Source organism: Nocardioides oceani (genome assembly GCF_030412965.1).
Taxonomy (GTDB): domain Bacteria; phylum Actinomycetota; class Actinomycetes; order Propionibacteriales; family Nocardioidaceae; genus Nocardioides; species Nocardioides oceani.
Genome location: NZ_JAUHJQ010000001.1, coordinates 111,400 through 167,455, shown reverse-complemented (window position 1 = coordinate 167,455; position 56,056 = coordinate 111,400). Strand labels below are relative to the sequence as shown.

The following is a 56,056-nucleotide window of genomic DNA, read 5'->3' as shown; positions in this document are numbered from 1 at the left end:
ACCTCCACCACACCGTCGCGGACGAGCACCTTGTTGCCGCTGATCGCCATCCGCGGCGCGCCCTGCAGCCACCAGCGCACGTCGAGCCGCGCGCCCTTGCGCAGGGTGCCGAGCGCCCGGGCGCCGGGACCCCGCCCGACGAGCAGCACCCCCCGGATCCGCTCGCCGCTCGAGAGGCGCGCCTTGGTCCGCACGACCCTGCCGCCCCGGACCAGCACCATCCGCACGCCCCGCTTCTGGCCGCTGGTGACGCGGTAGCCGGAGGTCGTGCCCCACGCCCCGGTGTAGATCCCGATGCCGCCGGGCTCGACGAACGGGGAGTTGAGGTTCGTGATCCGCATCGCCGGCCGCTGGGTCACCTTGGCGCGCAACGGCACCTCGCCCACGTCGGGACGGCCCTGGGCGTCGATGGAGAACGACGAGGTCCAGCCAGAGGCGCGGGCGTGGAGGACGCCGCGCTCGACGTCCCGGCCGGTGCCCAGCGGCGCGCCGGTGTCGCCGATGTCGAAGAAGTCGCCGTTGACGCCGGCGACCGTGCCGGTGCCGGCGTACGCCGGTGACAGCAGCGTCGGGAGCGTGGCGGTGCCGGAGACCCGTCGCGCGCCGGCGTAGTCCAGCGAGACGCCCGGGACCGACGGGTCGACGGTCAACAGCGAGAACCGCTGCGGCCCCCGCGGGTCGGCCTCGTCCCAGCGGGTCAGCGTGACGCCGGGCGCCACCGCCGAGCGGACCGGGTCGGTGCGGGTGAGGCCCCCGGCCTGCCGGAGCAGCCCCGGGACGACCGGCGCGAGCAGGCCGGGCTGGTCGTCCGAGGTGTGCCGTGGACCGCGCTCGGCGCCGAGGTCCGGCCCGCGCCCCGGTGTGCTGCTCGGGTCGGCGCCGGCGGTCGCGCCGGTGGTGAGGAGCGTGAGCGCACAGGCGAGTGCGCCGGCGGTCAGGGAGAGTCGGGCGCGCACCCGCGCAAGGCTAAGCCGATCACCGGCCCACCACCGGCAGATGGACGACCGTGTCCTCGATCGTGACCGCGCCCGGCAGCCGCGAGCCCATCCCGACGAAGGTGTCCGAGATCGGCGTGACCATCAGGTACAGCTGCTGGCCCTCCGGCACGTCGACCGCCACCGACGGCAGCGCCACGCGCCGCTGCTGCCCGACCACGGGTGTCGGCTCGTTGATGGGCAGCACGTTGTTCTGCACCAGCCGCGCGTCGAGGGGGCTGGTGCCGACGGCGAGGCCGAGGAACGCCCGGTTCTGCACGCCCAGCGCGGTGAGCCGCCCGGTGAGGTACGGCGTGCCGGCGACGCGGACCGGTCCGGCGGCGACCGGGTAGGACAGCGGCGTGCCGACACCCTCGAGCGTCGCCACCGTGCCGATCCGCCTCGCGGTGTTCGCCGCCGGGGAGGCGATCGTCGTGCAGCGGTCGCCGGGGGTGGCGAGGTGCATCCGGCCGAAGCCGCGGAGGCCCGTGCGCCGGCCCTTGAGCACCTGGTCGAAGAAGCGGACGTTGAGGTCCTCGAAGCCGCCGCCCGCCAGCTTCCGGCTGCACGGGTCGGTGTCGGCGGTGGTGCCCGCCGGGAGGACCGCGGGGAGCACGTGCCCCCCGTTGTAGGCGACGAAGATGCTGCGGCGGCGGGCCCGGTCGGTCATCGCCCGCTGCCAGTTCCGGAAGCCCTGCTCGAGCGGGAACAGGCCGTCGGTCGTGCCCTGCCCGAGCAGCATCGGGATGTCGAGGCGGCGGCCGTGGTCGACGTGCCACTTCGGGCCGTTCTTACGGAAGAACCGCACCATGTCCTCGGTGCCGGGGATCGAGCCGTCGGGCCACACGCCCAGCGCCGCGCCCTCGACGAGCGCCTTGTAGACGTTCGCCGGGAGCGCGTCGCTCGGCAGCGAGGCCGCGCTCAGCGCCAGCGCCCACTCGGTGCGGACCACGCCGCTCGGCGCGAGGCTCTGGCTCAGGTCGTGCCAGGTGATCTGCGGGGCGAGGGCGTCGAAGACGGGCGTGCCCCGGGTGCGGAGCAGCTCGAACGCGCCGACGTACTGGTACCCGCCGCCGTAGCTGCCGCCGATCGCGCCCAGGCGGGGGTCGCCGGGGCCGTCCATCCGCACCCAGGGCAGCCGGGCGACGACGTCGACGAGAGCGCGGACGTCGCGGCCCTCGAGCGCGGGGTCCTCGACGTGCGCGTGCCCGCCGGAGACGCCGAACCCGCGCTGGTCGAAGGTCAGCACGCCGTACCCCGCGTCCAGGAACGCCTGGACCTCGCCCTGCTCAGCGCGCTGGCCGCCCCACCCGTGGCTGTGCATCACCATCGGGACCGGGCGCCTCGCCGTGGCGCCGGCGGGCCGGAAGACGGTGTAGCAGATGTCCACCTCCGCGCTCTCGCCCGGCTCGGGGACGCTCTGCAGGCAGGCGTCGCGCGCGGTGACCTTCGCAGGGACCTTCGCGGTCGCGGCGGCGGTGGCCGTCGTGGTCGGCGCGGGTGCTCCGCTCGCCGGGCCGGTGGCGGCGGTGGCGAGCCCGCCGGCGAGCAGGGCGACGGAGGCGGCGAGCGAGGCGGCGGTACGGCGCATGGGGACCCTGTCGATCGGCGAGGCGGGTGGGACGTGTGACCGCTCGGTCAACGTGCCGCCGGGGCCGAGGTCACGCGGTCAGGAGCAGGGGACGGCGCCGAGCAGCGCCAGCCCGCGCCGGTCGCCGGCGCCGAAGGAGGTGCGGCCGACGTTGTCGGCGTACATCAGCTCCTCGCGGCTGTGCACGTGCCCGAGGCCGACGACGTGGCCGAGCTCGTGGTCGAGGATCGCCGCCTGCAGGTCGAGCGCCCGCGGGTCGGACCCGTCGGGCAGCTCGACGAAGACGTCGGTGTCCAGGACGACCATGCCGGTGGAGTACGACCAGCGCCCGGGCGTCTCGAGGTACGCCGCGCCGCCGACGCCCGCGACGTCGCCGGCGAGGTCGTCGACCTCCTCGGCGTCGGCCCACCCGATGAGGACCGGGGCGGACCGGCCCAGCGCGCCGATCCGGTCGGTGAAGTTCCGGTCGTCGGTCTCCCCGCCGTAGGCGAAGCGGAAGCCGGTGGCCTCGGAGACGGTCGCGATGCTGCGCTCGACCAGCCGGGGCCAGTGGCTCGGTGCACCGGCCGGGTTCACGACGTACTCAATGTCGTGGCAGGGGTTCCAGCTGACCGGCTCCTCGGAGCCGGGCTGGGTGGCGGCGAAGGCGTACTCGCCGGTGCCGGCCGGCAGCGCGACGGCCTCGGCGCGCCGCTCCTGGGTGCCGAGCAGCTCCCGCAGCCGGTCGCCGCTGGCACCGGGGTCGCGCAGCAGGACCAGCCCCGCGAGGGCGAGCGCCACGAGGATGCCGGGGAGCACCGGGCCGTGCCGGCGGGGCTCGCGGTGGTCCACGTCCTCATGGTGACCCGGCAGGCGTCCCCGCAACCCCACCCCTGCGGACCTAGGGTCTGCCGGGTGCGGCCGTGGAACACCTTCGTGGAGGGCGACAACCTCGACGTGCTGCGCGCGATGGCGGCCGCGGGGGAGCGGGTGGACCTGGTCTGCACCGACCCGCCCTACAACACCGGCCACGACTTCGCCTACCGCGACGACTTCCGCGACGCGGGCGGCCGGCCCGGCAGCCGTCACGACGCCTGGGCCGCGATGGTGCGCCCGCGGCTCGAGGCGTGCCACGACCTGCTCCGGGAGACCGGCGCGCTGTTCGTGAGCATCGACGACAACGAGGCGGCGCGGCTGCGGCTGCTCCTCGACGAGGTGATGGGGGAGCAGAACTTCCTCGCCCAGGTGGTGGTCAACCTCAACCCCAAGGGCCGCCAGCTCGGGCGCGGCTTCGCGACGAGCCACGAGTACCTCCTGGTCTACGCCCGCGACGCGCGCCGGACGGCGCTGGACGCGAGCAGCGCGGAGACGGTCGACGAGCGCGACTTCCCGCTGCTCGACGAGGGGAGCGGGCGCCGCTACCGGCACCTGCCGCTGCGCAACACGAACAAGAAGTTCAACCCGGTCACCTCGCCGACGCTGCACTTCCCGCTCTGGGGCGACCCCGCGGGCGGCCGCGTCGCCACGGCGCCGTTCGCCGGGGCGGTCGAGGTCGCGCCGGTCTTCGGCGACGGCCGTCCAGCGGTGTGGCGGTGGAGTCGCCCCCTGATCGAGGAGCGCCCCGGCGACCTGGTCTGCCGGGTGGTCCGCGGCCGCGGCGGCGAACGGGTCGACGTCTTCCAGCGCGACTGGCTCCACCGCGACGGCGGCCGGCGCAAGAAGCTGCCGACCATCTGGCTGGCCGAGGAGGTCGGCTCGACCGACACCGCCGTCGCCGAGCTCAAGGAGCTGGTCGGGCACGTCTTCGAGTCGCCCAAGCCGACCGGGCTGGTACGCCGCGTGCTCGGCACGATGCCGCCCGACGCGGTCGTGCTCGACCCGTTCGCCGGCAGCGGCACCACCGGCCACGCGGTAGCGCTGGCGAACGCCGCCGACGGCGGCACGCGCACCTGCGTCTCGGTCAACTCCGCCGAGCCGACCCGACCGGGGTCCAACGCGCACGCCGCCGGCCTGCTGACGGTCGCCGACATCACCCGCGCGCGGCTGCGGGCCGTTGACCGGCTGCTCGGCGGCGGCCTCGACGAGCGGGTCGGGTGGGGCTGAGCCTCAGGCGACCCCGGCGGCCTTCTCCAGGGCGGCCACCTCGTCGTCGAGGTGCACGAGCAGCCGCTGCAGGTGCGGGACGGTGCGACGGCAGCCGGTCACGCCGAACGCCATCTTGTCGTCGTACGACGTGCAGGTGATGTTCAGCGCCATCCCGTCGATCGGGATGGACAGCGGGTAGGTGCCGTCGAGCCGCGCGCCGTTCCAGTAGCGGGTCGACCGCGGTCCCGGGACGTTGCTGATGATGACGTTGTACGGCGGTCGGAGCAGCCCCTGCAGCCGCAGCGCCGGCGTGAGGATCGCCGGTGCCTGCCCGAGCGCGCTCATGGCCACGATCTGCATCGGCGTCATGGAGGACAGCGCCTCCTTGCCGTCGCGCATCGACCCGTGGATGAGGTCGAGCCGGCGTGCGGGGTCCTCGTGGTTGGTCGCCAGCTGCACCATCACCGCGCCGACCGCGTTGCCGCCGTCGGGGTTGGCGATGTGCGACTGCTTGGCGTTGAGGCCGACCGGGACCATGGCGACCAGCGAGGAGTCGGGCAGCGCGTCGAGCTCGCGGAGGTAGGCCCGCAGCGCGCCGCTGCACATGGCCAGCACGACGTCGTTGATGGTCGTCCCGGTCGCCTTGCCGATCGCGCGAAGCCGGGCGATCGGCCAGTCCTGGGCGGCGAACCGCCGGGATCCGGTGATCCGCTGGTTGAAGATGGTGCGCGGGGCGTAGAGCGACAGCGCCGAGGTCTCGTTGCGCAGGCCCTTGGTGAGGGTCCGCACCACCGCGGCCGGCAGGCCGGCCGCCTCGGCGGTGAGGCCGAGCGCGCTGCGCAGCGCCTGCACCGGCACCTCGGCGAGGTCGACCGGCGAGCGGTCGCGGACGCGTGGCTCGGCGCCGGAGCGGGGGTGGGCGTCCCACGGGGCGCGCATGCCGCGCTCGTCGGGGTCGTCGCTGAGGACGCTCTGGAGCAGCCGCATGGCCGAGACGCCGTCGACGAGCGCGTGGTGGACCTTGGTGTAGAGCGCCACCCGGTCGTCGTGGAGGCCCTCGATGACGTGCGCCTCCCACAGCGGCCGCTCCCGCGCGAGCCGGGTCCCGTGCAGCCGGCCGCACAGGTCGAGGAGCTCGCGGATCCGCCCGGGCTGCGGCAGCGCGCTGTGCCGGACGTGGTGGTCGACGTCGAACTGGTCGTCCTGCTTCCACACCAGCTGGCCGGCGGTGCGCAGGGAGCGGTAGGGCCGCTTGAGGAACAGCGGCGACATCTCGTCCACGTCGCGCATGCACTCGTACATCTGCCGGGTGTAGTCCGGCCCCGCGCCCTCGGGGTTCTCGAAGAGCTGCAGTCCGCCGACGTGCATCGGCATGCTGCGGTTCTCGGCCATGAGGAAGGCCAGCGAGGTGGGGTCGATCGGAGTGACCACGGAGGGCCTTTCGGTGGCGACGGGTGCCGGCGGGCCGGCGCGGCGGTGTGGGGGCGAGTGTGGCTCGCAGTGACGGTTGCCACAAGGGCGCGTCCGCACGCCTGCCCACCTGTCGTCCACAGGCCGGCCCCCGGGGCCGGCCTCCACAGCCGGGCGACGGAGCAGCCCGCCGGGTCGGCCGGCGTCCCTAGCGTCCTGCTCGCACCGGAACTGGCCGGTGCGTGACTCCTCGGGAGACGGACATGGGCATGCGGAACGGGACGCGGGCGGCGACGGGCACGGTCGGCACGGTGGGCTTGGCAGGGGCGGTGGCGGGGGTCCTGGCGGGACTGGTCGTCGGCGGGGTCGCCGGCGGTGCGGCGCTGGCGGGCGCGGGGACTGCGACCGGTGGCGAGGACAAGGTCTACAAGCCGGTGCCGAGCACCATCGTCAGCGTGACCGGCGACAAGCAGAACGGCTTCGAGATCCGGCGGTACGACGGCAGCGAGCAGTTCCCGCCGACCGACTCCGAGGCTCGCGCGGAGTGCAACGAGTACGACACCGAGGTGGCCCGCGTCCGGTGCCGCAGCGAGGTGCGCACCTGGTACCGCGACCTCGCCGAGATCAAGCGGGCGATCAACTACGCGCGGTCGCAGGCCTCGGCGTCCTGACGCCGGGCCGCGCGCGCGGCGCCGGCTGGTCGGGCCGGTCGTGGCGGCACGGAGACACCGGGTGAGGGGCGGGGTGAGGGGTGGGGTGAGGGGTCGACCGGTCTGGCACGATCGTGGGCATGCACGAGCCGGGGCCGGTCGACCGTCTGCGGGCCCGGAGCCGCACGTCGCTGCGCGCGCGGCTGGCCCGGCTGTCGGCCAAGCGCTGGCAGATCGGCCAGTGCGCGGTGGCCGCCGGGGTCGCCTGGTTCGTGGCTGCGGACCTGCTCGGCCACCCCACCCCGTTCTTCGCGCCGGTCGCGGCGGTCGTCAGCCTCGGCACCTCCTACGGCCAGCGGCTGCGGCGGGTCGCCGAGGTCACGGTCGGCGTCGCCGTCGGTGTGCTCATCGGGGACCTGCTGACCCTCCAGATCGGCACCGGCGCGTGGCAGCTGGTCCTGGTGGTCGCCCTGGCGATGTCGACGGCGTTCCTCCTCGACGGCGGGCAGCTGGTCGTCACCCAGGCGGCCGTGCAGGCGATCGTCGTCTCCACGCTGGTGCCCGACCCCGGTGCGGCACTGGTGCGGTGGACCGACGCCCTGGTGGGCGGCGCCGTCGCGCTCGTGGCCGCCACGGCGGTCCCCTCGGCGCCGCTGCGCCGGCCCCGCGAGCAGGCGGCGGTGGTGATCCGCAAGATCGCCGCGCTGATGCGCTCGGCGGCCGACGTGATGCACGACGGGGCCTCCGAGCGCGGGATGGCGCTGCTCAGCGACGCGCGGTCCACCGACCGGCTGATCCGCGAGCTGCAGGCGGCCGCCGAGGAGGGCCGGTCGGTCGTGGCGTCCTCGCCGTTCCGGGTCCGTCACCGGGCGGGCCTGCGCCGGATGAGCGACCTGGTCGAGCCGCTGGACCGCGCCCTGCGCAGCACGCGGGTCCTCGTGCGGCAGGTGGCGGTGCTGGCCTACCACCGGCGGCCGGTGCCGCCCTCCTACGCGCGGCTGGCCCGCGACGTGGCCGAGGCCGCCGACCGGGTGGCCGAGGAGCTGGAGGCGGACCGGACCCCGGAGGCTGCCCGCGGGGCGCTGCTGGCGGTCGGCGACGCCTCGGGCCGGGTCGAGCGCGCCACGGAGATGAACGCCGAGGTCGTGCTGGTGCAGCTGCGCTCGATCGTGGTCGACCTGCTGCTCATCACCGGCATGGACCAGATGGAGTCCACCAACGCCCTGCCGCCCCCGCCGCGATGACGAGGGCGCGCGACCCGCGGACGGGGTGGGTGCTGCACGTCGACCTCGACCAGTTCATCGCCGCGGTCGAGGTGCTCCGGCGCCCCGAGCTCGCAGGCCGGCCCGTGGTCGTCGGGGGCCGCGGGGACCCGACCGAGCGCGGGGTCGTGTCGACGGCGTCGTACGAGGCCCGGGCGCACGGCGTGGGCTCCGGGATGCCGCTGCGGGTCGCGGCGCGCAGGTGCCCGGACGCGGTGTTCCTGCCGGTCGACAAGCCGGCCTACGACGCGGCGTCGGCGGAGGTCATGGCGACGCTGCGCGCGGTGACCTGGGACGGCGCTCCGGTGGTGGTCGAGGTGCTCGGCTGGGACGAGGCGTTCCTCGCCGTCGACCCGGCCGTCGCCCAGGCAGCGGAGGGGGTGGGGGGAGGGACCCCACCAGCACCGCCGGCACGACGGGGACCGCCGAGACCGCCGGGACCGCCACGGGCCCCGAGGAGCTGGCGGAGCAGGTGCGGGCGGCGGTGCTGGAGGCGACCGGGCTGCACTGCTCGGTCGGCATCGGCGACAACAAGCTGCGCGCGAAGATCGCCATCGACTTCGGCAAGCCGCGGGGGACGTTCCGGCTCACCGAGGACACCTGGTCCGCCGTCATGGGGGACCGGCCGACCGACGCGCTGTGGGGCGTGGGGCGGCGGACGGCCAAGCGGCTGGCGGAGCTCGGGATCCACACGGTGGCCGACCTGGCCGCGGCCGACGTGCGCCTGCTGGCGGCGGAGCTCGGCCCGACGATGGGCCCGTGGTACCGCCGGCTCGGGCGCGGCGTGGACAGCAGCCCGGTCGACCCGACGCCGTACGTGCCGCGGGCGCACGGACGGGAGGAGACCTTCCAGGTCGACCTGGAGGACTGGGCGGAGGTCGAGGCGGCCGTGCGCCGGCTCGCACGGGCCGCCGCGGCCGACATCGAGGCCGAGGGGCGCCCGGCGGCCCGGGTCGGGATCAAGGTCCGCTACCGGCCGTTCCTCACCACCAGCCGCAGCCGCACCCTGCCGGCGCCGACGGACGACCCGGCGGTCCTGGCCGACGCGGCCGCCGGGCTGCTGGACCGGGTGGAGCGGGACCGGCCGGTCCGGCTGCTCGGCGTACGCCTGGAGATGGTGGCGCCACCCGAGGGCTACTGAGGGGCGGTCAGCGGCCGAGGCCGTCGCGCAGCTCGGTGACGACGGAGTCCACGACCGCGACCAGGTCGCCGGAGGACTCCTCGGCCACCGCGCGCTGCCGCTGGTAGGACGCCCCGCGGCGGGGGATGTCCGCCACGGAGGACAGCTCGGCCGCGCAGCCGAGCCGCTCCGCGGTGGGCTCGAGCCGGACCAGCAGGTCGGCGAGGTCGTCGGTCACCAGCCGCTCCTGGGAGTCCGCGTCGAGGATGACGATCGCGTCGAGGCCGTAGCGGGCGGCGCGCCACTTGTTCTCCTGGACGTGCCACGGCGGCATCGTCGGCAGCTGCTCGCCCGCGGCGGCGCGGGTGTCGAGGTCGACGACCAGGCAGTGGCACAGCGCGACGATGGCGGCGAGGTCGTCGAAGGAGGAGACGCCGTCGCAGACCCGGTTCTCCAGGGTCCCGAGGTGGGGCGCGGGGCGGACGTCCCAGCGGATCTCGTTGAGCTCGTCGATCACGCCGGTGTGCAGCTGGTCGGCGGCGAAGGACTCGAACTCCGCCCACTGCTCGAACTGGAACGGCAGGCCGGCCGTCGGCAGCTGCTGGAACATGAGCGCGCGGTTCGAGGCGTAGCCGGTGTCGACCCCCGCCCAGATCGGCGAGGACGCCGAGAGCGCCTGCAGATGCGGGTAGTGGTTGAGCAGGGAGGACAGCACCGGCATCACCCGGCTCTGCTCGGGCAGCCCGACGTGGACGTGGACGCCCCAGATGAGCATCTGGCGGCCCCACCACTGGGTGCGGTTGATCAGCTCCTCGTAGCGGTGGCCCTCGGTGAGCTGCTGGGCGGTCCACGACGCGAACGGATGGGTCCCGCCGCCGTACAGGTCGACGCCCAGCTCGTCGGCGACGGGTACCACGACCTCCAGCGTCCGTCGCAGCTCCTCGACCGCCTCGCCGACGGTGTGGCACACGCCGGTGACGACCTCGACGGTGTTGCGCAGCAGCTCCTTGTGCAGCCGGCCCGGGTCCGGCAACCGCTCCTGGGCGGCGCCGAGCAGCTCGGAGGCGGCGTTGACGAGGTCCCGGGAGCCGCGGTCGACCAGCGCGAGCTCCCACTCGACGCCGAGCGTGGGTTCGGGCGAGGGCCGGAAGTCGATCCGCACGCGCCCAGCGAAGCACACGGGCGGGCGAGCCGCGTCCTCGCCGCTGCGTCAGACCCGGGCGAGCCACTCCCGCGCGGTGCCGTCGTACGGCGCGTGGGCGGCCGCCACGAGCGCCCGCACGCGGTCGCAGGAGGCCACCGCCAGGTCGCAGACCTGCGGCGGGTAGCCGAGGCTCACCCGGTGCTCGGCGAACTCGTCCTCGTCGTCGACCCACACCCGGCCGGTCAGCCCGCGCAGCACGTCGAGGTCGAGATCGACCGCCCGCAGGGTCGCCCCGTCCCAGGCCGGCGGGGTGGTGATGTCGACGTACGCCTCGATCGGCCCGCCCTCGCCGTGGAAGGTCGTCACCCATGCCCGCTCGAGGTCCGGGCCCGCCGGCGGGACCAGCACCACCTGGTCGGTGGGGGCGACGTACGACGCTCCCGGCCGGGTCATCGACGTGCCGGCGGCGACGCCCAACCAGTCGCCGTGGGCGTCGGAGCCGAGCAGCACCGCGTCGTAGCGCCAGTGCGGGCGGTCGCCCCACTTGGTCATCGCCACCGTGATCCGGGAGCCGGCCGGGGGACCCTCCGTGAGCGCCATGCGCCCTGTCTAGCATCGGCGCCATGTCGGCGTCGGAGGAGCTCTCGGTCCGCACGATCACCCAGACCCTCGACCTCTCGCTGCGCATCGGCGAGCTGCTCCTGGCGTCCGGTGCGGGAGCCGCCGACGTGACCGCCACGATGCAGGCCGTGGCCCGCGCGCTGGGCCTGCGCAACGTCGACGTGGACATCACGTTCACCTCGATGTCGATGAGCCACCAGCCGGCCGCCGACGAGCCGGCGATCGTCCAGCTGCGCTACGTCAAGCAGCGCGCGATCGACTACGAGCACCTCACCCGGGTCGACCACCTCGTCCGGGCGCTGCTGCGCCAGGACGTCGACCTCAAGGAGGCCCGGTCCGAGCTCGGCCGGATCACCTCCTCGGGCCACGACCGGCCACGGTGGGCGATCACCGTCGGGTGGGGCCTGATGTGCGGCGGCGTCGGCCTGCAGCTCGGCGGCGACCTGGCGGTGGTGCTCATCGCGTTGTTCGCCGCGATGGCGATCGACCGGCTGCAGCTGCGGATGTCGCGGCGGCGCTACCCGGCGTTCTACCAGCAGGTCGCCGGCGGCGGCCTGGCCACGATCATCGCGCTGCTGGTGGCGGCGACGCCGCTGGCCCTCGACCCCTCGCTGGTCGTCACCGCCAACATCGTCATGCTGCTGGCCGGCATCGGGTTCTTCGGTGCCCTGCAGGACGCGCTCACCGGCTTCTACATCACCGCGGGGGCCCGTCTCACCGAGGCGATCCTGGCCACCTCCGGCATCATCGCCGGGGTCAGCGGCGGGATCAGCCTGGCCTACGCGGTCGGGGTGGAGGTGCCGCAGCTCGACCCCGGCAGCGGCACGCTCTCCGGGGTCGGCCTGATGATCCTCGGCTCCGCGCTCGCGGCCGCGGCCTTCGCGTTCGCGTCGTACGCACCTCGGCGCAGCCTGGCCCCGATCGCGCTGGTCTCCGCGGTCGCGATGGCGATCTCGCAGTCCGTCGCGGCGCCCGGCATCGGGCGGGCCTGGTCGGTCGCGCTGGCCGCGCTGTTCGTGGGCCTGGTGGGCTACACCGTCGCCGGCCGCCTGCGCGTGCCGCCGCTCGTGGTGGTCGTCTCCGCGGTCGTGCCGATGCTGCCGGGCCTCTCGATCTACCGCGGCCTCACCCTGCTCGCCGAGGGCGGCGGCTCCACCAGCGCCGGCCTGCTCGCCATGGTCACCGCCGGCTCGGTCGCGATGGCCCTGTCGGCCGGCGTGATCCTGGGGGAGTACGTCGCCCAGCCGGTCAAGCGCGAGGCGGCCCGGCTCGAGAGCCGGCTGGCCGGCCCGCGGCTGGTCGGCCCGCTGCGCACCCGGCCCGACGGGTCGCAGCGCACGCAGCCGCGTCGCTCCCGTCGCGACCGGGCCGGGACCTCCGCCTAGCAGCGGTGGCCCCGGCCGGAGGTCGGGTCAGACGACCGTGGTCTTGGCAGGCAGCACCTTCTTGGAGACCCGCGCGACGACGTCCTGGTAGCGCGCGCCGGCGAGCTTGCCGAACCAGTGCAGCGCGTGGGCGTCGTTGCCGACGAGCACCCGCGACTTGTCGGCCAGGACGCCGGCGATGATCACCTCGGCGGCCTTCTCCGGGGTGGTCTTGGCCAGCTTCTTGTCGAAGAACGACGCGGTCTTGGCCTGGTCCTCGCGGGAGGAGACCCGGGCGTTCCGGGCGATGGCGGTCTTGATGCCGCCCGGGTGCACGACGGTGACGCCGACCCGGTGGCCGGCCGAGAGCATCTCGATGCGCAGCGCCTCGGACATGCCGCGGACGGCGTACTTGGTCGCGTTGTAGATCGACTGGCCCGGCATCGAGACCAGCCCGAACAGCGAGGACAGGTTGACCACGTGGCCGTCGCCGGAGGCGATCAGGTGGGGCAGGAACGCCTTGGTGCCGTGCAGCACGCCCCAGAAGTTGATGCCCACGATCCACTCGATGTCGGGGTAGTCGAGGTCGACCAGGTCGCCGGCCAGCGCGACGCCGGCGTTGTTGACCACGACGTTGACCCGGCCGAACTGGTCGGCGACCGAGGTGGCGTACGCCGTCATCGCCTCGCGGTCGGCGACGTCGAGGCGGTCGGTGCGGACCTCGGGGGCGCCGGCGGAGCGGACGAGCGCGGCGGTCTCCTCGAGACCGGCCTCGTCCACGTCGGACAGGGCGAGCAGCGAGCCGCGGCGGGCGCAGTCGAGGGCGAGGGCGCGGCCGATGCCGGAGCCGGCTCCCGTGATCACGACCACCTTGTTCTCGAGCGTCTTCATGCGGGTACGTCCTCCGTCTGCTGGGTGGGGTGGGTGGTGCTGGGGATGGGGGGAGCGGGCTCGCCGCGCACGGCGTACGCCGCGGTGTCGAAGGCGCGCAGGGCGGCCCGGAAGCCGAACGTGGTGCGCGGCCAGAGCGTGGTGTTGCGGCCGTGCTCGTCGAGGTACCAGCTCGAGCAGCCGCCCCGGTGCCAGACGGTGCGCTTCATCCGCTGCTGGAGCCGGTCGTTCCAACGGGCGGAGACGTCCTCGCGCGGCTCGACGGCGGCGTACCGGTTGACCCGCATCGTGCGCAGCGCCTCGCGGAGGTACTGCACCTGCGACTCGATCATGAACACCATCGAGGAGTGCCCCAGGCCGGTGTTCGGGCCGACGAGCATGAACAGGTTCGGGAACTCGGGGACCGTGGTGCCCTTGTACGCCGCCATGCCGGAGTCCCGCCAGCGGTCGGCGAGCGTGCGGCCGCGCCGGCCGACGAGGTGCTCGGTGATCGGGAGCTCGGTGGTGTGGAAGCCGGTGGCGACGATGATGACGTCGACCTCGCGGTCGGTGCCGTCGGCGGTGACCACGGAGGTCGGCGTGACCCGGGCGATCCGGTCGGTCACCAGGTCGACGTTGTCCGCGGCGAGCGCGGGGTAGTAGGCGTTGCTGATCAGCACCCGCTTGCAGCCGAGCGCGAAGTGCGGGGTGACCTTCGCGCGCAGGTCGGGGTCGCTGATGCCGCGGGCGATGTTGGCCTCGGCGAGCTTGCGCGCCGGCAACGCGATCCCCGGCTCGAGGGTGAACGCCGGGACGTAGGTCTCGCGGCCCCAGTAGATCGCGGTCCGGTAGGCCTTCTGCAGGCCCGGCACCCGGCGCAGCGCGGCCCGCTCGAGGGCGCTGTAGCTGCGGTCGTTGCGCGGGATCACCCACGGCGCGGTGCGCTGGTAGACGTCGAGCCGCCCCGCGACCCGCTGCACCTCCGGGACGATCTGGATCGCCGACGCGCCGGTGCCGATGACGGCCACCCGCTTGCCGGTCAGGTCGACGTCGTGGTCCCAGCGCGCGGAGTGGAACAGGTGCCCGCCGAAGTCGGCGATGCCCTCGACGTCGGGCAGCTTCGGCTCGGACAGGCCGCCGGCGCCGACGACGAGGGTGCGCGCGGACCAGGTGCCGGCCGACGTACGCACGGTCCAGCGGGCGGCCTCGTCGTCCCAGGTGGCGTCCTCGACGCGCGTGCCGAACCGGAAGCGGTCGAGGGTGCCGGAGTCACGGGCGACGCGGCGCAGGTAGGCCTGGATCTCCGGCTGCGGGGAGAACGACGACGTCCAGTCCGGGTTGGGCGCGAAGGAGAAGGAGTAGAGCTGGCTCGGCACGTCGCACGCGGCACCGGGGTAGGTGTTGTCCCGCCAGGTGCCGCCGACGTCGTCGCCCTTCTCGATGACGACGAAGTCGCGCTCGCCGTCCTCCTGGAGCTTGATCGCCGCGCACAGGCCGGCGAAGCCCGCGCCCACCACGAGGTGGTCGACGAGCGTGACGTCGGGGCGCACGGGGGAGGTGGCATCGACAGCGGTCATGGTCCGGCACGCTATTGCCACTATTGAACAAACGTCAATAGAATGGTGGGCGTGAGGCCACCCACACGCACCCGGCTCGCGCCCGAGCAGCGGCGGACCCAGCTGCTCGACCTCGGTGTGCGGCTGCTGGCGACCCGGTCGCTCGACGAGCTGTCCATCGACGTGCTCGCCGAGGAGGCCGGCATCAGCCGGGGGCTGCTCTACCACTACTTCGGCGGCAAGCACGCCTTCCACGAGGCGGTCGTCCGGCACGCCGCCGACGACCTCATCGCCCAGACCGCGCCGCCCGAGGGCGGAGAGCCGCTCGAGCGCCTGCTCGCCTCGGTCACGGCGTACGTCGAGTACGTCGTCGCCAACCACGCCGGCTACCAGTCGCTGGTCAAGGCGGCCGCGAGCGGCAACGACGTCCTGCGCGAGATCTACGAGGAGGCCCGGTCCGCGCTGACCGGCCGGATCTTCACCGAGGACCCCTGGGGCGACCTGATCCCGGACACGCCGGTCAACCGGCTGCTCGTCCGCGGCTGGTCGGCCATGGTCGAGGAGCTCGTCCTCGCCTGGGTCGCCGACCCCGCCGGCGTGCCCCGCGAGCGGCTGCTCGAGCTGGCCGCGGGCTCGTTGCCGGCGCTCGTGGAGTCGGCCGGGCCGGGCTTGTAACGCGACGTTCGCCACTGTGTCGGCACGCTGCAACGTGCCGACAGAGCGGCGAACATCGCGTTACATGGGCCGCCGGCCCCGATCTCAGGCGCCGAGCGGACCCGAGGAGACGACCTCGGCGAGCTGGTCGAGGCCCCACTCGAGGTCCTCGCGGCTGACGACGAGCGGCGGGGCGAGGCGGATGGTCGAGCCGTGGGTGTCCTTGGCGAGCACGCCGCGGGCCATCAGCGCCTCGCAGACCTCCCGGCCGGTGCCGACGGTCGGGTCGATGTCGACGCCGGCCCACAGCCCACGGACGCGTACGCCGACGACGCCGTGGCCCACGAGCGACTCGAGCCGGTCGCGCAGCACGACGCCGAGCTCGGTGGCACGTGCCTGGTGCTCACCGGTGGCGAGCATCTGCACGACGGCGTGCCCGACGGCGCAGGCCAGCGGGTTGCCGCCGAACGTCGAGCCGTGCTCGCCGGGCCGCAGCACGCCGAGGACGTCGCGGTCGGCGACGACCGCCGAGACCGGGACGATGCCGCCGCCGAGGGCCTTGCCGAGCACGTAGATGTCCGGGACGACGTCCTCGTGGTCGCAGGCGAACGTCCTGCCGGTCCGGCCGAGGCCGGCCTGGATCTCGTCGGCCGCCATCAGCACGTTGGTGCGGGTGCACAGCTCGCGCAGCCCGCTGAGGAACCCGTCGGGAGGCAGCACGACGCCGCCCTCGCCCTGGATCGGCTCCACGAGCACCGCGACGGTGTCGTCGTCGATCGCGGCCTCGACCGCGGCGAGGTCGCCGTACGGCACCTGGACGAAGCCGGGCGCGAAGGGCCCGAAGCCGTTGTGCGCGTCGGGGTCGTCGGAGAAGCCGACGATGGTCGTGGTCCGGCCGTGGAAGTTGCCGGTGAACACGATGATCTTGGCCTGGCCGGGGGTGACGCCCTTGACCTCGTAGCCCCACTTGCGGGCGACCTTGATCGCGGTCTCGACGGCCTCGGCGCCGGTGTTCATCGGGAGCACGAGCTCCTTGCCGCACAGGTCGCCGAGCGCGGCGCAGAAGTCGGCGAACCGGTCGTGGACGAACGCGCGGCTGGTCAGCGTGAGCCGGTCCAGCTGCTCGTGCGCGACCTGCACCAGGCCGGGGTGGCTGTGGCCGAAGTTGAGCGCGGAGTAGCCGGCGAGCAGGTCGAGGTACCGGGTGCCCTCGACGTCGGTCATCCAGGCGCCCTCGGCGTGCTCGACCACCACGGGCAGGGGGTGGTAGTTGTGCGCGGTCCGCTCCTCCGCGCGCTGGAAGGGCGTGCGGGCGTCGGTCAGGGTGGTCATCGTGCCTCCTTCGGGTTGCTCCCAGATTGTCAGACAATCTGGCGAACGGCCGCATCGGCGTCGCCGGTCACGGCGCGGGCGGTCTCTCGGGCGGTTCCACGGGCTGGTCGACAGGCAGCTGCCGGCTCGCCGGCAGGGCCACCTCGATGGTGGTCCCGCCCGGCTCGCTGTCCAAACCGACGGTCCCGCCGTGCGCGCCGACGATCGCCGAGACCAGCGCCAGGCCCAGGCCGGCGCCGCCGCCGGAGCCCTCCCCGCGGGTGCGGGAAGCGTCCCCCCGGACGAACCGCTCGAAGGCGGTCCCGACGAGCCCGGGCGGGAAGCCCGGACCGTCGTCGGACACCGCGAAGCCGCCCGGCCGGCCGCGCACCGTCACCGTGGTGCCGGGCGGGGTGTGCTTGCGGGCGTTGGTCAGCAGGTTGGTGACGACCTGGTGCAGCCGCAGCTCGTCGCCGAGGACCTCCACCGACTCCTCGGGCAGCTCCAGGCGCCAGCGGTGGTCGGGTGCGAGCACCTGCGCGTCCTGGGTCGCCTCGAGCAGCAGCCGGGTGAGGTCCACCGGCTCCCGCGCGAGCGGCCGCCCGGCGTCGAGGCGCGCCAGCAGGAGGAGGTCCTCGACCAGCGCGGTCATCCGCGAGGACTCCTCCTCGACCTTCCCGAGCGCGGTCGCGGTGGCCGCGGCGTCGTCGGGCCGGCGGCGCGCCAGCTCGGTGTAGCCGGCGATGGTGGCCAGCGGCGTCCGCAGCTCGTGCGAGGCGTCCGCGACGAACTGGCGCACCTGCTGCTCGCTGCGGTGCCGCGCCTGCAGCGAGGTCTCGACGTGCGCGAGCAGGCTGTTGAGCGCCGCGCCCACCTGCCCCACCTCGGTGCGCTCGTCGGTGAGGTGGTCGGGGACCCGCTCGGCCAGGTCGATGTCGCCGCTCGCGAGCGGGAGGTCCGCGACGGTGTGCGCGGTCGCGGCCACCTCGCGCAGCGGGCCGAGCTGGCGACGTACGACGAGCAGGGCGGCGCCGCCGCCGGCGAGCAGGGCCGCGAGGGCCAGGGCGGCCTCCCACGCCACCAGGTTCGCGACCGCGTCGTCGACGTCGCCGGTGGGCAGGCCGGCGGCGACCGACCCGTCCTCGGAGACGGCCACGCGGTAGCTGCCGAGCCCCTCGAGGTCCGCGTCGTGCGGCTCACCGTCGGAGGGCACGCGGTCCAGCCGGTCGCTGACGGCACCGGTGATCTCCACGAGGTCGACGGCGCCGCCGGACCGCTGGACGAGCACGTCGCCGTACCAGGCCGGGTCCATGTCCTCGTAGCGGCCGGCGCTCAGCGTCCCGACCTCGTCGCCCGGCCCGCGGTCGGGACCGCCGAACCCGGGCTCGGGGCCGTTCGGGAAGCCGGTCTCCCGCGTCCGCTCGGACCGGTCCAGGGCCCGCTCGACGTCGTGGTCGAGCTGGCCGGTCAGGTAGGACCGCACCGCGAGGGTCGTGGCCGTCCCGACCAGGAGCGAGACGAGCAGGACGATCGCGGTGGTCGTGACCACCAGCCGCGCGGTCAGCGACCGCAGCCGCGTCATCCGGCCGCCGGCTTCAGCACGTAGCCCGCCCCGCGCATCGTGTGGATCATCGGCGCCCGGCCGGCGTCGACCTTCTTGCGCAGGTAGGAGATGTAGAGCTCGACGACGTTGGCCTGGCCGCCGAAGTCGTAGTTCCAGACGCGGTCGAGGATCTGGGCCTTGCTGAGCACGCGGCGCGGGTTGCGCATGAGGAAGCGCAGCAGCTCGAACTCGGTGGCGGTCAGGATGATCTCCTCACCGGCGCGGAACACCTCGCGGCTGTCCTCGTCCAGGGACAGGTCGCCGACGGCCAGGACCGAGGAGGTGGCCGCCTGCTGGGCGCCCGCGCGCCGCATCAGCCCGCGGAGCCGGGCGACGACCTCCTCGAGGGAGAACGGCTTGGTGACGTAGTCGTCGCCGCCGGCGGTGAGCCCGGCGATCCGGTCCTCGACGGCGTCTCGGGCGGTCAGGAAGACGACCGGGAGGTCGGGGTCGGTGGCCCGCATCCGCCGGAGCACCTCGAGGCCGTCGACGTCGGGGAGCATCATGTCGAGCACCACCGCGTCCGGCCGTTGCTCCCGTGCGGTGGCCACCGCTCTCGCGCCGGTGTGGGCCACCTCGACCAGCCAGCCCTCGTAGCGCAGCGCCATCGAGATCAGCTCCGCGAGGTTGACCTCGTCGTCGACGACCAGCACCCGCAGCGGGCTGCCGTCGGCCCGGGTGAGCGCGGGCGCGTGGGTGGCACCGGGAGGAGGGGCAGCGTCCATGGGTGCCACGGTGCCGACGCTACCTGTGAGCGGCCTGTGAACCCGCCCGCAAACCGATGTGGCAACGGATATGCCCGGTGCCGCCCGGGTATCGGTCGGCCATGAGCAAGCCACGTCCCGGGGACGTCGTCGTGATCACCGGAGCCTCCAGCGGCATCGGCCGGGCGACCGCCCTCGCCGCGGCCGCCGAGGGGACCCACCTCGTGCTCGCCGCCCGCGGCGTGGGGTCGCTGGACCTCGTCGCCGCCGAGTGCGACGACGCCGGCGCCGCCTCGACCATGGTGGTGCCGACCGACGTCGGCGACGACGCCGCGGTGCGCGCGCTCGTCGACACCGTCCTGGACCGGCACGGCCACATCGACGCGTTCATCAACTCCGCCGGTGTGGTCGCCTACGGCCGCACCGAGGAGGTGCCGCAGGAGGTCTTCGACGGCGTCCTGCGCACCAACCTGCTCGGCACCGCCAACGTCGCCCGCCACGTCGTGCCCGTCCTCCGCGGCCAGGACTCCGGCACGCTCACGCTGGTCGGCTCGGTCATCGGCCACATCGCCGTGCCCGGCATGACGGCGTACGCCGTGAGCAAGTGGGGCGTGCGCGCGCTGGCCCGGCAGCTGAAGCTCGAGAACGCCGACAAGCGCGGCGTGACGATCTCCTACGTCGCCCCCGGCGGCGTCGACACCCCGATCTACCAGCAGGCCGCCAACTACGACGGCTTCGAGGGCCGCCCGCCGCCGCCGGTCGCGAGCCCGGAGCGGGTCGCGAAGCAGATCCTGTCCCGGCTCGACCGGCAGCACGCCTGGTCGCAGCTGCTGGTCAGCAACGAGGTGATCCGCTTCGGGTTCAGCGCCGTGCCGTTCGTGTACGACGCGATCATCGGCCCGTTCTTCCGGCACGGCGCGATCGACCGGCTGCGCCCGACCGAGGCGACCACCGGCAACGTGCTGGCGCCGCGGCAGAGCGGCAACAAGCTCCACGGCGACCAGGGCAACGCGCTGGTGGGCATCGCCCGCAACGTGCTCTCGTCGCTGCGCGGGTGACGGAGTGACCGCGACGTACGACGCCGTCGTCATCGGTGCCGGCCCGAACGGGCTGGTCGCCGCCAACCACCTGATCGACCGCGGCTGGTCCGTGCTCGTCCTCGAGGCCCAGCCGGACGTGGGCGGCGCGGTCCGCAGCGACCGCGAGCTGCACCCGGACTACGTCCACGACACCTTCAGCGCGTTCTACCCGCTGGCCGCAGGGTCGCCGACCATCCGCTCGTTCCACCTCGAGGAGCACGGCCTGCGCTGGGTGCACAGCCCCGCGGTGCTCGGCCACTGCCTGCCGTCGGGGGAGTGGGCCACGCTGCACCGCGACCGCACGGTGACCGCCGCGCTCATGGACGCCCAGCACCCGGGCGACGGCGACGCGTGGCTGCGGCTGTGCGACATGTGGGACACCATCGGCGACCAGGTCGTCGGCGCGCTGCTGACGCCGTTCCCGCCGCTGCGCCCCGCGCTCGGCGCGCTGGCCAAGCTGCCCAGGGTCGGCGGGCTGGAGTTCGTGCGGGAGATGCTCACCCCCGTCGTCGACATCGGCCGGCACCGCTTCGGCGGCTTCGCCCCGCGGATCCTGCTCGCCGGCAACGCCGGTCACTCCGACATCCCGCTCGGCGCGCCCGGCTCCGGGCTCATGGGCCTGCTGCTGACGATGCTCGGCCAGACCGTCGGCTACCCCGTGCCGGAGGGCGGCGCGGGCATGCTCACCCAGGCCATGGCCTCCCGGGTCCGGTCGCTCGGCGGGGACATCCGCTGCGACGCCGAGGTCGTGCGCATCGAGGTCGAGCGCGGCCGGGCCGTCGCGGTGCGCACCCGCGACGGGGAGCGGTACGCCGCCACGCACGCCGTCGTCGCCGACGTGGCCGCCCCGCACCTCTACGGCGGGCTGGTCGCCGCCGACGACCTCCCGGCGGGCACGATGCGGAAGATGGAGTCCTTCGAGCTCGACCCCGGCACCGTCAAGGTCGACTGGGCCCTCGACGGGCCGGTCCCGTGGAAGAGCGAGCCGCCGCACGCGCCCGGCACCTTCCACGTCGCGGACTCCGTCGAGCAGATGTCCGAGGCGCTGCACCACGTCAACAGCCGCACGGTGCCGGCACGGCCGTTCATGCTGGCCGGCCAGATGACGACCACGGACCCGACCCGGTCCCCGGCGGGCACCGAGTCGCTGTGGGCCTACACCCACGTGCCGCAGGACGTCGCCCGCGACCTCGGGGAGGACCCCGTCACGGGCCGCTGGGACCGCGAGGAGTGCGAGCGCTTCGCCGACCGCATGCAGGCGCGGATCGAGGAGCTGGCCCCGGGCTTCGGCAGCAAGGTCGTCGCGCGACGGGTGCTCGGCCCGCACGAGATGCAGGCCCGCAACGCCAACCTCATCGGCGGCGCCCTCAACGGCGGCACCTCCCAGCTGCACCAGGAGCTGGTGTTCCGTCCGGTGCCGGGCCTCGGCCGCTCCGAGACGCCGGTCAAGGGGCTCTACCTCGGCTCGGCCTCGGCCCACCCCGGCGGCGGCGTGCACGGCGCCTGCGGGATGAACGCCGCCCGGGCGGCCGTCGCCCACCGGCGGGTGCGCCGGGTCGTGCGCGGCCGCTGACCGACGTACGACAGCGGGGTCGTGCGCCCCTCGACGCGCCGGAGCGCGTCCTCGGGCACACGACCCCGGGGTCGTCGTGCGGGGCTGTGGTGCGGTGCTGGAGACCCCGCCGGCTCAGCCCTCGGTCAGGCCGGTCTCGTCGCCGCTGCCGGCCTCGGCGGCCAGCCCGTCGCCCTCGGCCTGCTCGTCGAGCCGGTCCTGGACGTCGGCGATCTCCTGCTGCTCGGGGTCGCGCTCGTGGCTGCTCTCGCTCATCGGTCCTCCTGGAGGTTCGTGCTGGGGTGGCTCGTGGACGGGTGGGGACGCACGAAGCGGCGGTACCCGGTCCGGGCACCGCCGCTTCGCGCGGGTGGGGCAGACGCTCAGCCCTGGGCGTCGGACCTGACCGACTCGGCGGAGGACTGGCCCTCCTCCTTGACCCGCTGGGCCGACTCCGTGGCGGAGTCCTTGACCTCCTGGGCGGCCTGGGTGGCCTGCTCCTTGAAGTCCTGGGCGAGGGACTGACCGGCGTCGCGCGCCTCGTCGAGGAGCGGCTGGCCCTTCTCCTTGGCCGTCTCGATCGTCTGGTGCGCGAGGTCGGCCTCGACCTTGCTCGCCGGGATGAGCGAGGAGATCACCAGGCCCGCGCCGAAGGCGACGAGACCGGCGGCCAGGGGCGAGCCCTGCACCTGGGAGTGGGCGCTGCCGACGGCCGAGGAGGCCGCGCCGCGGACGTCGGGGGCCGACAGGTCCGAGGTGCTCGGCATCGAGCCCGACACGCTCCCGCCGGCACTGCTCGCCTTGTCCTTGACGGTGTCGCGGACGTCGGTGGCGGTGCCCATGATCTTGTCGCGCATGCCCGAGACGCGGCTGCGGGCGGCGGCCTTGCGCCGCTCCACGATCGCGGAGGGGCTCACCCGGTCCTGCAGGGCGTCGAGGTCGCCGGCCATCCGGGCCCGGGTGTCCTCGATCTGGCTGTTCAGCTCTTCTGTGCTCTGGCCCATTCTGCATCCTCCTTGAGGGTCTGCTGCGTCTTCGGCAGCTGCGGGTTGCTCTCCTTGAGGGCCTTGCGGCCGGTCAGGGCGAGGACGCCCGCGACGACGGCCCACACCCCCGTGGTGATGAGTGCGGCGACCTCGATCGGCATCCAGTTGTCGAGCAGGAACATCAGCGTCACGCTGAGGAACAGCAGGACGAAGTAGCCGGCCAGGCCGGCGCCGCCGAGGAGCCCGGCACCCTTGCCGGCCTTGGCGAACTCCTCCTTCATCTCGACCTTCGCGAGGTCCATCTCCTGCTTGATGAGGGTCGTCAGGTCGTTCGTGACGTCGCTGAAGATCTCACCGAGGCTCCGGTCGTCGCCGGTCTGGCCGGCGGCGTGGGTCGGCGTGGCGCCCGACGGCTGGCCCTTGGGCTGGGCGGCCGGGTCGTGGAGCGGCTGGTGCGTCGGCTGGGTCACGGCCGGTCCTCCGCGCTCAGGCCCCCACCGCTGTAGCCGGTCTCGTTGCCGGAGAGCTCGTCACGCGGCGGCTGGGTCGGCTGGCCGGGCGTCGCGCTCGGCATCGGCGGGTTCGTCGTCGCCGCGCCGGCCGGCGGCGTCGCCGTCGTGCCGGTCACGCCGGTGTCGGCGCCGATCGAGCCCGAGGTGCTCGCGAACGAGCTGCTCGTGGCGGCGTACGTCGGCGTCGTGGTCGTGCCGGTCGACGCGGTGCTGATCGGCGTGGTGGCCGGGCTGGTCGTCGTCGGGCTCGGCGCGGCGGTGGCGCCGGCGATGCCGTCGCCCGCTCCGCGCAGGAGCCGGCCGGCGACCACGCCGGCGGCGAGCGCGCCGAGCAGGAAGGTGCCCGGGCGCTGGCGTGCGAAGCGGCGTACGTCGTCGAGCAGCTCGGCCGGCTCACGGCCGTCGAGCCGGCTGCCGAAGGAACGCACCTGCTCCGCCGCCTGGCGGGTCAGGTCGGTGGCCAGGCCGGCCGGCGCCTGCTGCGCCATGCCGTCGAGGTCGTCACCGAGGGTGCCGAGGGTGCTGACCAGGCGGTCCCGCTGCGTGCGGGCCTGGTCGTGTGCCTGGCTGGTGGCCTGGCCGAGCGCGTCGTTCACGACGCTCCTGGCCTGCTCGGCCGCCTGGCCGGCGACCTGCTTCGCCTCGTCGGCGGCGGTGCCGGCGACGTGGCGCCCCTCCTCGGCGGCGGTCGACGCGGCCTGCTGGGCGCGGTCTGTCGCGCTGGTGTCGGTCGTCATTCGTGTCCTCCCGGATCGGGTTGGTGTGCCCTCACCGGTGTCCTGGACGCCGCGGCTCATCCTCACCCCTGGGAAGGGGCGTCCCGCCCGGCCCGCCCGGGCACCGTGAGAGGTTCAGCCGAGCCGTCGCAGCCTCGGCCAGACGGCCGACCAGCCCCCGACGGGGTGGCGGCACACCAGGACGGCGCGCCCCTGCTCGTCGTTGTCGAGGTCCAGGCCGTTGTCGACCCGCGTGACCTCGGCGACCGACCCGCACCACCGCTCGAGGTCGTCGGCGGCGTAGCCGACGACCACGGCGGTCGCGTCGTCCACCGCCGGCGGGCCGAGGTCCCACAGCGCGTTGTGGCCGGAGTGCACGGGCACGTCGGGGATCCAGCGGGCCACGGCGCCGGCCTCCCCGTAGTTGCCCGTCACCACCACCGCGCCGGGTCCCGCGGCGTCGAGGCCCTCCTCGACCGCGGCCACGAACGCCGGCCACCCGACGGTCTCGCCGGCGTCGTAGTTGACCGCGACCACCGGCGTCCGGTGCAGGTGCTCGGCGGGCACCAGCGGCAGGAACAGCACCGCACCGACGACCACCCCCAGGGCCAGCCCGGCGCCCAGCACCGAGCGCCGCAGCCGCGCCGCACCGCGGCCCGCCCAGACCAGCGCGTCGATCGCGCCGGCGGCGAGGAGCGGCACGTAGGCGGGGGCCAGGTAGTACGGCTTGCCTCCGGTCGCGGTCACCAGCACCGCGAGCACCACCCACGTCACCAGGATGAACCGGTGCTCGCGCGAACGCGCCAGCCGCACCGCCCCCACGACGGCCAGCACCACGCCGACGGGCGGCCCGACGAGCCCGGGCTGGGTGGCCCACAGCTCGACGAGGCCCGCGCTCGTGCCCGACCCGCCCGCGGCGATGGACTCCGCGAGCTCGAGCTGGGGCCAGCCGTGCGCCTGCTGCCACACCAGGTTCGGTGCCCACAGCGCCGCGGAGACCAGCCCGGCGGCGTACAGGTGTGGCGAGCGGAACGCGTGCCGTGGGCCCGCCAGCAGCAGCGCCAGCACCACCGAGGCGGCGAGCAGGGCCGGGAGCGTCTTGACCTGCAGGCCCACGCCGAGCAGCAGCCCGGCCGCCCACCACCAGCGCGGGTCCTCGAGCGCGCGGAGGACCAGGAGCAGCAGACCCACCTCGACGAGCAGGTCGTACGTCGACGTCGACACCAGGTGCCCGACGGCCAGCGTGACCGGGGCGAGCCCGACGACCGCGGCCGCGAGCACCTGCGCGCCCGGGCCGGCCCCGAGGCGGCGCGCCACGAGGCCGCCCAGCCACGCGGTCGCCCCGGCGGCGAGCGCCGACGGCGCGCGGAACAGCCACAGGTGCCCGCCGGTGACGGCGTCCCAGGCGTGGGCGAGCACCGGGACGAGCGGCGGCTGGTCGACGTAGCCCCAGGCCGGGTCGCCGCCCACCAGCACGAAGTAGAGCTCGTCGCGGTGGGGCCCGTAGCCCCCGGCGGTGACGAGCAGCAGCGCGGCGACCGCGGCCGCCACGAGGGCGAGTGACCGGGTCGCGGCCGGCGTCGGGGCTGGCGTCACGGCGCGACCCTAGGCCTTGTCGACGGCCCGCGCGGGCGTCTCGCGGCGACGGGCGGCCCGGTCCGGTCTCATCCCCGCCGCTGGGGGAGCGCACAGCCGGCGCACAGGCTGGCCACCCACGCTCCTCCCATGAGCGACGAGCAGACACCCACGCCCGACCGGACCCACGGCGCGGCTCCCGACCAGCCCCCGGCCGACCCCCCGGCCGACCTCCCGGCCGACCCCCCGGCCGCCCGGAGGAGCCGTGCCGCGGCGCTCCGGGCCCGTCTCCGCGGCGCCCGCGGGCGCAGCCTCGGGTGGCGCGGCGTCGCCGCGGTCGCCCTGGCGAGCCTCCTCATCGGCGGGGCCGGCGGCGCGCTCGTGCACGCGGTCGCCGACGACCACGGTCACCACGGTCACCACGGCGACCGCGGCCGGCCCGACTTCTCCACCGTGCGCCCCGAGGGGTTCGGCGACGACGCCGACCGCGGGCAGCCGGGCCGCCCCGGCCTGCCGCCGCAGACGGTCCCGGAGGGCACCGCCCCGCAGGAGGACGTCCAGCCCGACCCGAGCGGGGACACCTCCAGCAGCGACGCGACCTGAGCGGCCAGCCCCTTCTCCAGCCCGGTCCCCAGCCCGGTCCCAGGCCCGTCGTCAGGCCAGCATGTCCCGCACGGCCAGCGACGCGAACACCATCGCCGAGCCGAGCGGCGCGCCCGGGCCGGGGTAGACGCTGCCGAACAGCGACGCGGCGGTGTTGCCGACGGCGTACAGGCCCGGCATCGGCGACCCGTCCTCGTGCAGCACCCGGGCCGCGGCGTCGGTGACGAGCCCGCCCTTGGTGCCGAGGTCGGAGAGGACGAAGCGGGCGGCGAGGTACGGCGGGCGGTCGCAGGGCGTGAGCGCCTTGTTCGGCCCCTCGCCGCCGGCGAAGAACGTGTCGTACTCGTCCTCGCCGCGGCCGAAGTCCTCGTCGACGCCGCTCGCGCACGCGGCGTTGTAGCGCTCGACGCTCGCCCGGAGCGCGTCCGCGGGCAGCCCGGTCGCCTCGGCCAGGCCCTCGAGGGTGTCGGCGCGGACCCAGGTCCCGGCGGCGAGGTGCTCGGCCGGGTCGCCCTCGGGCATCGCGATGCCGGGGAACCGGCCGTCCTCGCGGGAGTCGAAGACGAACCAGGACGGCACCCGCTCGGGCCGCTCGGCCATCAGCCGGCCGAAGCGGTCGTAGGGCAGGCACTCGTTGCCGTAGCGTCGCCCGGCCTGGTCGACCATCAGCCCGCTGCGGAAGCCGAGCGTGAACGACCCGCCGCCGTCGGGCTGCTCGAGGCCGGGGCAGAACCACCCGCCGGCCGTGAAGTCGGTGGCGGCGCCGAGCGCCACGGCCGCGGTGATCGGCTCGCCGGTGTTGGTGTCGCGTGGCGCCATCGTCCAGGCGGCGGCGCCGGGCACGCCGTGCTCGGCGCGCAGCGCGTCGCTGCCCTCGAAGCCGCCGGCGCCGAGCAGCACGCCGCGCCGGGCGCGGAGCTGGATGGGCCCCTCGGGGCTCATCCCGACCGCGCCGGTGACGCGTCCGTCGTCGTCGCGCAGGAGGCCGGTGACGGGCAGGTCGAGGCTGACCGTGCCGCCGTACTCCACGAACATCGCCGCCAGCCGGGCCACCAGCGCCTGCCCGCCGGTGAGCGTGCGGCGCCCGGGCTGCCCGGCGCGGTCGAGCTCGACGGGCGGCCGGACCCAGGCCGCGACCTCCTCGGGCAGGTCGTCGCGGCGCACCTTCACCGGTTGGATGGAGCGGCCCATCGGGACCCGGCCCGGGGCGTCGTAGTACTCGGCGAACGGCAGCCACTCGAAGGCCATCAGGTCCTCGGCCTCGAGGTCGGCCACCAGCTCCGGTGCATGCGCCAGGAACGCCTCCAGCCGCGCCTCGTCGGGCTCCTCGAGGATCGCGCGGAGGTACTCGCGGGCACCGTCGGTGCTGTCGGGGAGGCCCGCCCGCTGCTGGACGGCCGAACCGGGCAGCCAGCAGGCGCCGCCGGAGTACGCCGAGGTGCCGCCGAGGAAGCCGGTCCTCTCGACCACCAGCGTCTCGAGGCCGGCCCGGGCCGCCAGGACCGCCCCGGTGAGCGCGCCCCCGCCCGAACCGACGACCACGACGTCGTACTCCCGCAGGTCCTCACCGGTGCCGATCACCGGGCGATCGTGGCGGGTAGAACGTGTTCTATGCAACCGGTCGTCCCACCTGGTCGGCGGGCCGCCGCGGATCTCGGGTGCGACCGCGACCAGGGGGCTGGGATGATGGGGCGGTTGTGGAGATCACCTACCCGCCGGAGCTGCCGGTCACCCAGCGCCGCGACGACATCGCCGCGGCGATCCGGGACCACCAGGTCGTGATCGTCGCCGGCGAGACCGGCTCCGGCAAGACGACCCAGCTGCCCAAGATCTGCCTCGAGCTCGGCCGCGGCCGGGGCCGCGAGGGCGGCGAGGGCGGCGGGCTGATCGGCCACACCCAGCCACGTCGGATCGCGGCGCGGTCGGTGGCCGAGCGGATCGCCGGCGAGCTCGGCACGGACCTCGGCGGGCCCGAGAGCCCGGTGGGCTACCAGGTGCGCTTCACCGACCGGACCTCGAAGGCCACCCGGGTCAAGCTGATGACCGACGGCATCCTGCTCGCCGAGCTGCAGCGCGACCGGATGCTGCGCAAGTACGACACGATCATCATCGACGAGGCGCACGAGCGCAGCCTCAACATCGACTTCCTGCTGGGCTACCTCCGGCGGCTGCTGCCGAAGCGGCCCGACCTGAAGCTGGTCATCACCTCCGCGACCATCGACCCGGAGCGCTTCGCCGAGCACTTCGCCGACCGGGACGGGAAGCCCGCCCCAATCATCGAGGTCAGCGGCCGCACCTACCCCGTCGAGGTGCGCTACCGCCCGCTGCTGGAGCTGCCGGAGAACGACGACGAGGGCGAGCCGATCGTCCGCGACCAGACCGAGGCGATCGTCGAGGCGGTCACCGAGCTGTCGGCCGAGGGGCCGGGCGACATCCTGGTCTTCCTGCCCGGCGAGCGGGAGATCCGCGACACCGCGGACGCGCTCTCCGACCTCACCACCTCCACCCGCGGCGGCGGCACCGAGGTCGTCCCGCTCTACAGCCGGCTCTCGGCCGCCGAGCAGCACAAGGTCTTCGCCCCGCACACCGGCCGCCGGATCGTGCTGGCCACCAACGTCGCGGAGACCTCGCTGACCGTTCCGGGGATCCGGTACGTCGTCGACACCGGCGTCGCGCGGATCTCGCGCTACTCGCTGCGCACCAAGGTGCAGCGGCTGCCGATCGAGCCGATCAGCCAGGCCTCGGCCAACCAGCGCTCGGGCCGGTGCGGCCGCGTGGCCGCCGGCATCGCGATCCGGCTCTACTCCGAGGAGGACTTCGCGGGCCGGCCGGAGTTCACCGACCCCGAGATCCTGCGCACCAACCTGGCCAGCGTCATCCTGCAGATGGCCAGCCTCGGCCTCGGCGACCTCGGCCGGTTCCCGTTCGTCGAGCCGCCCGACCGGCGCAACGTCACCGCCGGCGTGCAGCTGCTCGAGGAGCTCGGCGCGCTCCGCGAGGACCGGCTGACCAAGCTGGGCCGCCGGCTGGCCCGGCTGCCGATCGACCCGCGGCTGGCGCGGATGGTGCTCGAGGCCGACCGGCTCGGCTGCGTGCGCGAGGTCGTCGTCATCGCCGCCGCGCTCTCCCTCCAGGACCCGCGCGAGCGCCCCGGCCCCGACCACCCCGCCGAGCAGGCGCGCGCCGACCAGCTGCACGCGCGGTTCAAGGTCGAGGGCAGCGACTTCCTCACCTGGCTGGAGCTGTGGCGCTACCTCAAGGCCCAGCAGCGCGAGCTCAGCAGCAGCGCCTTCCGGCGGATGTGCCGCGGCGAGCACCTCAACTACCTCCGGGTGCGCGAGTGGCAGGACTTCGAGTCGCAGCTGCGGCAGGTCTGCAAGGAGATGGGGATCCAGGTGGGGCACCCCGCGGACACCCCCGACGCGGACGGCATCCACCAGGCGCTGCTCTCCGGGCTGCTCTCCCACATCGGGGTGCTCGAGGAGCGCGACAAGAAGGAGAAGGCCGGCGAGCGCCGCCGGGGCCCGCGGGAGTACCTCGGCGCCCGCGGCGCCCGGTTCGCGGTCTTCCCCGGCAGCGTCGTGGCGCGCAAGAACCCGGCGTACCTCATGGCCGGCGAGCTCGTCGAGACCAGCCGGCTCTGGGCGCGGCAGAACGCCGCCATCCAGCCCGAGTGGGCCGAGCGGCTGGCCGGCGACCTGGTCAAGCGCACCTGGAGCGAGCCGCACTGGAGCAAGAAGCGCGCCGCGGTCATGGCCTACGAGCGCGCGACGCTCTACGGCGTGCCGCTGGTCGCCGACCGGCTGGTGTCCTACGGCAAGGTCGACCCCGTCGTCGCTCGCGAGCTGTTCATCCGGCACGCGCTGGTGCAGGGGGAGTGGCACACGCGCCACCGGTTCCTGGCCGAGAACGCCCGGCTGCTGGAGGAGGCGGCCGAGCTCGAGCACCGCGCCCGACGCCGCGACATCGTGGTCGACGAGGAGACGCTGTTCGACTTCTACGACGCCCGCGTCGGCGCCGACGTGGTCAGCGGCGCGCACTTCGACCAGTGGTGGAAGGGCGAGCGGCAGCGGCGCCCCGAGCTGCTCACCTTCGACCCCGCGATGCTCACCCACGACACCGCGGAGGAGGTCCGCGAGGCCGACTACCCCCAGGAGTGGCAGGCCGAGGGGCTGACCTTCCCGATCAGCTACCACTTCGAGCCCGGCACCGCCGAGGACGGGCTCACCATCGACGTGCCCGTCGCGACGCTCAACCGGGTCGCCGCCGAGGACTTCTCCTGGAACGTCCCCGGCCTGCGGGAGGAGCTGGTCACCGAGCTGATCCGCAGCCTCCCGAAGAACCTCCGGGTGAACTTCGTGCCCGCGCCCAACAAGGCACGGGAGTTCCTCGCCGCCGTCCCGCCCGGCGAGGAGCCGCTGCTCGACGCCCTCGAACGGTGGTGCCGCGCCACGAGCGGCGTGCTCGTGCCGCGGGAGGCGTGGGACTGGTCGAAGGTCCCCGAGCACCTGCGCCCGACGTACCGCGTGGTCGACGACGCCGGCCGCGAGCAGGCCCGCGGCAAGGACCTCGAGGCGCTCAAGGCGCCGCTGCGGCCGCGCTTCCGGCAGGCGCTGGAGGAGGTGGCCACCGAGAGCGGGCTGACCCGCACCGGCGAGACCGCGTGGGTCTTCGGCGCCATCGACCCCTCGTTCACCCAGAAGCGGGCCGGGCACGAGGTCAAGGCCTATCCCGCCCTCGTCGACGAGGGGACCGGCGTCGGGCTGCAGGTCTTCGGCTCCGCCGACGAGCAGGAGGCGCGGCACCGGCTCGGCGTCGTCCGGCTGCTGCTGCTCCAGACCCCTTCGCCGGTCAAGGCGGTGCTCGACTCGCTGGGCAACACCGAGAAGCTCGCGCTCGCCGGCACGCCGTACCCCTCGGTCGCCGCGCTCCTCGAGGACTGCCGGCGCGCGGTCGTGCTCGACGTCGTCGACGCGCGGCCCGCGGCGCGCGACGAGGCGGCGTACGACGTCCTGCGCGCCGTCGCCGCGGAGGACCAGGAGGCCCGGGTGCGCGCGGTGGTGACCGACGTGATCCGGGTGCTCGACCTGTGGCGCCAGGCCGACAAGGCGCTCAGCGGCCGCGCGGAGATGACGATGCTCCCGGCGCTCTCGGACCTCAAGGCGCAGCTCGCCCGCCTCGTGCACCCCGGGTTCGTCGGCGAGGCCGGCGTCGCGCAGCTGCGGGGCTACCCGCGCTACCTCCAGGCGCTGCTCCAGCGCCGCGCCCGCCTCGACGAGGGGTACGCCGCCGTCGACCGCGACCGCCGGCTGATGGACCAGGTCGCCGACCTGCAGGACGCCTGGCTGCACGCGACCGCGGCCCTGCCCGAGGGACGGCCGCCGGGCGCGGCGCTGCGGCAGGTGCGCTGGATGCTGGAGGAGTACCGCGTCTCGCTGTGGGCCCAGCAGCTCGGCACCGCCGCGCCGGTCAGCGACCAGCGGATCCGCAAGGTGCTCGCGCAGGCGAGCGGCGGCTCCCCGGCCCGCACGTAGCCTTGCGCGGGTGAGCCGCGAGCACCACCGCCCGATGACGCCCGGAGCGGGCTTCTTCGCCGAGATCGTCGGCGGGGTCGACCCGGCCCTGGTGACCGAGGCCGCCGACCGGGCGGCCGTCCTGCTCGTCCGCGGCGCCCGTGCCAGCGGGGACTCCGCGGTGGCCGAGCGGCTGCTGCGGCTGGCCGAGACCGAGGGCATCGAGACCATCGCCGAGGTGTGGTCCGGCGCGCCGGCCGACTCGCTCGCCGGGTGCCTGTGGCGGCTCTACCTGCTGCGCTCCTGGGTGCACGCCGAGCCGGTCGCCGTCGCCCGGGAGTACGACGCCGGCCGGGTGCGCGCCCAGGTCGCCCGCGTCGTCGCGGGCGTCGCCGACCCGCCCGGCCCCGAGCAGCTGAAGACCATGGTCGACGAGGTGCTGCGGGGGATCGCCACCAGCGACTTCGCCGACGTCCTGCTGCGCGCCGCCGCCTTCGCGCGAGTCGTCGCCACCGGCCGCGCCCACCTGCCCGAGTGCGACGAGGCCGCCGTCCGCCGGGTCCTCGTCATGGCCGAGCAGCTCGAGTCGGCGGGTCACCTCGAGCTGGCCCACCGGCTCCAGTAGGTCGTTACAATGGACATCGAGCACGTCGGACCGCGGCAGCCCCGGGTCCCAAAATCAGCCGCCACGAGCGGCCACGCGCCGTGAGGCGCTCCCGGTCCGGCGTGCTCGTCAGTCTCGGCCGGGCCGCTCGACGGCTGGCGCGGCCGCGCTTCGTCCACGCGCCCCGCGCCGACGGTCGTGCCGACCCCGGCGAGGTCGTCTGGGCGTGGGTGCCGTTCGAGGAGGACGCCTCCCGCGGCAAGGACCGCCCGGTGCTCGTCCTGGCCCGCCGCCCCGACGGGCGGCTGCTCGCGCTGATGCTCACGAGCAAGGACCACGACCGCGACGCGACCGACGAGGCCCGGTGGGGCCGGCACTGGATGGACGTGGGCACCGGCGGCTGGGACCGGCAGGGACGGCCCAGCGAGGTCCGGCTCGACCGGTTGCTCGAGCTCGACCCCACGGCCGTGCGCCGGGAGGGGGCCGCGCTGGACCGGCGTACGTTCGACGCGGTCGTGGCGGCCGCGACGCCCTTCCTGGAGGCGGCCGGCGAGGTCAGCCGGGGAACGTCTTCGCGATCCGCCGCACGGCCTGGCGGGCCGGGTCCCAGCCGCGAGGCCAGCCGCCCTCGTCGGTGGCGATCTCGACGACGCTGACCCAGCTGCCGGTGCGGAGGATGCCGAGGCCGGTGGCCCGGCCACCGGTGGCGGAGCGCGGGCCCCACGACGCGGGGTAGGCCGCGCCGGTGCCCGTGCGGACGGGTACGTCACGAACCTCGCCGACCGCGGTCCGGGCGTGGTCGAGCCGCTCGGCGCAGTCGGCGCGCCAGGCGAGCAGCACCTCGGTGGCCCGCCAGGCGGACTTCGCGTCCGGGAACCGGCCGACCACCTGGGTCGCGGTCGTCGAGCCGTCGGCGGTCGCGAAGCGGCGACCGGTGGTGCGCAGGGCGCCGATGTCGAACAGCGACGCCTCCTGGCAGGCGCCGACCGGCGCCCCGCCCCGGCCGTCGGCGACCTCGGCCCACGGCCGGTCCTCGGAGAGCGCGGGCATCCGGCTCGCGTCGAGCAGGTGGTCGCCGGCCGCCCGGGCGTGGAGCGGCTGGGCCGGCAGCGGCGCGAGCGTGCGGTTCGGGCGGCCCTTCCCGCCGCCGGGCTTCGTGCTCGGCGTCGTGGTCGGGTCGGTGCCGGGGGTCGCGCTCGTCGCCGGGCTGGTGGTCGGGCCGGGCGTCGCGCCCGCGGTCGGCGTGCTGGTCGACGGGCTCGTCGCCGGCGCCGGAGCGGCGTCCGGGTCGCCGCCGCACGCGGAGACGGTCAGGACCAGCGCGAGGGCCGCGGGGGCCAGGAGCGGACGACGGCGTACGGCGCGGAGTGCTCGGGGAAGGCGGGACACGCTGCATCGTAGGCAGCGAGGGCGGTCGGTAAGGTGACGGCGCGCCCCGAGGGACCGGGGTGCGTGCTGTGACGTGGGCCGCGCTGCGGCGGCCGGGAACGAGGAGGGTGCCGTGCGGCTGCGACGGGGACGACGGAGCAGCCGGAGGGGACTCGCCGCGCTGGTGGTCCTGGCGCTGGGGCTCGGCCTCACCGGCTGCACCGAGGACGGCGACCCGCCCGCGCCCGACCCCACCCGAGCCGCCCCGCCCGTGCGCCTGCTGTTCGGCGTCTGGGGCAACGACGAGGAGGTGTCGGCGTACCAGGCGATGGTCGACACCTACAACGCGCGGTCCCAGGACAGCCAGGTCGAGCTGCGGTCGTGGAACGACCGCGAGGACCTCGCCGACGCGCTGCAGGCCGGCGGCAAGGTGCCCGACGTCTTCCTCACCTCGCGCCGGGACCTGAAGTGGCTGGTCGACGAGGGGCTGACCCAGCCGGTCGACGAGCTGCTCGACGAGCGCGGCACGGAGTTCGGCGACAACTACTCCCGCGACGCGTTGCGCGCGTTCTCCGCGGACACGCGGCTGCAGTGCATGCCGTACGGCATCTCCCCGACGGTGGTCTTCTACAACACCGAGCTCGTCGACTTCGAGCGGATGCGCAACCGCGAGCTGCCGGCGCCCTCCGACGAGGACGACACGCGGTGGACGTTCGAGGAGTTCGTCGCGGCCGCCGACTTCTCGACCCGGCCGCGCAAGCGGACCCGCGGCGTGCACGTCGAGCCGACCATGGCCGGCCTGGCGCCGTTCGTGGAGAGCGGCGGCGGCTCGGTGTTCGACGACGAGACCGAGCCGACGTCGACGTCGTTCTCCAGCGACGGCAGCCGGGAGGCGCTGACCCGCACCCTCGAGCTGCTGCGCAACCCCCAGCTGACGCTGACCGACCAGCAGCTGCAGCGAGCCACCCCGCAGACCTGGTTCGAGCGCGGCCGGCTCGCGATGATGACCGGCGACCGCTCGCTGGTGCCGGTCCTGCGCCAGGTGCAGGGCCTGGAGTTCGACGTCATGCCGATCCCGTCGCTGGGCTCCTACGCGACCGTCGGCGACATCACCGGCCTGTGCCTGTCGAAGGCAGCCGCCAGCACCGCCGAGGGCGCCGACTTCCTCGTGCACGCCACCTCGACGGAATCGGTCACGCGCGTCGTGCGCGCCGGCTACCTGGTGCCGGCCAACCTCGAGGTCGCCTACTCCGAGGACTTCGTGCAGCCCGGCCGGCTGCCCGTGCACTCCTCGGTCTTCACCGACTCCATCCGCGCGCTGCGCGTGCCGCCCCTGCTCGACAGCTGGGACGAGCTCGAGGCCGCCGTCCGCGACGACATCCGATCGCTGGTCACCTCCGCCCCCGAGCTGGACCTCGAGGCGGTCACCGAGCAGATCGACCTGGACTCCCAGCGGGTCCTCGACCCCGACTTCGAGGAGCCGACCGAGTCGACCTCCCCGTCCGACGACGCCTCGCCCTCGGACGACTCCGCCGAGGAGTGAGCGGGCGCGGGTGTCTCGGCCGGGGACCGTCAGTTCCAGCGGGCCCCATGAACTCGCGGCCGGCCGGGGAGGGGTGTGGGCGGTGGGTCAGCCCGTGGCGCGTGCGTCCGCGTCGAGGATGGCCCGGGTGAGCACCGGCGCGCTGAGGGCGACCTGCCACGAGCGGGCGCCGTACCCCTGCAGCACGCCGGCCACCGCGTCCAGCAGCTCGCCCGGCTCGCGGGTGGCGGGCGGGGTCCACAGCGTGCGGCGGAGGTAGTCGGGGGTCAGCAGGTTCTCGACCGGCAGCCCGTGCTCCTCGGCCAGCGCGGTCATCGCCTCGCGCGCCAGCTGGAGCCGGTCGGCGGCGACGGGGTCCTTCTCGGCCCACGCGCGCGGCAGCGGCGGGCCGTCGCCGCGCGGGGCGCGCGCGGGCAGGTCGGCCTCGTCCATCTCGGCGACCTCGCGGAGCGCGGCGATCCACCGGTTGGCGTACCGCTCCGCCCCGCGGCCGTGGAAGCCCTTGGTCGCCAGCAGCGCCGAGCGCTCCAGCGGCATGGCGGTCGCGGCGGCGACGATCGCGGAGTCCGGGATGATCCGGCCGGGCGTGACGTCGCGCTGCTCGGCGATCTGGTCGCGCAGCTCCCACAGCGCACGGACGGCGCCGAGCGCCCGGCGTCCGCGGACCCGGTGGAGCCCCGACGTACGTCGCCACGCGTCGACCCGCGGGAGGACCTCGAAGCTGCGCAGGTGGTCGAACTCCTGCTGCGCCCACTCGTCCTTGCCCTGGGCGACGAGCTCGGCGGCGATCGCGTCGCGCAGCTCGACGAGCACCTCGACGTCGAGCGCGGCGTACTCCAGCCACGGCTCGGGCAGCGGGCGGGTCGACCAGTCGACCGCGGAGTGCTCCTTCTTCATGCCGAAGCCGAGCACCGTCTCCACCAGCGTCGCCAGCCCGACCCGCGGGTAGCCCAGCAGCCGGCCCGCGAGCTCGGTGTCGAACAGCGAGGTCGGCGTCAGCCCCACCTCGGCGAGGCAGGGGAGGTCCTGGGTGGCGGCGTGCAGGATCCACTCGGTGCCCTCGAGCGCCGCCTGCAGCGGGGCGAGGTCGTCGAAGGCGATGGGGTCGACCAGGGCGGTGCCGGCGCCCTCGCGGCGCAGCTGCACGAGGTAGGCGCGGCTGGAGTAGCGGTAGCCCGACGCGCGCTCGGCGTCCACCGCGACCGGTCCGGTGCCGGCGGCCATCGCGGCGCAGACCTCCGCGAGCGCCTCGGCGGTGTCCACGACCGGCGGCAGCCCGTCGCGCAGCGTCAGCAACGGCGGCGGCTCGGGCGCCGGCTCCTGCGGTCCATCCGGTTGGGGGTCCGGCTGCGGCTCGGGCTGGGGCGCGTCGTGCTCGGTGGTGGGTTCGGCTGCGTCGACCATCAGCGGCCCGGGCCCCGCTGACCGCGGCGGCTCGGCATCACGCTCACGCCGTCGGGCACCGGCGGCAGCCCGACCGCGGTGCACAGCAGCTCGCCCCAGGCCTCCACGTGCGGCCCGATGTCCGGAATGGTGCCCGGCGCGGACCCGGCGGGGGAGCCCGGCGTCCAGGACGCGCGGATCTCCAGCTGGGCGGTGCCGCCCTCGTCGGCCATTCCGCCGAAGCTCTCGGTGGCCACGCGGGTGACTGTGCCGGAGACCATCGCGTACGTCGCCCCGTGGGCGTCGAGCGCCTCGGTGAGCCACGACCAGCCGACCTCGGCCAGCATGGGGTCGCTCACCATGTCGATCTCGATCTCCGCGCGGGCATAGGCCACGCAGCGGAACGTGCCGTCCCACGCGTCGTTGCCGTCGGGGTCGTGCAGCAGGATGATCCGCCCGGTGCCCACGTCGGTGTCGTCGACGGTGACGTCGGCGCTCAGCGCGGCGGCGTACGGCGCGATCCGCTGGGGCGCCGGCATCTCCTCGCAGAAGACCTCCGGACGCAGCCGCGCGGCGCGCATGCTCGACACGGCGTCCCGGAACTCCGGGGGGCTCGCCGCCGCACCCGTGCCCGGGTGCGTCTCCTGACGCACGACCATGGGGCCACAGTAGGTCGCAGGCGCTCGAACCGATGTGCGAACACGCCGGAGCGGGTGGGAGGCTTGTCGTCGTGGACAGCACCAGCCGTCATCCCGGTCTCGCCGACAGCGCCTTCCTCAAGGCCGCCCGCGGGGAGCCGGTGCCGCACACGCCGGTCTGGTACATGCGGCAGGCGGGGCGCTCGCTGCCGGAGTACCTCCGCGTCCGGGAGGGCGTCGGCATGCTCGAGTCCTGCATGGACCCCGACCTGGTCACCGAGATCACCCTGCAGCCCGTGCGGCGGTACGGCGTGGACGCGGCCATCTTCTTCTCCGACATCGTGCTGCCGCTCAAGGCCGTCGGCGTCGACCTCGACATCAAGCCCGGCGTCGGGCCGGTCGTCGCCTCCCCGGTGCGCACGCTCGCCGACGTCGAGGCGATCCCCGACCTCACCGCCGAGCACGTCCCGTTCATCACCTCCGCCGTGCACGCGCTGGTGGGCGAGCTCGGCGCCACGCCGCTCATCGGGTTCGCGGGCGCGCCGTTCACCGTTGCCTCCTACCTCGTCGAGGGCGGGCCGTCGAAGGAGCACGCGAAGACCAAGGCGATGATGTTCGGCGCCCCCGACGTGTGGGACGCGCTCATGCGCAAGATCGCCGGGATCGCCGCGGCGTACCTCTCCGTGCAGGTCGCCGCCGGCGCCTCGGCCGTCCAGCTGTTCGACTCGTGGGCGGGCGCGCTGACGCCGGCCGACTACGCCGAGCACGTCATGCCGCACTCCGCCCGGGTGCTGGCCGCCGCAGGCGAGCTGGGCGTCCCGCGGATCCACTTCGGGGTCGGCACCTCGAACCTGCTCGGCCTGATGGGGGAGGCGGGCGCCGACGTGGTCGGCGTCGACTGGCGCACCCCGCTCGGGTCCGCGATCGGGGTCGTCGGCGACCGCGGCGTCCAGGGGAACCTCGACCCGACCCTCGTCTTCGCGCCCACCGACGTGATGACCCGTCGCGCCGCCGAGGTGATCGAGGCCGGGCGCGCCGCGAAGGGGCACATCTTCAACCTCGGCCACGGGGTGATCCCCTCCACCGACCCCGCCCAGCTCGAGCGGCTCACCGAGTTCGTGCAGTCCTACCCGCTCTCCTGACGACCCGTCCCGCCTGCCGCCGGGAACGGGGGCCCGGGGCGCGCCACCCGACAACTCGTGCCGCGGCGGCCGGGCCCCCGGCGCGGCCGCGGCCCGGGGGACATGTCCTGCCATCCGCGGGGTGGGCCGGTCCCACTGACCCTCTGCCGGGCTGCTGGCCCACAGCCGGTCAGTCCAGGGCGGCGGGACGGCGACGCATCCGCTTGACGAGGAGCCAGGCCGGCAGGCCGAGGAGCAGGGCGACGGCCGCGAAGGGGAGGAGCGCGCCGACGACCGTGGCCGCGGCGACCGCGGTGGCGACCAGGCCGTCCCAGCCGGTGGAGAGGCCGGTGAGGAAACCGGCGTCGTCGGAGTCGTCGTCCTTCGGGGCGGTCGGCTCGTCGGGGGTGCGTTCGAGGGAGACGCTGATCGTGGACATCGCGGTCTGGTCGGCGAGGTAGTCCTGCTGCTTCTCCAGCGAGGCGAGGGTGGCCTGGCGGCGGGAGAGCTGGGCCTCGATCGAGACGATGTCGCGGATCGACTGCGCGCGGTCGAGGAGCAGCTCGATGCGGCGGATGCTGCGGCGCTGGACGCGCACCCGCACGTCGACGTCGAGCACCTTAGGGGTGACGTCCTCGCTGGTGGTGCCGGCGGTGATCAGCTCGGCGGCTCCCTTGAGCGACTCGACCGCCTCGTCGAACCGCGCCGAGGGCACCCGAAGGACGAGGCGGGAGCGCTTCACCTCCCCCTCGTCGTCGGTCGCGGTCTGCTCCTCGGCGACCTCGCCGCCGTACCGGTCGACGACCTTCTGCACCTCGAAGCGCGCCTCGCCGACGTCGTCGGCGCGCAGGGCGACGTTGCCGGTGGAGATGACCTTGCGGGTGGTCGCGGTGTCCGCGACCGGCGCGGCGGCCGAGTCCTCCTCCGCGAAGGCCGCCAGGCCGTCGGTGGCGGACTCGGCGGACGCGGCCCGGCCGCCAGCGGCGGGCGCCTCGGCGGAGGAGCCGCCGGAGTCGGAGGACCCGCCGGGACCGCCCGAGCAGGCGGCGAGCGCGGCGATCGCGGTGACGGCGGCGAGGGCGGCGGCGGCCCGGCGGCCGGCCCGGGGGTGCGGGGTCATGCCGTCTGGGACGGCACGACCTCCATCACGGTTCCGGTCGGCTCCGGCGTACGTCGCCCGCGGGCGACCTCCACGAGCGCGGCGCGCAGGTCGCGGACCCGCCCGGGCAGCTGCCCCTCGCGGTGGCGCAGCACCAGCGTCACCTCGGTCTCGTCGCCGGCGATCGGCCGGCAGACGAGCAGGCCGGTGCGCTCCAGCGGGTCGCCGACGACGCTGTAGTCCGGCAGCACGGTGATGCCCAGGCCCTCGGCCACCATCAGCTTGCCCATCTCGGCGCCGTCGGTGGTGTGGCAGCGGCGCGGCATGCGGCCCTCGAAGAGCCGGTGCGCGAAGCGGTGCATAAGGTAGCCGGCCCGCATCGCCACGAACCGCTCCTCGCGGAGCTGGTCGATCGTGACCGCGGGCTGCGCCGCCAGCGCGTGGTCCGCCGGCAGGACCACGACGGGGCGGCCGTGCACGAGCGCGGTGCCGGCGAGGTCGGCGGGCGCGTCGTCACCGGCGAGCACGTTGACCAGCCCGAGGTCGAGCGAGCCCTCGAGGACGCCCTGGTGGATCTCGGGCTGCTGGGCGTCGAGCACCTCGACGGTCGCGCCGGGGTGTCGGTCCTGGAAGAGCCGCAGCGCGGGGACGAGGAGGGTGGAGGTCGCGGCGTTCACGGTGCCGATCCGCAGCAGGCGCGTGACGCTGCCCTGGTCGCCGGCGGCCTGGCGGAGCCGGTCGACGGCCTCGAGCACGTCGACCATGTTCTGCAGCAGGTCCCGTCCCTGGCGGCTGATCCGCGCCCCGGACCGGCGCCGGTCGAGCAGGGTCACCCCGAGCTCGCGCTCGAGCTTGGTGAGCGCCTCCGACAGCGCCGGCTGGGAGATGTGGAGCCGCTCGCTCGCGCGGCGCAGCGAGCCGTGCTGGGTCACGGCGGCGAGGTACTCCAGCTGTTCGATCCGCACGTGGGTCCTCCGGCAGGTCCGACAGGTGTTCGGCAAAGTCAAGCGACAATATCGACTTTACGACACCGCCGTCCCGCGCCGCGCCGGGTGTCCCGCCCCGCGGGCGCCGGACGGGCCAGGGCGTCGGGTGAGAGGCGCTGCCTGTCACCCGCTCGCGGCTTCCTCGCGTGTCGTACGTCGCGTCGGCTTGCACTCGGCTCCTATTTCGACCAATCTCATCGACATAACCCATCAAGTTCGAAGGTCAAGTGCTCCGGAGCGCCAGCAGCCCTCCGGGGACCAGGAAGGTGGACTGACCGTGTCGACGTTCCTCACGTCCGATGCCCCCGAGACCGGCTCGTTCGCGGTGATCGGCGCCGGGCGCGTGCCCGTGCTCGACGCCGCTGCCGCCCTGGAGGTGGCCGCCAAGATCGGCCGGCGCCTCGCCGACGGCGCCGCCGAGCGCGACGCCGAGCGGGTGCTGCCCGCCGAGGAGGTCGACCTCGTCTCCTCCTCCGGCCTGCTCGCGATCACCGTCCCCGCCGAGCACGGCGGCCCCGACCTGCCGACGACCGTCGTGGCCGAGGTCTTCCGGCTCCTGGCCGCGGGGGACCCGAGCATCGCCCAGATCCCGCACAGCCACTTCGTCTACGTCAACGCGCTGCGCCACCGCGGCACGCCGGCGCAGCAGGCGTTCTTCTTCGGCGAGGTGCTGGCCGGCAAGCGGTTCGGCAACGCCCAGTCCGAGGTCGGCACCAAGCACGTGCGCGACTACCGCACGACGCTCACGCCCGCCCCGGGCGGCGGCTGGTTGCTCAACGGCGAGAAGGGCTACAGCACCGGCGCGCTCTTCGCCGACTGGATCCCGGTCCTCGCGCACCTCGACGTCGACGGGCCGATGCACGTCGCCTGGGTCGAGCGCACCGCCCCCGGCGTCACCGTCGTCGACGACTGGGACGGCATGGGCCAGCGCACCACCGCCAGCGGCACCGTGCGACTGGAGGACGTCGCGGTCGACGACGCTCGGATCACCTCCTACCACCTCACCTTCGAGGGGCCGCAGACGTACGGCGCGTTCGCGCAGGTGCTCCACGCCGCGCTCGACGCCGGCATCGCGCGCGCCGCGCTCAGCGAGGCCGCCGCGTTCGTGACGACCAAGTCCCGGCCCTACCCCGACGCCGGGGTCCAGCGGCACGCGGACGACCCGCTGGTGGTCCACGCGTTCGGCCAGATGGAGGTCCAGGTCCGGGCGTGCGAGGCGCTCGTCGCCGAGGCCGCCCGCGCCGTCGACCTCGCCAACGCCGACCTCACCGAGGAGTCCGCCGGCCTCGCCAGCCTCGCGGTGGCCGCGGCCCGCGCCTCCACCACGCAGGCCTCCGTCGACGTCTCCAGCCGGCTCTTCGAGGTCGCCGGCACCCGCTCGGCCCTCGACGGCCTCAACCTGCACCGCCACTGGCGCAACGCCCGCACCCACACGCTGCACGACCCCGCCTCGTGGAAGGTCCAGCACCTCGGCCGGCACGCCCTCGACGGCGTGTTCCCGCCCAACCACGGCCAGGTCTGACGACCGGGCCGCCACGCACGGCCCGACCACCCGACGTACCCCGCCTGACGCACGCACAGGAGTGACGAGATGTCCTTGAAGTTCCACTGGTTCCTGCCCACCAACGGCGGCGACGGCCGCCAGGTCGTCGGCGGCGGTCACGGCGTGTCCGCCGGCGCCGCCGGCCGGCCCGCGACCGTGCCGTACCTCGGCCAGATCGCCCGCAGCGCCGAGCAGCTCGGCTTCGAGGCGGCCCTGACCCCGACCGGCGCCTGGTGCGAGGACGCGTGGGTCTCCACCGCGATGCTCAGCAGCGTCTCCGAGCGGCTGAAGTTCCTCGTCGCCTTCCGGCCCGGCCTCACCGCGCCGTTCCTGGCCGCGCAGATGGCCGGCACCTTCCAGAACCTCTCGGGCGGCCGGCTGCTGCTCAACGTCGTGACCGGCGGGGAGAGCCACGAGCAGCGGATGTTCGGCGACTTCCTCGACAAGGACGGCCGCTACGAGCGTTGCGACGAGTTCCTGCACATCGTGCGGGCGCTGTGGCGCGGCGAGACCGTCACCTTCCACGGCAAGCACCACTCCGTCGAGGACGCCTTCCTCGCCCAGCGACCCGACCCGCTGCCCGAGATCTACTTCGGCGGCTCCTCGCCGGCCGCGGGCAGGGTGGCGGCCAAGCACGCCGACGTCTACCTCACCTGGGGCGAGCCGCCGGCCGCCGTCGCCGAGAAGATCGACTGGATCAAGGGCCTGGCCAAGGAGGAGGGCCGCGAGCTGCGCTTCGGCATCCGCCTCCACACCATCGCCCGCGACACCTCCGCGGCCGCCTGGGCCGAGGCGGACCGGCTGCTCTCGGGCATCGACGACGAGCAGATCCGGACGGTGCAGGAGGGCCTGCGCCGCAGCGAGTCCGTGGGCCAGCAGAAGATGCTCGAGCTCAACGGCGGCACCAGGGAGGGCCTCGAGATCCACCCGAACCTGTGGGCGGGCGTCGGCCTGGTCCGCGGCGGCGCGGGCACCGCCATGGTCGGCAGCCACAGCGAGATCGCCGACCTCGTCGAGCAGTACGCCGCGGTCGGCATCGAGGAGTTCGTCCTCTCCGGCTACCCCCACCTGGAGGAGTCCTACTGGTTCGGCGAGGGCGTCCTACCCGAGCTCAGCCGCCGCGGCCTGTGGCAGCACCCGGCGCCGCAGACGACCGCGTCCGCGGCCGTCCCGTTCGGCGCCGCCGGAGGGTCGAGCAGGGCCGCCTCGTGACCGTCGCCGTCGTCGTCGGCAACCCCAGGCCCGGCTCCCGGACCCTCACGGCCGCGACGTACGTCGCCCGCGAGCTGTCCGGCGCCGAGCCGGACCTGGTGGTCGACCTCGCGGTCCTCGGGCCGGCGATCCTCGACTGGTCCGACCCCGAGGTCCGCGGGCTGGTCGAGGAGGTCGGCGCGGCCGACCTGGTCGTGGTCGCCAGCCCGACGTACAAGGCGACGTACACCGGCCTGCTCAAGCTGTTCCTCGACCGCTTCTCCACGACCGGGCTGCGCGGCGTGGCCGTCCCGCTGATGCTCGGCGCCGGCCCGGCCCACGCGCTGGCCCCCGAGCACGCGCTGCGGCCGCTGCTGACCGAGATCGGCGGCACCGTGCCGACCCGCGCGCTGTACGTGCTCGACGACCTGCACGACGACCCCGCGGCGTACGCCGAGTGGCTGGCCGAGGCCCGCCCGCGCGTCGCCGCCGCTCTCTCCCGGACAGGAGCCCCCGCATGACCGCCACGCCGGACCCGCTCGCCAGCGTGACCACGCTGACCACCAACCAGGACCTCGACCCGACCCGGCTGCGCGAGGCCTTCGGGATCTTCCCGACCGGCGTCGTCGCCGTTGCCGCCGAGGTCGACGGCGAGCCCGTCGGCCTGGCCGCCAGCTCGTTCACCTCGGTGAGCCTGGACCCGCCGCTGGTGTCGTTCTCGGTGGCCAACACCTCGAAGACCTGGCCGGCGCTGCGGCGGGCCGCGCACCTCGGCGTCACGATCCTCGCCTCGCACCAGGGGACGATCTGCCGCCAGCTCGCCGGGCCGGTCGAGAAGCGCTTCTCAGGCATCGGGCTGCACACCACCGAGGACGGGGCGGTGCTGCTCGACGAGGGGCTGGCCCGCTTCGACTGCTCGATCCACGACGAGGTCGTCGCCGGTGACCACACGCTGGTCCTGCTGCGCCTGCACGCGGTCGAGAACGCCGACTTCGGGGGCGACACCTCGCTCCCGCTGATCTTCCACCGCTCCGGCTTCGGGCGGCTCGAGGCCAGCGCCTGAGCGGTGCTCCCCGCGGCATAGCCTGGAGACGTGGGTAGCCCTCGCCGCACCGTCGTCGTCGGGGCCGGCATCGCCGGCCTGACCGCCGCCCACGACCTCGTCGCCGCGGGCGACGAGGTCGTGGTGCTCGAGGCCTCCGACGTCGTGGGCGGCAAGATCCGGCGCCACGAGGTCGGCGGCACCGTCGTCGACGTCGGCGCCGAGGCCATGCTCAACCGCCGGCCCGAGGGCGTCGACCTCGCCCGCGGGCTCGGCCTCGAGGTGCAGCACCCGGCGCTCGCGGCGTCCCGGATCTGGACCCGCGGCGCGCTCCGGCCGCTGCCGCGCTCGCTCATGGGCGTGCCGCTCGACCTCGACCAGCTCGCCGCCTCGGGCGTGCTGAGCGAGGAGGGGCTGGCCCGCGTCCGTGCCGAGCCGACGCTCGGGCCCCAGGAGGTGGCCGGCGACGTCTCCGTGGGCGACCTCGTCGACCGGCGCTTCGGCCCCGAGGTCACCGACCGGCTGGTCGAGCCGCTGCTGGGCGGCGTCTACGCCGGCCGCGCCCGCGAGATCTCCGCCCGCGCCGCCGTGCCCCAGCTGGTGGCGTACGCCGCCCGCGGCTCGCTCCTCGAGCAGGCGGCGGCCGTGCCGACGACGTACGACGCCCCCGTCTTCGCCGGCATCCCCGGCGGCATGGGCCGCCTGCCCGAGGCGCTGGCCGCGCGGCTGCCGGTGCGGCTCGGCGTGACCGTCCGGGCGCTCGAGCGGCGACCGGACGGCGGCTTCGCGCTGACCTGCGGCCCGACCACGGCGCCGGAGCTGGTCGAGGCGGACGCGGTCGTGCTCGCGACCCCGGCCGCGCCGACGGCCCGGCTGCTCGGCACCGTCGCGCCGGCCGCGGCCGCGGAGCTGGCGGCGGTCGAGACCGCGTCGGTCGTCGTCGTGACGCTGGCCTACCGGGTCGCCGACGCCGCGCCGGTCGTCGACGCCGGCTCCTCGGGCTTCCTCGTGCCGCCGGTCGAGGGGCGTCGGGTGAAGGCGTCGACCTTCTCGTTCGCCAAGTGGGACTGGGTCCACGCGGCCGGTGCCCGGGAGGGACTGGTCCACCTGCGGACCTCGCTCGGGCGGCACGGCGACGAGGTCGCCCTCCAGGCCACCGACGAGGAGCTGGTGGCCTGGTCGCTGGCCGACCTCGCCGACGCCACCGGGCTGGCCGCCGCGCCGGTCGACGTGCACGTGCAGCGGTGGGGCGGCGGGCTGCCGCAGTACGCGCTGGGCCACCTCGACCGGGTCGCCCGCGTCCGGTCGGCCCTGGACGCGGTCCCCGGCCTGGCGGTCTGCGGGGCGACGTACGACGGCGTGGGCATCCCGGCCGTCATCGCCTCCGCCCACCGGGCGGTGCGCGACCTGGGGTGAGCCCGCCGGGCGACCCCGGGGCGACCGCAATCGTTCAATTGCGCGGTTCTGTCGCGTCATCGGGCCCAGAACCGGTCACAACCGTTCAATTGCGCGGAAATGTCCCGCCCCGAGCACCCGGACCGAGCATCGCGGAACAGCGGCCGGGGACAGGGTCTGCCCGGTTGTCCCTGGGCCGCGGGACAGCCGGCCCGCGAACCTCCCGGCATGGACACCACCACCACCACCACCACCCGCCCGGCCCGCACCGACCTCCGGAACGCCGACCGGCCCTCCAGCACCACCCACGCCGGCACCGCCCACGACGGCACCGCCCACGACGGCACCGCCCGTCCCTCCCGCCACTGGGCCCTCGCCGGCATCGGCGCCGGCGCGACCGGCGTCGCGGCGATCGTCGCCTCGGGCCTCGTCGACGCGGTCTACGACCCCCGCATCCAGGGCGACGCCGCGGCGATCGCCGACAAGCTCGCCACCCAGCGCGAGGCGGCGTTCGTCTTCCACACCGTCGCGCTGCTGAGCGCGGTGCTGCTCGTGGTCTTCGCCGCGGGCCTGCTCCGCCGGCTGCGGCACCGGGTCGGCGGCGACAGCCTGTTGCCGATCGTCGCCTTCGCCGGCCTCGCCGGCACCGCGGTCGTGCAGGTGATCGGGACGAGCCTCGACACCGAGTTCCTCTTCGGCCTGCCGCAGCAGGACGTCCTGGTCGACAGCAACGTCGTGATGTACGGCCACTTCATCGGCACCGTCCCCTGGTGCTGGGTCCTCGCGGGCCTCGCCGGCCTCGCGCTGCACCTTGCCGGTCGCGCGGGCGCCGTGCCCCGCTGGGTCGGCCGCGTCGGGCTGGTCCTCGGCGGGCTCACCCTGCTCGCCGGCATCTCGCCGCTGCAGTACCTCGCCGGCATGGTCGGCCCGCTCTGGCTCCTCGTCACCGCGCTCGGCTTCGCGCTGGGCGACAAGGCGTACCGGTCCGCGTGACCGTCCCCGACGCTGCCGGTTCGGCCCCGCAGGGGCCGGGCCGGCAGCACACTGTCCCCGTGGACCAGGCCGAGGCACGCGCGACCGGCGCGCGACCCACGTCCGCCCCAGCCACGCCCGCCCCAGCCACGCCCGCCCCAGCCACGCCCGCCCCAGCCACGCCCGCCCCAGCCACGCCCGCCCCAGCCACGCCCGCCCCAGCCACGTCCGCCCGCACCACGCTCGACGTCCCCGTGCTCGCCCTGCCGCTGCTGTGCGCGGCCGGCGCCGGCCTGGCCGTGTGGCTGGAGTCGCGGCTGCCGGCCCGCATCCCCGGCGACGGGCTCGCCCCCGGCGCGGGCTGGAGCACCGGCCTGACCGGCCTGGTGCTGGCCGCGCTCGCCGCCGTCGTGCTCTCCCACGACCGGCGCCAGGGCCTGGGCTGGGCGCTGGCCTGGTCGGGGGTGTTCTGGACCCTCGACGGCATCGCCGAGGCGTGGTTCCGCACCGGCCTGGCGAGCGACGAGCCGCTGCCGCTGATGACCTTCACGGCGTGGTTCCTGCTCCGCTTCACCTCGCTGCTGCCGGTGACGGTGGCCGTGGTGGCCCTGCTGTTCCCGACCGGTCGCTTCCTGCCGGACCGGTGGGGCACGGCCGGCAAGGTCGCGCTGGGCGTCATGCTGCTGGGCTCCCTGGCGTACGTCGTCGCCCCCTCCGACGGGTTCGACGACGTCGGCCGGCTCCCGGTCGGCGTCGACCCGGACCCGACGACGCTGCCGCTCGGCACGACGGCCGGTCCGCTCCTCGCGGCGGCCGGCGCCGCCTCGCTGGTCGCCCTCCTCGTCCCGGTCGCGACCGTCGTGGTGCGCCACCGCCGCGCGATCGGGCTGGAGCGGGACCGGGTGCGCTGGCTGCTGTGGGGCGTGGTCGCCGTCGTGCTGCTGGTGCTGGCGACCGTGCTGCTCGACGTCGGCGCGGCCGAGCCGTACGTCTTCCTCGTCGTCGTGTGCCTGCTGCCCGCCGCGATGACCGTCGCGGTCGTCGCCCCCAGGGTCGTCGACGTCGACGCGCTGCTCGGGCGGACCCTGGCCTACGGCGGGCTGTGGACCGCGCTGCTCGCCGTCGACCTGCTCACGGTCGCCGCGCTCACCCGTGCGCTCGGCGACGCGCTCGCCCAGCGCGAGGTCGTCGGGGTCGTGCTGCTGCTGACGGTCCTGCTCTACGGCCCGCTCCGCCTGCGGCTGCAGGCGCTGGCCCGCCGGCTCGTGCTGGGCCGCCGCGAGGACCCCTACGACCTCGTCGCCGGGCTCGCCTCCACCCTCGAGACCGCCGACGAGGGCCCCGAGCAGCTGGCGGCCGTCGCGGAGGCGGTCGCCGAGGCGTTCGGCGTGCGGTACGTCGGCGTCGAGGTCGACCGGCCCGGCGGCGAACGGCTCGAGGCCGTCCACGGCGAGCGGCCGCAGGAGACCCGGACCCTGCCGATCACCTACCGCGGCGCCGAGGTCGGGCGGCTCGTCCTGCCGGCGCGCGGCCTGCGCAGCCGGCTCACCCGCCGCGACGAGCAGCTGCTCGGCGACCTCGTCCGCCAGGCCGCCACCGCCGCCCGCACCAGCCGCCTCGCCGAGGAGCTGCAGGAGAGCCGCGAGCGGCTCGTCGTGGCCCGCGAGGAGGAGCGTCGGCGGATCCGCCGCGACCTCCACGACGGGCTCGGCCCGTCGCTGAGCGGCGTGGTCTTCCGCCTCGAGTCCGCCCGCCTCCGCGTCGAGCGCGACCCGCAGGGCGCCCGCGAGGAGATCGCCGCCACCAGCGCCCTGGTCCAGGACGTCGTCGGCGACGTACGCCGCCTGGTGCACGACCTGCGCCCGCCGGCCCTCGACGACCTCGGCCTCGTCGGCGCGCTGCGGCAGCAGGCGGACCGGGCCGCGGTGCCCACCGAGGTGCGCACCGAGCCCGCCGACGGGCTCGGCCCGCTCCCGGCCGCGGCCGAGGTGGCGGCGTACCGCGTCGCCGGCGAGGCGCTCACCAACGTCGTCCGCCACGCCCGCGCCTCGCGCTGCGTGGTCCGGCTCGTCCGCACCGACCGCGCGCTGGTCGTGGAGGTCGCCGACGACGGCGTGGGCGTCCCGGCCGACGCGCAGGCCGGCGTCGGGCTGGTCTCCCTGCGCGAGCGGGCCGCCGAGCTCGGCGGCACCGCCGAGGTCACCTGCCCTCCCGGCGGCGGCACCGTCGTCCGGGCCACCCTGCCGCTGAGGAGCACCCGATGACCGCGTCCACCGGCATCCGCGTCGTCGTGGTCGACGACCACCAGATCGTCCGCGACGGGCTGGTCGCGCTGCTCCGTGCGCTCGACGGCATGGAGGTCGTCGGCGCGGCGGCCGACGGGCGCGAGGCGCTCCACGTCGTCGGGGAGACCGCGCCGGACGTGGTCGTCATGGACATCCAGATGCCCGGGCTCGACGGGATCGAGGCCACCCGGTTCATCACCGGCCGGCACGCCGGCACCCGGGTGGTGATGCTGACGATGAACGAGGACGACGAGACCGTCCTGGCGGCGATCCGGGCCGGCGCGAGCGGCTACCTGCTCAAGGGCTCGGGCGCCGAGGAGGTGCAGGGCGCGGTGCGCACCGCCGCGGCGGGCGGGATGGTGTTCGGGGCCAGCCTGGCCGGGCGGGTGGCGACGTACTTCGCCGGCCTCAGCGCCGCATCGCTGCGCTCGGCCGACGACCCGTTCCCCGACCTCACCGACCGCGAGCGGAGCGTGCTGGAGATGCTCGCGGCCGGCCGTTCCAACGACGCGATCGCCGCCGAGCTGTACGTCTCGGGCAAGACCGTGCGCAACACCGTCTCCACGATCTACGCCAAGCTCCACGCCGCCGGCCGCGCCGAGGCCATCGTCAAGGCGCGGGAGGCCGGCTACGGCCGCGGCTGAAGCGGAGGGCCCCGCCGGCGCAGGTGGGTCCCGGAGGCCTCAGCCCGGCTCGACCGGCAGCCACAGCTCGACGGTCGCGGTCGAGAAGTCCTCCGCGCGCTCGAGCACGGCGACGACCTCGGGGCCGCGCCGCAGCCGCCACGGGTTCGACGGGAACCACGAGGTGGCGGTCGCCGCCCAGGTCTCCTGCAGCCGCTGCGGGTAGGGGCCCGCGGCTCGGAAGACCGCCCACGTGCCGGCCGGCACCGCGATCGCGTCGAGGTCCTCGGGCAGGTCCCGCTCGCGGGTCACGGCCACGCCGTGGAGGTAGGTCAGCTCCGAGCCCTCCGCCCGGTCGGGGTCGAGGTCGTCGCTCACCGCGAGCAGCCCGGCCGGCTCGGTGTCCGACAGGCCCTTGAGCCGGGCGTGCTCCGTGGGCGGGATCGACGCGACGTGCGCGGCGACGTGCGGGTTGACGCCGGTGTGCACGAGCGGCACGCGGGCGGCGTGGCCGACCAGCGTGAAGGCCGGGCGGTCGACGATGCGGATGTCCATGGGGGTGCTCCCTTCGACGGTCAGGTGGAAGCGCAGCCGCTGCTGCGCGCGGAGGGGGCCGCCGTCGCGGCGTACGTCGCCGGGCGAGCTGACGTGGACCGCGCGGAACGCCCGGCCGAACGCCTCGGTCGACCCGTAGCCGTGCCGCACCGCCACGTCGAGCAGGCCGGCGCCGGCCACGACCTCCGCGGCCGCCAGGGTCATCCGGCGCCGGCGCACGTACTCCGCCAGCGGCATCCCGGCCAGCGCCGCGAACATCCGCCGCAGGTGGTGCTCGGTCGTCCCCAGGGACCCGGCGAGCGCCGCCACGTCCGCGTCGTACGACGGGTCGTCGGCGAGGTGCTGCTCGACCAGATCCACGGTCCGGTTCAGCGCGTCGATCACATCTCTTCCTCCACGTTCCTGCGCGTTCCTCCGCGCCCATCCTGGGGCCCCGCCGGGGCGCCGCGCCCGATCGACGGGGGCCCGGTCGGTCGGGTGGGGTGATCGGGTCGACAGCCGCCGCGGGGACGGGGCCCGGCACAATGGAGGCCATGAGCGAGACCAAGTCCAACGCCAGCCGCGTCCGCGAGATCAACGACTCGATCCGCTACACGATGTGGTCGGTGTTCCGGCTCCGCGACGTCCTCGGTCCGGTCGGGGGAGGGGCGGACCGCGCGGCCGAGGGCGCCGAGGTCGAGACGCTCTTCGCCGAGCTGGCCGAGGCCGACGTCGTGGTGCGCGGGGTCTACGACGTGAGCGGGCTGCGCGCCGACGCCGACGTCATGGTGTGGTGGCACGCGGCCGACTCCCAGGAGCTCCAGGCGGCGTACCACCGCTTCCGCCGCACGGCCTTCGGCTCCCGCCTCGAGCCGGTGTGGTCCCAGATGGCGCTGCACCGCCCGGCGGAGTTCAACAAGAGCCACGTCCCGGCGTTCCTCAACGACGAGGAGCCCAAGCAGCACGTGTGCGTCTACCCGTTCGTGCGCTCCTACGAGTGGTACCTCCTCGACGACGGCGAGCGCCGGCGGATGCTCGCCGAGCACGGCAAGATGGCGCGCGACTACGCCGACGTGCGGGCCAACACCGTCGCCAGCTTCGCGCTCGGCGACTACGAGTGGCTGCTGGCCTTCGAGGCCGACGAGCTCTACCGCATCGTCGACCTGATGCGTCACCTGCGGGCTTCCGACGCGCGCCGGCACGTCCGCGAGGAGGTGCCGTTCTACACCGGTGCCCTCACCCCGGTCGCCGAGCTCGTCGACCGGCTTCCCTGAGCCCCCGCCGGGCGGTCGAACCTGGCCCGGTCACCCGGCCGGGCTGGCCCGGTCGGGTGGTTCTCGTCGACGACCGGGCCATTCCGGTCCGGCGCCCGTGTCGCCCCCGGTCGCGCCTCGTTGCGCCGGGCATGGGAGAGGGAACGATCGTCGGGCTGGACGTCACCGTCGAGGCGCTGCCGCGGCACACCGTGCTGCGGCTGGCGGGCGAGGTGGACCTCGCGGAGGTCGAGGCGGTACGCCGCGCGGCGCTCGCCGCGGTCGGGTGCGGGCGCGACCTGCTCCTCGACCTCGGCGCGGTGACCTTCGTCGACGCCTGCGGGCTGGCGACCCTGGTGGCGGTGCGCCGTGCGGCGCACGCGGCCGGCCTGCGCTGCCACGTCGTCGAGCCGAGCGGCGTGGTCCGCCGGGTCGCGGCGCTCACCCGGTCCGAGGCCGCCCTCGGCTGGGACCTCCCGGTCCGCGGCCGGCGCGGCCCGGCCCGTCACCGGCGCCCGGCCGCCCACCGCGAGCACCCGCCGCGGCCGCGCCGCCCCTGACCGGGAACCCCGCCCGCGGGGACGGCGTCGTACCCGCATGCGCTCCGTCGTGCGTCGGTCCCTGCCCGTCCTGCTGCCGGCCCTGCTGGTCCCCGTCCTCGCCGGGTGCGGGGACGACCCCGGCGCCGCCGCGGGCGAGACCGCCCCTGGTCCGACGGGCAGCCCGACGGCGACCCCGGTCCTCGACGGGGAGCTGACCACGCGGCACCCGGTCACCGTGCTCGACGACGGGGACGGCGCCGAGCTGTGCCTCGGTGGCCAGCTGGACTCCTACCCGCCGCAGTGCGGGGGACCGGCGCTCGTGGGCTGGGACTGGGCCGAGCACGCCGGCGCGTTCGAGGAACGGTCCGGCGTGCGGTGGGGAACCTTCGTGGTGACGGGGACCTTCGACGGGGAGTCGTTCACGCCCTCGTCCGTCGTGCCGGGCTCCGCCTGGGAGGAGCCGGCCGGCCCGGACGAGGAGCCGCGTGACTTCACCGCCCCGTGCGGGGAGCCGCCGGGCGGATGGGCCGCGGCAGGCTCGCCGGGCGCTGCGGGCGGCGGGTCGCCCGGGCTGTTCCGCGCCGCGGAGGAGCTGCCGCGCTACAACGAGGCGTGGGTCGACTCCGCGTCCTCGCCGGTCGTCGTCACCGTGCGGCTCGCGGAGGACGACCCCGCGGCGCTGGCCGAAGCGGAGGCGACCCTGCGCGCGGTGTGGGACGGGCCGCTGTGCGTCGTCGGCGGGGCCCGGCACACCCACCGCGAGCTGGTGGCCGTCCAGCAGGCCGTCCTCGACCTCCCGGGCGTCCTCGGCGGCGGGGTCTCGGACGACCGGGTGAGCGTCGACGTCGTCGCCGACGACGGGTCGCTGCAGGCCTGGCTGGACCGCGAGCACGGCGAGGGCACGGTGCGGGTCGGCTCCGCCCTGGTGCCCGTCGCCTGACCGGCTCCTTCTCCGCCTCGTGATGCCCACCGTGCGCCAGGGCGCACGCTGGGCATCACGAGGCGCTGGAGCTCAGAGCTCGTGGTTGGCGCGGAACACCCCGGCCGGGTCCACGGCCGCCCGGACCGCGCGGACCCGGTCGGCCACGCCCGGCTCGAACGCGGTGGAGGTGTCCGCGACCCGCCGCTCGGCGAAGTTGAGCACGCACCGGTCGCTCGACCACGGGGCGAGCGCCGCGACGACCGAACCGGCGGCGGCGTACCCCGCCTCCGCGGCGGCGGGGGTCGGCGCCATCGCGACGCAGAACAGCGCGTACGCACCCGGCAGCGAGGCCAGCGCCCCGCCGCCGGGAGCGGGCCGGGCGAGCGCGCCGCCGAGGTGACGGAGCTCGGCGAAGGTCAGCCCGGTCCGCGTCCCCGGCCCGACGACCCGCAGCAGCTCCTCGACGGCCGCGTCGGGCAGCGCGTCGAGGACCGCGTGGTCCGAGACCGCCGGTGACGGTCCGGGCGGGTCCATGTGCACGCCGAGCAGCGCCGGCGCGGGGATCCGGCCGAAGGTGTCCATCTCCGGGGCGAGCGCCCGCAGCGGCGCGAGCAGCTCGGCGGCGCGCTCGTCCTCCTCCAGCACGGCGCCGTCGATCACGACCAGGTCGCGCCCGGAGAGGAACGGCGGCAGCTCGGGCAGCGGCGGGAAGCTCATCACGCGCAGGGACGTCGTCACCGACTCCGGCACCGTGCGCGTCCACGACGCCCAGGCGCGGACCACCTCCGGGGCGTGCTCGCGGTCCCACAGCAGCATGCCGGCGTGGACGTCGCGGAGCTCGAGCAGCGCGAGCTCGATGGCGACCACGACCCCGAGGTTGCCGCCCCCTCCGCGCACCGCCCAGAAGAGCTCGGGGTTCTCCTCGGCGCTGGCCCGCAGGAGGGAGCCGTCGGCGGTCACCAGCTCGACGGCGGTGATGCTGCTGGCGGCCAGCCCGTGCCGGCGGCCGTAGAACGACAGCCCGCCGCCCAGCGCGTAGCCCGCGACCGCGACGTCGGGGGCACTGCCGTGGAGCGCGGCCAGGCCGTGCTCCGCCGCGGCGACGGCCACGTCCTGCCAGAGGGTCCCGCCCACCACGCGGGCGGTGCGGGTGGCGGCGTCGACGGTGACGCCGGTGAGCTCGGAGAGCCGGACGACGACGGTGTCGCCGAGCGAGGTCTCCGCGAGGGCGGCGGCGCCGTGGCCGGTGCTCTGCGGCGCGACGCGCAGGCCCGCGGCGACCGCCGCCGTGACGGCCGCCCGCACCTGCGGCACCGACCGCGGCACGGCCACCGCGGCGGGGCGCTGCTGCGCGGCGAGGTTCCAGGGCGTCCGCGCGGCGTCGTACCCGGGGTCGCCGGGCAGGTGCAGCTCGCAGTCGGAGGACCCGAGGTGGGCCCGCAGGATCGCCGCGGGGTCGGTGTGGAGCGGGGTGAGGGTCATGCTCGTTCCTTCGTGAGTGGGTGCGTGATCGGTGGTGCGGGGGATCCAGGTCGTCTCGGCCGGGCCGCCGGCCCACGGCGGGTCGACGCGCACCAGGCGGTCGACGGCGAGGAAGCCGTGCTGCAGCTCCTTGTCCATCGCGTCGAACGGCGGGACCTGCGAGGCGTGGGTGCGGATCGCCTGCCAGCGCAGGTCGAGCAGGTCCGCCACGTCGACGTACGTCGTGATGTCGGCGTCGGGCGTGCCGAGCGTCGTGGTGGCCGGGTCGGCGCCGGTGAAGGCGGCCATGAGCGAGCGCGCGAGGCAGGAGAGGTACGTCGCGGCCGGCCGGTGGGCGGCGGTGTCGAGCGCCGCGAGGACCGCGTCGCGGACGGCCGCGTGGTCGCGGTGGCCGTCGCTCGCGTCGAGCGTGACGACCACGTCGGGGCGGACCTCGTCGTAGAGCGCGGCGACCCGGTCGCGCAGCCCAGCCGGGTCCGCGGCGTCGAGCGAGCCGGGCGCGGGCGGGCCGTCGACGCCCGAGTCGAGGTAGCCGAGCACCTCGACCCGCTCGACGCCCAGGAGCGTGCACGCGTCGCGCAGCTCCCGCTCGCGGGCGGTCGGCAGGTCGGCCCGGGTGAGGCCGCTGCCCGGGGCGGGCTCGCCGAGCTCGCCCCGGGTCGCGCAGGCGACCACCGTGCGGGCGCCGGCCGCGCTGGCGTGGGCGAGGACCGAGCCGCAGCCGAACGCCTCGTCGTCGGGGTGGGCCACCACGACCAGCAGGCGCGGGCGGACCGAGGCGTCGAGCGCGACGAGCATCCCGCGCAGGTCCAGCGCCGGCACGGCCCGCACGGCGACGTACGGCGCCGCGCCGGTGGCCGCGAGCCGCTCGGCGAGCACGTCGAGGACGCCCTCGGCGGCGGCGGGGTCGGTGGTGCGGACGGTCAGCGAGGCGAGGTCCGCGGGGTCGCGACCGGCGCGGTCGAGGTCGTCCTCGAGCCGGGCCAGGGCGAGGGCCAGCTGGGCGGCCGGGTCCTCGGCGTGCAGCAGCCGGCCGGCGTCGTCGACCGGGGTGGCGGTGAACGCTCCGGTGGGTGTGGTGGTCTGCATGGTCATGGTGACCACGCTCGGGCCGGGGCAGGGCGCGGGACCATCCCGATCCGGCGGGGACCTGCGAGCCGCCCGCCCTGGTGGTCTCGACCACCCACAAATGTGGGATGTCGGTCGCCGGGGTCGGCGCGCACACTCGTCGGCATGCCCCGAGGTCTGACCGCCGAGCGCGTCCGTCAGGACGTCGACGTCGTGTCGCGCGCCGGCCTGGACCTCGAGACGTTCCTCGAGGAGGCCGTCGAGTCCCTCGCGCGCGCCGTGCCCTGGGTGAGCGCGTGCCTGGCGACCCACGACCCGGGCACCCACCTGCTGACGAGCGCGCGGAAGTACGGCGCGCTGCGGTCGATGAACTCGCGCGACCACGAGTTCGGCCTGATCGAGTACGGCACGGTCGAGCCGACTGCCTTCACCGAGCTCGCGGTCACGCGCACCGCGGCCGCGGGCGTGCACCAGGTGACCGGCGGCGAGGTGGAGCGGTCGGGCCGGATGAGCAGCTTCATGGTGCCGAACTTCGGGTTCACCGACGAGGCCCGGGTCGTCTTCCGCGACGGCAACGAGGTCTGGGGTGGGATGGCGCTGTTCCGCGGGGACGGCGACCGGCCCTTCGACGACTCCGAGGTCGACTTCCTGGCCGGCGTCTCGACGGCGTTCGCGCGCGGCGTGCGGACCGGGCTGCTCACCCGGATGGCCGACGCGCCGGCACCGTCGGTGGCCGCACCGTCCGGGCCGGCGGTGCTCATCGTCGGCTCCGACGACGAGATCGTGCAGATGAGCGTCGGGGCCGAGGAGCGGATCGCCGACCTCATCGCCACCTCACCAGCCGCGGGCGACCCGCTCAGCCCGGTCGCCGCGCTCGTGGGGGCCGCGCGGCGCTACGCCCGGGGGGAGACCACCACGCCGCCGCGGTGCCGGGTCCGCGCGGCGAGCGGCATGTGGCTGGTGCTGCACGCCTCGCCGCTGACGTCCTTCGGCGACCGCGGCGGCGACGTCGTGGTCACGATCGAGGA

Annotated in this window: 50 protein-coding genes and 1 pseudogene (2 of these 51 running past the window's edge); 27 read left to right on the top strand and 24 right to left on the bottom strand. The window is 75.3% G+C overall.

Annotated features, from left to right (window positions below):
* The 3 genes from QWY28_RS00850 to QWY28_RS00840 form a co-directional block, all read right to left on the bottom strand.
* On the bottom strand, positions 1-956 hold the 5' portion of the coding sequence (locus QWY28_RS00850) for a phosphodiester glycosidase family protein (protein WP_300950409.1). Its footprint begins 304 nt before the window's first position; only the first 956 of its 1,260 coding nucleotides appear in the window; its start codon is at positions 954-956; its stop codon lies off the left edge, out of view.
* Positions 957-975: 19 nt separating this feature from the next.
* On the bottom strand, positions 976-2,565 hold the full coding sequence (locus QWY28_RS00845; protein ID WP_300950408.1) for a CocE/NonD family hydrolase: 1,590 nt from the start codon (positions 2,563-2,565) through the stop codon (positions 976-978).
* A gap of 78 nt (positions 2,566-2,643) precedes the next feature.
* Positions 2,644-3,396, bottom strand: a complete 753-nt coding sequence (locus tag QWY28_RS00840) for a matrixin family metalloprotease (protein WP_300950407.1) — start codon at positions 3,394-3,396, stop codon at positions 2,644-2,646.
* A 63-nt stretch (positions 3,397-3,459) separates the two neighbouring features.
* Between QWY28_RS00840 and QWY28_RS00835 the strand changes: the two genes are divergently transcribed.
* Complete coding sequence (locus QWY28_RS00835; RefSeq protein ID WP_300950406.1) at positions 3,460-4,647, top strand: site-specific DNA-methyltransferase; 1,188 nt, start codon at positions 3,460-3,462, stop codon at positions 4,645-4,647.
* Positions 4,648-4,650: 3 nt separating this feature from the next.
* On the opposite strand, the gene QWY28_RS00830 is transcribed toward QWY28_RS00835, so the two are convergent.
* Positions 4,651-6,060: a WS/DGAT/MGAT family O-acyltransferase gene (locus QWY28_RS00830; RefSeq protein WP_300950405.1), complete on the bottom strand. Its 1,410-nt coding sequence runs from the start codon at positions 6,058-6,060 to the stop codon at positions 4,651-4,653.
* A gap of 248 nt (positions 6,061-6,308) precedes the next feature.
* Here QWY28_RS00830 and QWY28_RS00825 point away from each other — a divergent pair, with 248 nt between their 5' ends.
* From QWY28_RS00825 to QWY28_RS00810, 4 genes and pseudogenes are all read left to right on the top strand, one after another.
* Positions 6,309-6,710 (top strand): hypothetical protein, encoded by a 402-nt coding sequence (locus QWY28_RS00825; protein ID WP_300950404.1) that lies wholly within the window; start codon positions 6,309-6,311, stop codon positions 6,708-6,710.
* A 119-nt stretch (positions 6,711-6,829) separates the two neighbouring features.
* Complete coding sequence (locus QWY28_RS00820; protein ID WP_300950403.1) at positions 6,830-7,933, top strand: FUSC family protein; 1,104 nt, start codon at positions 6,830-6,832, stop codon at positions 7,931-7,933.
* Positions 7,930-8,265 (top strand): annotated as a pseudogene (locus QWY28_RS00815) (Y-family DNA polymerase); the annotation flags it as partial. The gene QWY28_RS00820 and the pseudogene QWY28_RS00815, both read left to right, overlap by 4 nt.
* Positions 8,266-8,423: 158 nt before the next feature.
* Positions 8,424-9,092, top strand: a complete 669-nt coding sequence (locus tag QWY28_RS00810) for a DinB/UmuC family translesion DNA polymerase (RefSeq protein ID WP_300950402.1) — start codon at positions 8,424-8,426, stop codon at positions 9,090-9,092.
* 7 nt (positions 9,093-9,099) lie between these two features.
* Here the strand turns inward: QWY28_RS00810 and QWY28_RS00805 are convergent, their stop codons facing one another.
* Together QWY28_RS00805 and QWY28_RS00800 are read right to left on the bottom strand one after the other, a co-directional pair.
* Complete coding sequence (locus QWY28_RS00805) at positions 9,100-10,233, bottom strand: glutamate--cysteine ligase (protein WP_300950401.1); 1,134 nt, start codon at positions 10,231-10,233, stop codon at positions 9,100-9,102.
* A 48-nt stretch (positions 10,234-10,281) separates the two neighbouring features.
* A complete protein-coding gene (locus tag QWY28_RS00800; RefSeq protein WP_300950400.1) occupies positions 10,282-10,815 on the bottom strand; it encodes a ribonuclease FAU-1 family protein in 534 nt (177 codons plus the stop codon).
* Positions 10,816-10,838: 23 nt separating this feature from the next.
* Between QWY28_RS00800 and QWY28_RS00795 the strand changes: the two genes are divergently transcribed.
* Complete coding sequence (locus QWY28_RS00795) at positions 10,839-12,221, top strand: threonine/serine exporter family protein (protein WP_300950399.1); 1,383 nt, start codon at positions 10,839-10,841, stop codon at positions 12,219-12,221.
* 27 nt (positions 12,222-12,248) lie between these two features.
* Here QWY28_RS00795 and QWY28_RS00790 read toward each other — a convergent pair whose 3' ends face one another.
* The gene (locus tag QWY28_RS00790) at positions 12,249-13,091 is read right to left on the bottom strand and encodes an SDR family NAD(P)-dependent oxidoreductase (RefSeq protein WP_300950398.1); all 843 of its coding nucleotides are present in this window, start codon (positions 13,089-13,091) and stop codon (positions 12,249-12,251) included.
* Positions 13,088-14,647 (bottom strand): flavin-containing monooxygenase, encoded by a 1,560-nt coding sequence (locus QWY28_RS00785; RefSeq protein ID WP_300950397.1) that lies wholly within the window; start codon positions 14,645-14,647, stop codon positions 13,088-13,090. Before QWY28_RS00785 ends, QWY28_RS00790 begins: the two co-directional genes overlap by 4 nt.
* 42 nt (positions 14,648-14,689) lie before the next feature.
* Here QWY28_RS00785 and QWY28_RS00780 point away from each other — a divergent pair, with 42 nt between their 5' ends.
* Positions 14,690-15,301 carry a TetR/AcrR family transcriptional regulator gene (locus QWY28_RS00780; RefSeq protein ID WP_300950396.1) on the top strand — a complete coding sequence of 204 codons (612 nt, stop codon included), beginning with the start codon at positions 14,690-14,692 and terminating at the stop codon, positions 15,299-15,301.
* A gap of 84 nt (positions 15,302-15,385) precedes the next feature.
* Here QWY28_RS00780 and rocD read toward each other — a convergent pair whose 3' ends face one another.
* From rocD to QWY28_RS00765, 3 genes are all read right to left on the bottom strand, one after another.
* Complete coding sequence (gene rocD / locus QWY28_RS00775; protein ID WP_300950395.1) at positions 15,386-16,612, bottom strand: ornithine--oxo-acid transaminase; 1,227 nt, start codon at positions 16,610-16,612, stop codon at positions 15,386-15,388.
* 67 nt (positions 16,613-16,679) lie between these two features.
* Positions 16,680-18,173, bottom strand: a complete 1,494-nt coding sequence (locus tag QWY28_RS00770; protein WP_300950394.1) for a sensor histidine kinase — start codon at positions 18,171-18,173, stop codon at positions 16,680-16,682.
* Positions 18,170-18,919, bottom strand: a complete 750-nt coding sequence (locus tag QWY28_RS00765) for a response regulator transcription factor (RefSeq protein ID WP_300950393.1) — start codon at positions 18,917-18,919, stop codon at positions 18,170-18,172. The genes QWY28_RS00770 and QWY28_RS00765 overlap by 4 nt, the downstream gene beginning before the upstream one ends.
* Positions 18,920-19,020: 101 nt before the next feature.
* Here QWY28_RS00765 and QWY28_RS00760 point away from each other — a divergent pair, with 101 nt between their 5' ends.
* Entirely contained in the window at positions 19,021-19,956 is a 936-nt protein-coding gene (locus QWY28_RS00760) for an SDR family NAD(P)-dependent oxidoreductase (RefSeq protein ID WP_300950392.1), read from the top strand.
* A gap of 4 nt (positions 19,957-19,960) precedes the next feature.
* On the top strand, positions 19,961-21,550 hold the full coding sequence (locus QWY28_RS00755) for a phytoene desaturase family protein (protein ID WP_300950391.1): 1,590 nt from the start codon (positions 19,961-19,963) through the stop codon (positions 21,548-21,550).
* A gap of 114 nt (positions 21,551-21,664) precedes the next feature.
* On the opposite strand, the gene QWY28_RS00750 is transcribed toward QWY28_RS00755, so the two are convergent.
* The 5 genes from QWY28_RS00750 to QWY28_RS00730 all read right to left on the bottom strand — a co-directional run bounded on the left by QWY28_RS00750 (position 21,665) and on the right by QWY28_RS00730 (position 25,339).
* Positions 21,665-21,805 (bottom strand): hypothetical protein, encoded by a 141-nt coding sequence (locus tag QWY28_RS00750; RefSeq protein ID WP_300950390.1) that lies wholly within the window; start codon positions 21,803-21,805, stop codon positions 21,665-21,667.
* Positions 21,806-21,912: 107 nt separating this feature from the next.
* Positions 21,913-22,533, bottom strand: a complete 621-nt coding sequence (locus QWY28_RS00745) for a DUF3618 domain-containing protein (protein WP_300950389.1) — start codon at positions 22,531-22,533, stop codon at positions 21,913-21,915.
* The gene (locus QWY28_RS00740) at positions 22,509-22,985 is read right to left on the bottom strand and encodes a phage holin family protein (RefSeq protein WP_300950388.1); all 477 of its coding nucleotides are present in this window, start codon (positions 22,983-22,985) and stop codon (positions 22,509-22,511) included. Before QWY28_RS00740 ends, QWY28_RS00745 begins: the two co-directional genes overlap by 25 nt.
* Positions 22,982-23,764, bottom strand: coding sequence for a hypothetical protein (locus QWY28_RS00735; RefSeq protein ID WP_300950387.1), 783 nt, complete (start codon positions 23,762-23,764; stop codon positions 22,982-22,984). The genes QWY28_RS00740 and QWY28_RS00735 overlap by 4 nt, the downstream gene beginning before the upstream one ends.
* Before the next feature lie 114 nt (positions 23,765-23,878).
* Positions 23,879-25,339: an ArnT family glycosyltransferase gene (locus tag QWY28_RS00730; RefSeq protein ID WP_300950386.1), complete on the bottom strand. Its 1,461-nt coding sequence runs from the start codon at positions 25,337-25,339 to the stop codon at positions 23,879-23,881.
* A 129-nt stretch (positions 25,340-25,468) separates the two neighbouring features.
* Between QWY28_RS00730 and QWY28_RS00725 the strand changes: the two genes are divergently transcribed.
* Positions 25,469-25,921 (top strand): hypothetical protein, encoded by a 453-nt coding sequence (locus tag QWY28_RS00725; protein ID WP_300950385.1) that lies wholly within the window; start codon positions 25,469-25,471, stop codon positions 25,919-25,921.
* Between the two features lie 51 nt (positions 25,922-25,972).
* On the opposite strand, the gene QWY28_RS00720 is transcribed toward QWY28_RS00725, so the two are convergent.
* Positions 25,973-27,502 (bottom strand): FAD-dependent oxidoreductase, encoded by a 1,530-nt coding sequence (locus QWY28_RS00720; protein WP_300950384.1) that lies wholly within the window; start codon positions 27,500-27,502, stop codon positions 25,973-25,975.
* Positions 27,503-27,618: 116 nt separating this feature from the next.
* Between QWY28_RS00720 and hrpA the strand changes: the two genes are divergently transcribed.
* From hrpA to QWY28_RS00705, 3 genes are all read left to right on the top strand, one after another.
* Positions 27,619-31,455, top strand: coding sequence for an ATP-dependent RNA helicase HrpA (hrpA, locus tag QWY28_RS00715; RefSeq protein WP_300950383.1), 3,837 nt, complete (start codon positions 27,619-27,621; stop codon positions 31,453-31,455).
* A 10-nt stretch (positions 31,456-31,465) separates the two neighbouring features.
* On the top strand, positions 31,466-32,059 hold the full coding sequence (locus tag QWY28_RS00710) for a hypothetical protein (RefSeq protein WP_300950382.1): 594 nt from the start codon (positions 31,466-31,468) through the stop codon (positions 32,057-32,059).
* 80 nt (positions 32,060-32,139) lie between these two features.
* A complete protein-coding gene (locus QWY28_RS00705; RefSeq protein ID WP_300950381.1) occupies positions 32,140-32,694 on the top strand; it encodes a type II toxin-antitoxin system PemK/MazF family toxin in 555 nt (184 codons plus the stop codon).
* Here QWY28_RS00705 and QWY28_RS00700 read toward each other — a convergent pair.
* Positions 32,594-33,427, bottom strand: coding sequence for a hypothetical protein (locus QWY28_RS00700; protein WP_300950380.1), 834 nt, complete (start codon positions 33,425-33,427; stop codon positions 32,594-32,596). The two genes, QWY28_RS00705 and QWY28_RS00700, sit on opposite strands and share 101 nt — an antisense overlap.
* A gap of 112 nt (positions 33,428-33,539) precedes the next feature.
* On the opposite strand from QWY28_RS00700, the gene QWY28_RS00695 reads away from it, so the two are divergent.
* Positions 33,540-34,949, top strand: a complete 1,410-nt coding sequence (locus QWY28_RS00695; RefSeq protein WP_300950379.1) for an extracellular solute-binding protein — start codon at positions 33,540-33,542, stop codon at positions 34,947-34,949.
* 87 nt (positions 34,950-35,036) lie between these two features.
* On the opposite strand, the gene QWY28_RS00690 is transcribed toward QWY28_RS00695, so the two are convergent.
* Both QWY28_RS00690 and QWY28_RS00685 read right to left on the bottom strand, forming a co-directional pair.
* On the bottom strand, positions 35,037-36,353 hold the full coding sequence (locus tag QWY28_RS00690; RefSeq protein ID WP_300950378.1) for a ribonuclease D: 1,317 nt from the start codon (positions 36,351-36,353) through the stop codon (positions 35,037-35,039).
* Complete coding sequence (locus tag QWY28_RS00685) at positions 36,353-36,991, bottom strand: DUF3000 domain-containing protein (RefSeq protein WP_300950377.1); 639 nt, start codon at positions 36,989-36,991, stop codon at positions 36,353-36,355. The genes QWY28_RS00690 and QWY28_RS00685 overlap by 1 nt, the downstream gene beginning before the upstream one ends.
* A 32-nt stretch (positions 36,992-37,023) precedes the next feature.
* Between QWY28_RS00685 and hemE the strand changes: the two genes are divergently transcribed.
* On the top strand, positions 37,024-38,112 hold the full coding sequence (gene hemE, locus QWY28_RS00680; protein WP_439117213.1) for a uroporphyrinogen decarboxylase: 1,089 nt from the start codon (positions 37,024-37,026) through the stop codon (positions 38,110-38,112).
* Positions 38,113-38,281: 169 nt separating this feature from the next.
* Here hemE and QWY28_RS00675 read toward each other — a convergent pair whose 3' ends face one another.
* The gene (locus QWY28_RS00675; protein ID WP_300950375.1) at positions 38,282-39,211 is read right to left on the bottom strand and encodes a DUF4349 domain-containing protein; all 930 of its coding nucleotides are present in this window, start codon (positions 39,209-39,211) and stop codon (positions 38,282-38,284) included.
* On the bottom strand, positions 39,208-40,155 hold the full coding sequence (locus QWY28_RS00670; protein ID WP_300950374.1) for a LysR family transcriptional regulator: 948 nt from the start codon (positions 40,153-40,155) through the stop codon (positions 39,208-39,210). The genes QWY28_RS00675 and QWY28_RS00670 overlap by 4 nt, the downstream gene beginning before the upstream one ends.
* A gap of 298 nt (positions 40,156-40,453) precedes the next feature.
* Between QWY28_RS00670 and QWY28_RS00665 the strand changes: the two genes are divergently transcribed.
* The 8 genes from QWY28_RS00665 to QWY28_RS00630 all read left to right on the top strand — a co-directional run bounded on the left by QWY28_RS00665 (position 40,454) and on the right by QWY28_RS00630 (position 49,248).
* A complete protein-coding gene (locus QWY28_RS00665; RefSeq protein ID WP_300950373.1) occupies positions 40,454-41,698 on the top strand; it encodes an SfnB family sulfur acquisition oxidoreductase in 1,245 nt (414 codons plus the stop codon).
* 69 nt (positions 41,699-41,767) lie between these two features.
* Complete coding sequence (locus tag QWY28_RS00660; protein WP_300950372.1) at positions 41,768-42,931, top strand: LLM class flavin-dependent oxidoreductase; 1,164 nt, start codon at positions 41,768-41,770, stop codon at positions 42,929-42,931.
* Complete coding sequence (locus tag QWY28_RS00655; protein WP_300950371.1) at positions 42,928-43,431, top strand: NADPH-dependent FMN reductase; 504 nt, start codon at positions 42,928-42,930, stop codon at positions 43,429-43,431. The genes QWY28_RS00660 and QWY28_RS00655 overlap by 4 nt, the downstream gene beginning before the upstream one ends.
* The gene (locus QWY28_RS00650; RefSeq protein ID WP_300950370.1) at positions 43,428-43,973 is read left to right on the top strand and encodes a flavin reductase family protein; all 546 of its coding nucleotides are present in this window, start codon (positions 43,428-43,430) and stop codon (positions 43,971-43,973) included. Before QWY28_RS00655 ends, QWY28_RS00650 begins: the two co-directional genes overlap by 4 nt.
* Positions 43,974-44,003: 30 nt before the next feature.
* Positions 44,004-45,368: a protoporphyrinogen oxidase gene (hemG, locus tag QWY28_RS00645; protein ID WP_300950369.1), complete on the top strand. Its 1,365-nt coding sequence runs from the start codon at positions 44,004-44,006 to the stop codon at positions 45,366-45,368.
* Positions 45,369-45,575: 207 nt separating this feature from the next.
* Positions 45,576-46,340, top strand: coding sequence for a hypothetical protein (locus QWY28_RS00640; protein WP_300950368.1), 765 nt, complete (start codon positions 45,576-45,578; stop codon positions 46,338-46,340).
* 59 nt (positions 46,341-46,399) lie between these two features.
* Entirely contained in the window at positions 46,400-48,583 is a 2,184-nt protein-coding gene (locus tag QWY28_RS00635) for a GAF domain-containing sensor histidine kinase (protein WP_300950367.1), read from the top strand.
* Positions 48,580-49,248: a response regulator transcription factor gene (locus QWY28_RS00630; RefSeq protein ID WP_300950366.1), complete on the top strand. Its 669-nt coding sequence runs from the start codon at positions 48,580-48,582 to the stop codon at positions 49,246-49,248. The genes QWY28_RS00635 and QWY28_RS00630 overlap by 4 nt, the downstream gene beginning before the upstream one ends.
* A gap of 39 nt (positions 49,249-49,287) precedes the next feature.
* Here the strand turns inward: QWY28_RS00630 and QWY28_RS00625 are convergent, their stop codons facing one another.
* Entirely contained in the window at positions 49,288-50,166 is an 879-nt protein-coding gene (locus QWY28_RS00625; RefSeq protein ID WP_300950365.1) for an AraC family transcriptional regulator, read from the bottom strand.
* 149 nt (positions 50,167-50,315) lie between these two features.
* On the opposite strand from QWY28_RS00625, the gene hemQ reads away from it, so the two are divergent.
* The 3 genes from hemQ (at position 50,316) to QWY28_RS00610 (ending at position 52,496) form a co-directional block, all read left to right on the top strand.
* Positions 50,316-51,035, top strand: coding sequence for a hydrogen peroxide-dependent heme synthase (gene hemQ / locus QWY28_RS00620; RefSeq protein WP_300950364.1), 720 nt, complete (start codon positions 50,316-50,318; stop codon positions 51,033-51,035).
* A gap of 131 nt (positions 51,036-51,166) precedes the next feature.
* Positions 51,167-51,574 carry an STAS domain-containing protein gene (locus QWY28_RS00615; protein WP_300950363.1) on the top strand — a complete coding sequence of 136 codons (408 nt, stop codon included), beginning with the start codon at positions 51,167-51,169 and terminating at the stop codon, positions 51,572-51,574.
* A 37-nt stretch (positions 51,575-51,611) separates the two neighbouring features.
* Entirely contained in the window at positions 51,612-52,496 is an 885-nt protein-coding gene (locus tag QWY28_RS00610; RefSeq protein WP_300950362.1) for a hypothetical protein, read from the top strand.
* Positions 52,497-52,568: 72 nt separating this feature from the next.
* Here QWY28_RS00610 and QWY28_RS00605 read toward each other — a convergent pair whose 3' ends face one another.
* Positions 52,569-55,055 carry a PIG-L family deacetylase gene (locus QWY28_RS00605; protein WP_300950361.1) on the bottom strand — a complete coding sequence of 829 codons (2,487 nt, stop codon included), beginning with the start codon at positions 55,053-55,055 and terminating at the stop codon, positions 52,569-52,571.
* 138 nt (positions 55,056-55,193) lie between these two features.
* Here QWY28_RS00605 and QWY28_RS00600 point away from each other — a divergent pair, with 138 nt between their 5' ends.
* Positions 55,194-56,056: the 5' portion of a helix-turn-helix transcriptional regulator gene (locus QWY28_RS00600; protein ID WP_300950360.1), read on the top strand. 277 nt of this gene lie beyond the right edge of the window; the window shows 863 of its 1,140 coding nt (coding positions 1-863); its start codon is at positions 55,194-55,196; its stop codon lies off the right edge, out of view.

What these genes read in the sequence shown, in the direction of transcription:
- QWY28_RS00650 (WP_300950370.1), top strand. Translation starts at nt 43,428, where the DNA reads ATGACCGCCACGCCGGACCCGCTCGCCAGCGTGACCACGCTGACCACC.
- rocD (WP_300950395.1), bottom strand. Translation starts at nt 16,612, where the DNA reads ATGACCACCCTGACCGACGCCCGCACGCCCTTCCAGCGCGCGGAGGAG.
- QWY28_RS00750 (WP_300950390.1), bottom strand. Translation starts at nt 21,805, where the DNA reads ATGAGCGAGAGCAGCCACGAGCGCGACCCCGAGCAGCAGGAGATCGCC.
- QWY28_RS00800 (WP_300950400.1), bottom strand. Translation starts at nt 10,815, where the DNA reads ATGGCGCTCACGGAGGGTCCCCCGGCCGGCTCCCGGATCACGGTGGCG.
- QWY28_RS00780 (WP_300950396.1), top strand. Translation starts at nt 14,690, where the DNA reads ATGGTGGGCGTGAGGCCACCCACACGCACCCGGCTCGCGCCCGAGCAG.
- QWY28_RS00725 (WP_300950385.1), top strand. Translation starts at nt 25,469, where the DNA reads ATGAGCGACGAGCAGACACCCACGCCCGACCGGACCCACGGCGCGGCT.
- QWY28_RS00605 (WP_300950361.1), bottom strand. Translation starts at nt 55,055, where the DNA reads ATGACCATGCAGACCACCACACCCACCGGAGCGTTCACCGCCACCCCG.
- QWY28_RS00735 (WP_300950387.1), bottom strand. Translation starts at nt 23,764, where the DNA reads ATGACGACCGACACCAGCGCGACAGACCGCGCCCAGCAGGCCGCGTCG.
- QWY28_RS00765 (WP_300950393.1), bottom strand. Translation starts at nt 18,919, where the DNA reads ATGGACGCTGCCCCTCCTCCCGGTGCCACCCACGCGCCCGCGCTCACC.
- QWY28_RS00825 (WP_300950404.1), top strand. Translation starts at nt 6,309, where the DNA reads ATGCGGAACGGGACGCGGGCGGCGACGGGCACGGTCGGCACGGTGGGC.
- QWY28_RS00630 (WP_300950366.1), top strand. Translation starts at nt 48,580, where the DNA reads ATGACCGCGTCCACCGGCATCCGCGTCGTCGTGGTCGACGACCACCAG.
- QWY28_RS00790 (WP_300950398.1), bottom strand. Translation starts at nt 13,091, where the DNA reads ATGAAGACGCTCGAGAACAAGGTGGTCGTGATCACGGGAGCCGGCTCC.
- QWY28_RS00745 (WP_300950389.1), bottom strand. Translation starts at nt 22,533, where the DNA reads ATGGGCCAGAGCACAGAAGAGCTGAACAGCCAGATCGAGGACACCCGG.
- QWY28_RS00845 (WP_300950408.1), bottom strand. Translation starts at nt 2,565, where the DNA reads ATGCGCCGTACCGCCGCCTCGCTCGCCGCCTCCGTCGCCCTGCTCGCC.
- QWY28_RS00770 (WP_300950394.1), bottom strand. Translation starts at nt 18,173, where the DNA reads ATGACGCGGCTGCGGTCGCTGACCGCGCGGCTGGTGGTCACGACCACC.
- QWY28_RS00820 (WP_300950403.1), top strand. Translation starts at nt 6,830, where the DNA reads ATGCACGAGCCGGGGCCGGTCGACCGTCTGCGGGCCCGGAGCCGCACG.
- QWY28_RS00795 (WP_300950399.1), top strand. Translation starts at nt 10,839, where the DNA reads ATGTCGGCGTCGGAGGAGCTCTCGGTCCGCACGATCACCCAGACCCTC.
- QWY28_RS00610 (WP_300950362.1), top strand. Translation starts at nt 51,612, where the DNA reads ATGCGCTCCGTCGTGCGTCGGTCCCTGCCCGTCCTGCTGCCGGCCCTG.
- QWY28_RS00785 (WP_300950397.1), bottom strand. Translation starts at nt 14,647, where the DNA reads ATGACCGCTGTCGATGCCACCTCCCCCGTGCGCCCCGACGTCACGCTC.
- QWY28_RS00640 (WP_300950368.1), top strand. Translation starts at nt 45,576, where the DNA reads ATGGACACCACCACCACCACCACCACCCGCCCGGCCCGCACCGACCTC.
- hemQ (WP_300950364.1), top strand. Translation starts at nt 50,316, where the DNA reads ATGAGCGAGACCAAGTCCAACGCCAGCCGCGTCCGCGAGATCAACGAC.
- hemE (WP_439117213.1), top strand. Translation starts at nt 37,024, where the DNA reads ATGTGCGAACACGCCGGAGCGGGTGGGAGGCTTGTCGTCGTGGACAGC.
- QWY28_RS00615 (WP_300950363.1), top strand. Translation starts at nt 51,167, where the DNA reads ATGGGAGAGGGAACGATCGTCGGGCTGGACGTCACCGTCGAGGCGCTG.
- QWY28_RS00675 (WP_300950375.1), bottom strand. Translation starts at nt 39,211, where the DNA reads ATGACCCCGCACCCCCGGGCCGGCCGCCGGGCCGCCGCCGCCCTCGCC.
- QWY28_RS00760 (WP_300950392.1), top strand. Translation starts at nt 19,021, where the DNA reads ATGAGCAAGCCACGTCCCGGGGACGTCGTCGTGATCACCGGAGCCTCC.
- QWY28_RS00690 (WP_300950378.1), bottom strand. Translation starts at nt 36,353, where the DNA reads ATGGTCGACGCAGCCGAACCCACCACCGAGCACGACGCGCCCCAGCCC.
- QWY28_RS00685 (WP_300950377.1), bottom strand. Translation starts at nt 36,991, where the DNA reads ATGGTCGTGCGTCAGGAGACGCACCCGGGCACGGGTGCGGCGGCGAGC.
- QWY28_RS00660 (WP_300950372.1), top strand. Translation starts at nt 41,768, where the DNA reads ATGTCCTTGAAGTTCCACTGGTTCCTGCCCACCAACGGCGGCGACGGC.